The organism is Amycolatopsis sp. cmx-4-83 (genome assembly GCF_046548815.1).
GTDB lineage: Bacteria > Actinomycetota > Actinomycetes > Mycobacteriales > Pseudonocardiaceae > Amycolatopsis > Amycolatopsis pretoriensis_A.
Genome location: NZ_JAEBEF010000007.1, coordinates 54,764 through 110,911, shown reverse-complemented (window position 1 = coordinate 110,911; position 56,148 = coordinate 54,764). Strand labels below are relative to the sequence as shown.

Here is a 56,148-nt window from a genome sequence, read left to right as displayed (position 1 = left end):
GCCTGCCCGAAGCCGCCGGACCACGTCCAGCCGCCGAAGGACCAGAGCACCTTCAGCCCGGGGTGCTTGGCCTTGAGCTTCTTGAGCTGGTTGAAGCTGCCGGCGAGGGGCTGGTCCCAGGTGTCGGCGACGCCGTCCACGCTGCCCGCGGCGTCGTAGGTCTTCTGGTAGTCGGCGTAGGCGTCGCCGATCGCGCAGCCGCCGTTCGTCACGTTGCCGAACGCGTAGTTGATGTGCGTCAGCTTGCTCGCCGAACCCGACGTCTCGATGTTCTTGACGTGGTAGTTGCGGTCGTAGACACCCCATTCGGTGAAGTAGCCGACCACCTTGCCGACGGAGGCTTGCGCGGTCTCGGTGGCGGCGGTGGCTGCCGGGGCGGTCGCAGCCCCCGCGACCAGGCCCGCGGCGGCCGCCGCGGTCAGCAGCGCCGAGAAGCTCTTCCTGCGGAAACGGGACATGCGTTCTCCCTCCGGAGAATTACCCACGGCGACGGTGCCGGAGTGGTGGGGACCACACCACCGTAAGTGGACTAGACCACTAGGTCAATGGTTCAGACCAAGCAGCCCGGTGGTCGGTACGTGCATGCCTTGACAGGAATATGCCCGCGGAGCACATTTCGGGGGTGATGCAGACCTTCGAGGTGCTGGCCGAGCCCCGCCGCCGCACGATCCTCGACCTCCTGCGCGACGGCGAGCGCTCGGTCGGCGAGCTGGTCGACGAACTGGCACTCAGCCAGCCCGCGGTGTCGAAGCACCTGCGGGTGCTGCGGGAAGCCGGCCTGGTGACGGTGCGCGTGGCGGCCCAGCGCCGGTGCTACGCGCTGCGGCCCGAGCCCCTGGCGGAAGTCGACGCGTGGCTGGCGCCCTACCGGCGGTTCTGGGGCGAGCGCCTCGACGCGCTGGAGCGGCGCCTGGACTCGACCGACCCGCGCTGACCGGCGGGCGGCTCGAACGTGATGCCGCGCTCGGCCGCGCGGCGCTCACCCCACTCGTACAACGCCGTCAGCGCGGGCCGCAGCTCCTCCCCCACCGCCGTCAGGTGGTACTCGACGCGCGGGACCCGGTCGTCGAACTCCACGCGGCGCACCAGCCCGTCCGCCGCCAGCTCGCGCAGCTGCTGGGTAAGCATCTTCTCGCTCACCCCGGGCACCCGGCGCCGCAGTTCGCCGTAGCGGTGGGCGCCTTCCTTCAGGTGCGCCAGGATCACCGGCTTCCACTTGCCGCCGATCAGGTCGACCGCCAGCTCCGTCGCGCAGTGGTACCGCTTCATGACGCTCTCCCTACGCACCGGAAAGTACGTGCTTGCCCCCGCCACCCCGCCGCTGGTTGCCTGGCCGGGTGATCGTCGAATACCTCCGCTACACCGTGCCAGAAGCCGCGCGGGCCGACTTCGAGAAGGCCGCGGCCGGGCACCACGTCGAGCGCGCGCCCGGCCGGTACCTGGTGCGCGCCCCGTCGCCGTTCGGCGGCATCGAAGGCTTCACGCCCGAAGGCGAGCCCGAACGCTTCGAAACCACCACCCCCTCCCTCTACGACTGGGCCGGCGGCCGCGAAGCCCTCGTGCGCCTGCTGACGATCTTCTACGGCCACGTCCTCGAAGACCCGCTGCTCGAACCGGTCTTCCGCACCATGGACCCGCACCACGCCGAGCACGTCGCCGTCTGGCTCGGCGAAGTCTTCGGCGGGCCGCCCGCCTACACCGGAAGCCACGGCGGGCACGCCCACATGATCGGCCGCCACCTCGGCCGCGCCATCACCGAGCCGCAGCGCCGCCGGTGGGTGTCGCTGCTGCTCGACGCCGCCGACGAGGCCCGGCTCCCGGACGACCCCGAGTTCCGCGCGGCCTTCGCCGGCTACGTCGAGTGGGGCAGCAGGCTGGCCGTCGTCTTCTCCGCCCCCGGCGCCCGGCCGGACCCGCACGAACCGGTCCCGCGCTGGGACTGGCCGAGGCCACCCTGGCCGACGGGCGGGGCCTAGCCGCATAGTGAGGGCAGTCGGAAGGAGGCTGCCGTTGATCCGGGTGGACGGCCGGACCCTCCGGTGCGCGGACGTCGTCACGGCGGCGCGCACCGAGGGCCCGCTGGGCATCGACGTCTCGATCGCCGCGCAGCGCGCGGCCGAACACGCGTGGAAGCTCGCAGAAGACCTCAGCACGCGCCGCGTGGTCTACGGCCGGACCACCGGTGTCGGGGCCAACAAGGACGACGCCGTCGAGAGCTCGACGGAGCACGGCCTTCGCCTGCTGCGCAGCCACGCGGGCGGCAGCGGCGACGTACTGCCGCCCGGGCACGTCCGCGGGATGATGCTGATCCGGCTGAACCAGCTGCTCTCCGGGCGGTCCGGGATCAGCCCCGAACTGATCGGCGCGCTCGCCGAAGCCGTCCGCACCGGCGCGCTGCCGCTGGTGCACCGGCTCGGCGCGATCGGCACCGGCGACCTCGCACCCCTGGCGGAGACGGCGCTGGCACTCACCGGCCAACGGCCCTGGGTCACCGGGCACGTGCCGCCGGTCCCGGTGCACGCCGGCGACGCATTGGCGTTCATGAGCAGCAACGCCGCGACGCTCGCCGAAGCGACCCTCGCCGCGATGCGGCTGGACACGCTGACCCGGGCGAGCCACGCGGTGGCGGCGCTGACGTACGTCGCGCTCGACGGCAACCCCGAGGCGTACGCCACCCCGGTGCACGAAGCGCGGCCGCACGCGGGGCAGGTCGCCTGCGCCGCGGAGATGCGGCGGCTGCTCGGCATGCACCAGACGCCGAAGCCGGGACGCCGCATCCAGGACCCCTTCGGGCTGCGGGCGTTCCCGCAGGTGCAGGGCCCGGCGCTGGACGCGATCCACTACCTGCGGGACGTCCTCGCCGTCGAGATCAACGCGAGCACCGAGAACCCGATGATCTCGACGGTGCACGGCGACGCCTACCACCACGCGCACTTCCACACCGCGTACGTGTCGACGGCACTGGACCAGGCCCGCGCGACCGTGCACCAGGTGGCGGAGCTGTCGGTGGCGCGGCTGGGCGACCTGGTCGAGCCGGAGTTCACCGGCCTGCGGCCGTTCCTCGCGGCGGGCCCGGCGGCCAGCTCGGGCGTGATGATCCTCGAGTACGTGGCCCACGACGCGCTGACCGAGCTGCGGCAGGCGGCGCTCCCGGCGACGCTCGGCACGGCCGTGGTCTCCCGCGGCATCGAGGACCACGCGAGCTTCTCGACGCAGGCGGCCCGCGCGGCGACGGCGGCGTGCGCGGCCTACCAGCAGGTGCTCGGCTGCGAGCTGGTGGCGGCGGTCCGCGCCCTGCGGATGCGCGACGCGGACCTGGTCGACCTGCCGGTGCGCGACGCGTTCGAGCTGGCGTCGGAGGTCCTGGACCCCAGCACCGACGACCGCCCCCTCACCGACGACATCGCCGCCGCGGTGGGCGTGCTGGACCGGCTGGCCCGGATCTAGCGTGAACCCGAGCCGACGCCGTGCGGCAGCGCCCCTGAACGCGCGAAGGGCCGCCCCGGACTCCCGGAGCGGCCCTTCGCGGGAAACTCAGCCGAAGAAGACTTCGGCTTCCTGGTAGCGCTCGGCCGGGACGGTCTTCAGCTCGGCCGTCGCCTCGGACAGCTTCACGCGGACGATGTCCGTGCCCTTCAGCGCCACCATCACGCCGAAGTCGCCGTCGGCCACCGCGTCCACCGCGTGGAGGCCGAAGCGGGTCGCGAGGACGCGGTCGTACGCCGTCGGGGTGCCGCCGCGCTGGACGTGGCCCAGGACCACCGCGCGGGACTCCTTGCCGGTGCGGTGGGCGATCTCGTCGGCCAGCCAGGTGCCGATGCCGCCGAGGCGGACGTGCCCGAAGGCGTCCTTCTCGCCGGTCAGCAGCCGCTCCTCGCCGCCCTCGGGCAGCGCGCCCTCGGCGACGACGATGATCGGCGCGTACTCCTTCTCGAAGCGGCTCTCGACGTAGGAGACGACCTGGTCGACGTTGAAGTGCCGCTCCGGCACCAGGATGACGCTCGCGCCGCCGGCGAGGCCGGAGTGCAGCGCGATCCAGCCGGCGTGGCGGCCCATGACCTCGACGACGAGGGCGCGGTGGTGCGACTCGGCGGTGGTGTGCAGCCGGTCGATCGCTTCGGTCGCGATGGAGACCGCGGTGTCGAAGCCGAAGGTGTAGTCGGTGGCGCCCAGGTCGTTGTCGATGGTCTTGGGCACGCCCACGACGCCGACGCCGTCGTCGGTCAGCCGCTTCGCGACGCCGAGGGTGTCCTCGCCGCCGATCGCGATCAGCGCGTCGACGCCCTGGTCGGCCAGGACCTTCTTGATCTTGTCGACGCCGCCCTCGACCTTGTACGGGTTGGTGCGCGAGGACCGCAGGATGGTGCCGCCGCGGGTCAGGATGTCCTCGACGTCGTTGAGGCCGAGCGGACGGCTGTCCCCGGTGAGCGGGCCGTTCCAGCCGTTGCGGAAGCCCACGAAGTCCCAGCCGTGCACCTCGATGCCCTTACGCACCACACCGCGGATGACCGCGTTGAGCCCCGGGCAGTCGCCGCCGCCGGTCAGCACACCGACACGCATGAGAAGCCTCCGTCTGTTCTCTGGAGATGACAGTCACAGTTCGTCGTCCGCCAGCGTAGCGGCTCGCGTCTTGATCGGTGCAGGCCGTACCACCTGCCGAATCGGTCCGACTCGCGCCTGTGCTACCTTGGCGCCGTGCAGCGCTATTTCTGGTTTACGAAGCCGGCCCCGGGTGGGCACGGCGGCGTGAACCTGCGCTGACCACCACCCCGAGCCGGATCTCCAACCGGCTCGGCGAGTCCCCCGCGGGTCGGTGTCCACCAGGAAGGAACACCCCCGCCATGACGCTCTCGGCCGACCCCGCCACCATCGGTGACCTCGACGCCGCGCGCACCACGTCGATCAGTCCGCTCATTTCGCCCGCCTTGCTGCGCGAAGACCATCCGGTCGACGCCGCCGTGGCCAAGGTCGTGCGCCAAGGGCGCGCCGAGACGGTCGACATCCTCGAAGGCCGCGACGACCGGCTGCTCGTCGTCGTCGGGCCGTGCTCGGTCCACGACCCCGCGGCGGCCCTCCACTACGCCCGCCGGCTGGCCGCGAAGGCCGAGGAACTGCGCGGCGAGCTGCACATCGTGATGCGCGTGTACTTCGAGAAGCCGCGCACGACGCTGGGCTGGAAGGGCCTGATCAACGACCCGGACCTGGACGGCACGTTCGCCGTCAACAAGGGCCTGCGGCTGGCGCGGAAGCTGCTGCTCGACGTGTCCGCGCTCGGCCTGCCGGTCGGCTGCGAGTTCCTCGACCCGATCACGCCCCAGTTCATCGCCGACATCGTGACGTGGGGTTCGATCGGCGCGCGCACGGCGGCCAGCCAGGTGCACCGCCAGCTGTGCAGCGCCCTGTCGATGCCGGTGGGCATCAAGAACTCGACCGAGGGCGACGTCCAGGTGGCGATCGACGCGACCCGCGCGGCGGCGGCGAGCCACGTGTTCCCGGGCATCAACACCGACGGCCTCGCGGCCCTGCTGACGACGTCGGGCAACCCGGACTGCCACGTGATCCTCCGCGGCCACAACACGGGCCCGAACTACGACGCGGCGACGGTGTCGGAGACGCTGGCCCGGCTGGCGAAGTCGGGCCTGCCGGAGCGCGTGATCATCGACGCTTCGCACGGCAACAGCGGCAAGGACCACGTCCGCCAGTGCGCGGTGGTGAGCGAGCTGGCGGCGCGGATTTCGTCCGGCGAGCGCGGGATCTCGGGGCTGATGATGGAGAGCTTCCTGGCGGGCGGCCGGCAGGACCTTTCGCTGGGGCACGCGGAGCAGCTGACTTACGGCCAGTCGATCACGGACGCGTGCCTGGCGTGGGACGACACGGCCCCGCTGCTGGACGAGCTGGCCGAGGCGGTGCGGGCGCGCCGCTGAGAGGTCCCCGGCCTGGGGGTCCCCCGGTTTTGACGTTACCGGCGAGCACCGACAATTCCGGGCCCCGTGGAGGCCGGTGGCGCGAACGGTCCGTTCGCACCACTCGGGGATGTCCGGGAGTGCCGGTGGGGTCGCGAATGACTCATTGGGGACGTGAGTGGTCTCCGATGAGTCATTCGCGGCGTTCGTGAGGCGACCGCGCGGCCGAGGTGAGCGGGCCGGATCGAGCGAGTTGAGCCGGACCAGGCGAGCCTGGGTCGGACCGGGCGGGCTGAGCCGGAGCGGGACCCGACCGAGCGGCCGAAAGCGAGCGCGGTCACGGCAGCCGGGACCCGAGCGGGCCGGCGGGCGGCCGGCCGACCGGGCGGGCCGGGCTGGCGGGCGGACCGGGCGGGCGGCCGAACGGGCCCGACCGACCGGGCGGGCTGGTCGGTCGGGCCGACCGGCGGGCGGACCGGGCGGGCTGGTCGGGCTGGTCGGGCTGGTCGGGCTGGTCGGGCTGGTCGGGCTGGTCGGGCTGGTCGGGCTGGTCGGGCTGGTCGGGCTGGTCGGGCTGGTCGGGCTGGTCGGACCAGCGAGCCGAACCGAAGCAGGGCGAGCGAGCCGTAACGGACCGGCCGAGCAGAGCGAAGGCGGGGCCAAAGCAAAGCGAACCCGTGCCCCTGCCAGGCGGTAAGGGACCAGACCCGGCTCGGCTGGGCCGGACCAGACGGGCCAATCCGAAGCCCGAGGCGGGCGCAGCCCCGGGTGAGCCGGACCGGGCAGGGCGAGCCGAAGCCGGGCGGGAGCGGGGCGGCCAGGGCGAGCCGAAGCCGGGCGGGGGCGGGCAGAGGAGCCGAAGCCGGGCTGGGGCGGGCAGAGCCGAAGCGAGGGACTCAGACCGGGACAGGCCAAGGCGAGGGACCCAGACCGGGGCAGGCCAAGGCGAGGGACCCAGATCGGGGCAGGCCAAGGCGAGCAGGGGCGGATCAGGCAGGCCGGACCGGGGTCAGCGGCGCGGGAAGTACTCCTCGATGATCTCCCACCGGGCCAGGTTGTGCTTCGCGTCCGCCAACGCGTCGTGCTGGTCCGTCGGCGCCGCCGGGAGCTTGGGCTTTCCCGCGTCCTCCCAGCGCTGGCGCAGGTCCCTCGTGAACCTCGGCAGCTGGCGGGGCAACGCCGGCATCGGGCCCCACAGCTGGGCCAGCGCCACGTGGTCGTACGCCGCGAACCAGGCCCACAGCTCGATGCCGCCCGGGGGTTTGCCGAAGAACTCCAGCAGGTCGGTGCGGATCTTCTCGCGGCTTCGCCACGCGCGGTCGGCCGGGGACGGGAGCTTGTCCAGGACGTTGTCCCGGACCCACGGGCCCGCCTTCGCCGGGTCGAACTCCGTCGAGACCGCGTAGAACTCGCGGCCCCGCTCGTCGACGACACCGATGGAGACCAGGTCGATCGTCACGCCGTCTTCGATGAACTCGGTGTCGTAGAAAAAACGCACTGGTGAACAGTAGTGGGTCAGCCGACCTTGGAGTCCGGCACCCGGGCCGCGTCGCGGGGAGCGGGCTGCGCCGGCACCTTCGGCTTGACCCCGGCGGCCTCGGCGGCCAGCAGTTCCTTGGCCTTCGCCGCGTAGATGTCGACGTACTCCTGGCCGGACAGCTCCATCAGCGCGTACATGATCTCGTCGGTGATCGACCGCTCGATGAAGCGGTCGCCCGCGAGGCCCTCGTAGCGCGAAAAGTCCAGGGGCTTGCCGAAGCGGACCTCGAGGCGGCGGGGCCACCACATCTTGGAGCCGATGGGGTTGACCTTGTCGGTGCCGATCATCGCCACCGGGACGACCACGCCGCCGGACTCCAGCGCGATGCGGGCGACGCCGGTCTTGCCCTTGTAGAGGCGGCCGTCCGGGGAGCGGGTGCCCTCCGGGTAGATGCCGAGCAGGTGGCCGGCCTTGACCAGGCGGGTCGCCGTGTCGAGCGCGGCCTGGGCGGCGTTGCCGCCGGAGCGGTCGATCGGGAACTGGCCGACGCCGGTGAAGAACCACTTCTTGAGCAGGCCCTTGAAGCCGGGCTCGGTGAAGTACTCGGACTTGGCCGGGAAGGTCACCTTGCGCTTGACCCGCAGCGGCATGAAGAACGAGTCCGCGACCGCCAGGTGGTTGCCGGCGAGGATCGCGCCGCCGGTCTCGGGGATGTTCTCCGCGCCGACGACCTTGGTCGGCCACAGCGTCTTGAGCAGCGGTCCGATGAATACCCACTTCATGAGCCAGTACAGCACCGGTGCCTCAGTCCTCCATCGCAGCTCAGCCCCATTCGCCCGCGCGGGACAGCCTACGAACCCGGGTGGCCGCCGCACAACGGAGACCACCCGGTTACCGGCGGGCAGCGATCGATCTCACAGCGAATTCCGGGCCCGGGCGGAGCCCCACAACGCCCGCGACCCGTGAGAGCATGGACGGATCCACCGCTCACACGGAAGGCGATCGCATGGGCGTGCTCGCCGGCGCGGAACCGTTCGGCCACACCGGTTCGGCCGACACCGGGTTCCTGCTCTGCCACGGGTTCACCGGTACCCCGGCGAGCATGCGGGCCTGGGGTGATCACCTGGCCGGCGCCGGGTTCACCGTGCGCTGCCCGCTCCTGCCCGGCCACGGCACCCGCTGGCCGGACCTCAACCGCACGACGTGGGAAGACTGGTACGGCACGGTCCGCGAAGCGCTTCTCGAGCTGCTCTCGACGTGCAAGACGGTCTTCGTCGGCGGTCTTTCGATGGGCGGCACGCTCACCCTGCGCCTCGCCGAGGAGTTCGGGGACCGGATCGCCGGGATCGTCCTGGTCAACCCGTCGGTGACGCGGCTGAAGTGGGACACGAAGCTGCTGCCGGTGCTGGGGAAGATCGTGCCGTCGGTGCCGGCGATCGCGAACGACATCAAGAAGCCGGGCGAGACGGAGCTGGCCTACCCGCGCACCCCGGTGCGCGCCGCCGCGAGCCTGGCGAAGCTGTGGGCCGTCGTGCGCGCGGACCTGGGCAAGGTCACGCAGCCGGTGCTGCTGCTGCACTCGTCGGTCGACCACGTCGTCGAGCCGGTGAACTCGCAGCTGGTGCTCGACGGCGTCTCGAGCACCGACGTCACCGAGGTCGTGCTGGAGAACAGCTACCACGTGGCGACGCAGGACAACGACGCCGAGGTGATCTTCACGCGTAGCGTCGAGTTCGCGAAGGCGCACGCCGCACAGCCTGAGGAGACCGCATGAGCCGGGGGAAGGACGGGCCGGAGGACGTCGACGCGACGTTCGCCGAAATCGTCGCCGACCTGCGTGCCGACGGGTTCGGGCTCCCCGAAAACGACACTGCCGACACGGCAGGCGCCGCGGAGACCCCGCAGACCGGCACGGCGACCGAGCAGCGGAAGGCGCCGGAGCGGCCCGCCGAGCCGCCGGCCGCGGACCCGGCCCCGCCTGAGGCGGGCTGGCGGTCCGGGGGCACGACGTGGGACACCACGATGTTCTCCGACGACCCCGCGGGCGACGACGAGCACTACGTCCCGCCGGAGCCGCCGCCGCTGCCGCGGCCGAAGATGGGCGCGTTCCTCATCCTGCTGCTGTTCCTGGCCGGGCTGTTCCTGCTGATCCTGCCCGGCGCGATCGGTGTCGGCCCGACGGTGGCGACCCCGCTCGGCATCCTCGCGCTCGCGACGGCGCTCGCGCTCCTGCTGCTCCGCGTCCGGCAGGGACCGCCGCCCGGCGCCGATCCCAGCAACGGCGCCCAGGTCTGACGCGGACGGCGATGCGCATCGATTTCACCCCTTCGCGGCGATCGACCGTCGGCGCGGAATGGGAGCTCGGCCTGGTCGACCGCCGCAGCGGCGAGCTGTCCTCGGTGGCGGAGCGGATCCTCGACGCCGTCCGCCCGGACGGCGCCGCCGAGCACCCGAAGATCAAGCAGGAGCTGCTGCTCAACACCATCGAGATCATCACCGGCGTCTGCGAGACGATCGCCGAGGTCAAGGCCGACCTCAGCGAGTCGCTCGACGTCGTGCACGGCGTCGCCGACCCGCTCGGCGTCGAGATGTTCTCGGCCGGGACGCACCCGTTCTCGAACTGGTACCAGCAGAAAGTCACCGATAAGGAGCGCTACGCCAAGCTGATCGACCGGACCCAGTGGTGGGGCCGCCAGATGCTGATCTACGGCGTCCACGTGCACGTCGGGGTCGACCACCGCGAGAAGGTCCTGCCGATCCTGGACGGGCTGCTCAACTACGCGCCGCACCTGCAGGCGCTGTCGGCGTCCTCGCCGTACTGGGGCGCCGAGGACACCGGGTACGCGTCGAACCGCGCGCTGATGTTCCAGCAGCTGCCGACGGCCGGGCTGCCGTTCCAGTTCCGGAAGTGGGCGGAGCTGGAGAACTACGTCGAAGACATGTTCACGACCGGCGTGATCGACCACTTTTCGGAGATCCGCTGGGACATCCGGCCCGCCCCGCACCTGGGCACGATCGAGATGCGCGTCTGCGACGGGCTGCCGACGCTGGAGGAGGTCGGCGCGATCGCGGCGCTGACCCAGTGCCTGGTCGACGACTTCAGCGAGCGCCTCGACGACGGCGAGATCCTGCCGTCGCTGCCGCCGTGGCACGTCCAGGAGAACAAGTGGCGCGCGGCCCGCTACGGCACCGATGCGATCGTCATCCTCGACGCGGCCGGGCGCGAACGGCTCGTGACCGACGACATCGCCGACCTGCTGGACCGGCTGGAGCCGGTGGCGCGGCGCCTCGACTGCGTCGCCGAGCTGCGCGACGTCGAGACGATCCTGGAGTACGGGCCGAGCTACCGGCGGCAGCGGGCGGTCGCCCAGGCGCACAAGGGCAGCCTCAAGGCCGTCATGGCGTCGCTGGTCGCCGAGATGCGCGACGGCATCTCGAAGGGTCAGAGCCCGTCGAGCTGACCGCGCAGCGTGCCGGGCCCGAGGGTCGACGCGCCGAGGGCTTCGACCCGGCCGCGCAGCTCGCGGTCCGCCGTCGCGACCAGGATCCGGGCGCCGGGCTGCTTCGCGACGACCTCGACGATCTTCGAGTCGCCGTCGGTGTCCGCGGCGACGACCTCCACGCCGGGCACGCCCGTGACGTGCTTGGCCTTGCCTTCGACGACCAGGACGATCCGCGGCCACCACGTCAGGGTGGCGTCGTCCGGGTCCGGGACGCCGGCCTCGGCCAGCTTCGCGAGCTGGTCGCGCAGGCGCTCGGCGGCGCCGTGCCGGTCGCGCCACCAGCCGTCCGGGCGCGAGCCGACGACGTTGGCGCCGTCGACGACGAGGACGAGTTCGCGCCCGACGCGGGCGGCCAGGTCCGGCCAGGCGGCCGCGAAGTCGCGGTGCAGGGGGTAACCGGGGACATCTTCGGGGTCCACCCAGCGCACCTCCGCGCTCTCGGTGTTGGCGACCCGCGCCTCGGCGCCTTCGGCGAGGGCGAGCACGGTGGTGTAGCTCCAGTCCCCGTGGTCGACCACGGAGGCGGAGACGGTCCGGAAGGCTTCGGCGGGCACGGAGGCCTCTTCGTAGGCTTCGCGGGCGGCCGCGGTGAGCGCGGTTTCGCCCGCCTCGATCGCCCCGCCGGGCAGCGCCCAGGTGCGGCCGTGGTGCACCCACCAGGCCCGCCGCTGCAGCAGGACGCCGCGGGCGGGATCGACGAGCAGGAGCCCGGCGGCGCCGTAGCGGCCCCAGTGCAGGTGCCCGCAGGAACACTTGACGAAGACGCTCGCGGACTGGTGACTCACTCGTCCAGCCTGTCACAATTCGCGGCGTGACCCGGTTCGACCAGCTCAAGCCCACCTTCTGGGACCGCGGTCCCGGCGAGCCGCTGAGCGCCCGCACCTTCGCCCACGCCGGCCGCGAGCTGGGCGTCCGCCTGCCGATCGAACTGGGCGAACTGCTGGGCCTGCGCAACGGCGGCACGGTGGCCGGTGCGTTCGACGCGTTCCCGACGAGCGAGCCGACGTCGTACAGCGGGACGCACGTGCCGTTCGACCGGCTCCTCGGCGTGGGCGGGCGGCTGTCCATCCTGGACTCGCCGTACCTATGCGCTTAGTGGGGCCTGCCTCGCCGGGTCGTGGTGCTGTCCGGCGACGGCCACACGTGGGTCGCGCTGGACTACCGCCGGTCTTCGGAGCCGTCGGTCGGGTGGTTCGACGTGGAGCTGGAGTCCGAGCTGGCGTTGGCGCCGACGTTCCGGGCGTTCGTGGAGGGGCTGGTGCCGTCGGGGAGCTTCCCGGAGGAGTGACGGCGGCCGCCGACGACCGCCCAGTGTTGTGCCGGCGAGCAGCACGACCGCCAGTACCGGGCCCGGGACCAGGGGCTTGAGCAGGAACTGGGCCACCGGCAGCAAGCCGCCGAGCCGATCACGATCCTCACGGCCGGGAGGTACCCGGCATCCCGGCGGGCGGGTGAACACGCTCGCGGGCCCGCCCCGAGCACCACGCTACCGGGAGCCACCGACGATTCCGGGCCGGCTGAGTCAGACCGGGGTCTTGGCCGCTTCCAGGGCCAGCGCCGCCGCGCCGACGATCGCCGTGTCGTCGCCCAGGTGGGCCGTGCGGATCCGGGCCAACGGCCGGTGGCGGGCGCCCGTGATCGCGCCCGCGTAGTGCTCGCGGGCCTCGTCCAGGAACAGGGGCGCCGACTCCGACACTCCCCCGCCGATCACGATGATCTCCGGGTCGAACACGTCCGCCACCAGGGCCAGGCCTTCACCGAGCCACTTGGCCAGCTCGGCCATCGCCAGCTGGGCGATCGGGTCGCCGTCGCGGGCCGCGCCCGCCACCCGGCGGCCGGTCACCGAGCCCGGGTCGCCCGCGACCTGCTGGGCCAGCACCGTCGAGCGGCCCGGGTGGCGGGCCAGCAGCTCCACCGCCGTCGCCGCCAGTGCCGTTCCGCTGCAGTAGCGCTCCCAGCAGCCGTACTTGCCGCACGGGCACGGCCGCCCGCCGCGGACCACCGTCAGGTGACCCAGTTCGGGCGCGACGCCGTACGCGCCGCGGAACAGCTTGCCGTCCAGCAGCAGGCCCGCGCCGATGCCGGTGCCGAGCGCCACCAGCGCCGCCACGTGGGCGCCGCGGGCCGCGCCGAAGCGGTGCTCGCCCACCATCGCCGCGTTGACGTCGTGCTCCAGCAGCACCGGCAGGCCGACGCGCTTTTCGATCCGGTCGGCGACCGGCGCGCCGCGCCACGCCAGGTGCGGCGCGAACATCACCGAACGGCGGTCACGGGCCACGAACCCGGCCACGGCGAGGCCGACACCGGCCACCTCGTGGCGGTTGCGCAGGTCTTCGACCACGCCGGCGATGGCGTCCTCGAGGGCGCCTTCCTCGCTCGGCGTCCCGACGCGGGCCGTGTCGAGCAAGGAGCCGCGCTCGTCCACCACGCCGGCCCGGACGCTCGTCCCGCCGACGTCCACCCCTATCGTCCGCACTCAGTTCTCCCACTCGTCGCGCCTGCGGACGGCGATGTGCTGCACCCGCACCGACACCGTGGCGTCCGCCGGTGGCCGCGGCGCGGGCCGGAACCCGGGCATGTGCACGCCCTCGTCCGGCTCCCACCGGTCCGCCAGCACCGCGCGCAGCAGGGCGACCAGCTGCGCGAGCTGCTCGGCCACCTTCGCCACCAGCTCGGGGCGCTCACCTCGCACCACGGCGACGATCGCACACAGCGGGCACCAGCCGCACCCCGAGCCGTCCGGTTCTCCCTCGTCAGGGGTGCCGTGGCCGGCCGCGACCACGTCCTGGAGCCAGGGCGCGGCCTTCTCGACGACCATCTCGACGAGCAGGCGGAGCTCCTCCACGAGGCGCGGCCCGTCCGTGGGTTCCTCTTCGCTCACCCGCGTCCCCGGTTCCCGGCCAGGCTCACGACCAGGCCGTCGGCGTCGGATTCCGCACCGGTGATCCGGCACGGCCGCAGCGACTCCGGCAGGGCGATGAGCCTGCGGAAGCCGTCCACGGTGATCGCCAGGTCGTCGTCGACGCGGGCGAGGTCGACCTCGGTGTCCCGCGTGAGCGGGATCGCGACGCGCAGCGTGTACCCGTCCGGCGTCCGGCGGATCCGCAGCAGCGGGGTGACCGGGGTGCCGTCGCCCGCCAGGGGGTCGCCGTCGCGGTACAGCTCCGCGGCGATCTCCAGCAGGGCGGGCAGCCCGACCGGTTCGACCGCGCGGTGCTCGACGCGGGACACCCGCGCGAACCCGGCGCCGGCGAGTTCGGCGAGGACGGTGTCCTGCTGGGCGCGGCGGGTGCGCAGCCAGGAAGCGGCGCCCCCGCGCCAGAACCCGGGCGCCGGCATCAGCCGGTTGGCGATCAGGCCGTCGACGGCGATGCCGCGCAGGGCCAGCGAGCTGAGCGTGCGCCGCGCCTCGGCGACGACCACCCGCTCGGGGGTCAGGACCAGCCGGACCGTGGTCACCGACGGCTCGGTGAGCAGCGCGCGCAGGCCGTCGAGGTGGACGCCGAGCCGGCGCACGGAGTCGGTGACGCGCCGGCCGAACACGCGCGTCAGGTAGCCGGAGACGGCTTCGGGCAGCGCGAGCAGCCGCAGCGTCTCGGCCGTCGGCCCGCAGTCGACGACGATGGTCTCCCACGGCCCGTCTTCGGCCAGCCGGCGGACTTCGGTGAGGGCGAGCAGCTCGTCGACACCGGGCAGCACGGTGAGTTCTTCGGCGTCCAGGGTGTCGAGGCCCGCGCCGGAGAGCGCCGTCCGCAGCTCGGCCCGCAGCCGGTGCCAGGTGGTGTCCACCAGGGTCCGCGAGTCGATCTGGACGGCCGAGAGCAGAGCGTCCACTTCGGACGGCTCCGCGCCCAGGGTGTGGCCGAAGGCGTCGCCGAGCGAGTGCGCCGGGTCGGTCGACACGACCAGCGTCTTCCTGCCGCGAGCGGCCAGGGCGGCGCCGGTGGCGGCGGCCAGCGTCGTCTTCCCGACACCCCCCTTGCCGGTGAACAGCAGGATCCGCACGCGGCTACCCCTCGGCCCGCTTCTTGAGCTCCTTCAACGCGGTGTCCATGACCATCTTCTCGGCCTTGCGGCGCAGCAGCCCGATCATCGGCAGCGCCAGCTCGACCGACAGCGTGTAGGTGACCCGCGTCCGGCCGCCCAGGTCCTCGAGCGCGTAGCGGCCGTTCTGCGCCTTCTGCATCTGGCCCTTGACCAGGTGCCAGCTGACGCCGAGGCCGTCACCGTCCCAGTCGTACTCGAGGGTGTAGACGTCCTTGATCGGGCCCGCGTCCAGGGTCAGCTTGACCTGCTTGGCCCGGCCACCGGCGTCGGTGCCGAGGACCTCGGTCTGCCGGACGGCCTTGGCCCATTCCGGGTAGGCGGGGAAGTCGGCGATCACGGCCATCACCCGGCTGGGCTCGGCGTCGACCTCGATGGACTGTGTGGACTGCTCGGCCATGGGTCGAAGCGTAGCCGCCGCGGTCGGTCACCAGCGCAGCACGTACGGCTGCCCGGTCTCCTTGAAGTGACCCACGTTGCGGCACTCGGTCAGGCCGACCCGGACGCGCGAGGACAGCGGCTGGTGCACGTGGCCGAACACCGACCAGCGCGGCCGCTGTTCCCGGATCAGCTCCAGCAGCGCCGTGGAGCCGATCTCGTTGCGGCGCGCGACGACGTCGTAGGTCAGCTCCGGCAGGGCCGGCGGGCCGTGCGTGCAGAGGACGTCGACGTCGGTGAGCGCGGCGACGCTCTTGTCGTAGTCCTCGCGATCCCGCAGGTAGGGACGCCAGGCGGCGCCCTTGCGGCGGCGCGGGACGACGCCGTCGGGCAGCAGCGCGCCGCCGACGAACCCGAACCGCAGGCCGCCGATCTCGGTGACCTCGCCGTCGAGGACCTGGATGCCCTCGCCGGTGAACTCGGGCCACAGCGACGGCGTGTCGACGTTGCCGGGGGTGGCGTAGGTGGGGGCGGTCATCGCCGCGAACAGCGTCGCGTACTGCTCGCGGATGGCCTCGTCGACCGCGCCGGCCGGGTCGTCGAGGCTCGCCCAGAGCGTCCGGGAGAAGGCAACGGTTTCGTCACGGGTGCCTTCGCGGCGCAGGCGCGCGAACTCCCCGACCTTCTCGGCGCCGAACAGCGCGCCCATGATGCCCTTGTCGTGGTCGCGGTAGTCGACGAAGTCCAGCAGGTCGCCGAGCACGACCAGCGCGTCGGCCCCGTCCCCCGCCCGCTTCAGCGCGTCCGCGTTGCCGTGCACGTCCGAGACGACGTGTACCCGCACCCCTGGTCCCTTCAGTCTTCGCCGCGCGGAGGCACTCCGGGCTCGCGCCCGTCCTCCAGGATCTCCTTGAGCCCGAGCGCGATCGCCTTGGCCGCGCGGGCCCGCCGGTCGAACTCCCGGCGCAGGTCGCGCGGCGCCAGCGCCCGGGGCGCGCCCGCCGCGTCGGCGGGGGTCGCCCGCAGGAAGTAGTGCAGCAGGGTGCCGTCGAGCACCGGCTCGAGCCAGACCTCCATCGTACCGACGAGGGCGCCCCGCACGGTCCAGCGCAGGCCCTTGTCCCCCCGGTCGGTGTAGACCTCGAGGACCAGGTCGGGCCAGTAGCGCGGCCAGGAGCGGGGATCGGCGAAGACGGCGGCCACGGTGGACGGCGGGACCGCGAGGAACGTCTCGTCGACGACGTCGATGGCGGGCGGTGCGTTCACGTGCGAAGAATGTCACGCCCTCGCCGTGCGACGCCGATCAGCATGGTCTTAAGGTGCTCACCACGCTAAGTTGACTGGCGGGTAACAGCGGTGTCGCCTGCCGCACGCGTTGAACACGGAGGTCCACGTGCGCGAATACAGCGCTCCCGCCGGCAAGCCGGTGGCCGACGACGAGAACATGTCCGATGTCGTCTGGGCGAACGCCGAGCGGTTCTCCGACGTGGTGAGCTTCCGCCGCCAGGTCGAGGGCAGCTGGCTGGACGTGACCGCCAAGGAGTTCGCGGCCGAGGTGCTGGCCGTCGCCAAGGGCATGGCCCAGGCCGGGATCGGCCGCGGCGACCGCGTCGCGATCATGTCGAAGACCCGCTACGAGTGGACGCTGATCGACTTCGCGATCTGGGCCGCGGGCGCGGTCACGGTGCCGATCTACGACACGTCGTCGCCCGAACAGGTGTACTGGATCCTCTCCGACTCGGCCGCCAAGGGCGTGTTCGTCGAGACGAACGGCCACCGCGGGGCGGTCGAGGAGATCCGCGACCGGCTCACCGAGCTGGACCACACGTGGCAGATCGAGGGCGACTCCCCCGCCGTCGAAGAGCTGGCCGCGCTGGGCGCGTCGCTGTCCGACGACGAGCTGCACGAGCGCCGCCGCGAGGTCGGCGCCGACGAGCTCGCCACGATCGTCTACACCTCGGGCACCACCGGCCGCCCCAAGGGCGTCGAGCTGACCCACCGCAACCTGCTGGCCGAGATCCGGGCCGACATCGAGGCGTTCCCGCAGCTGATGGAGCAGGGCAACTCGCTGCTGGTGTTCCTGCCGCTGGCGCACGTGCTGGCCCGCGCGATCGCCGTGACCGCGCTCACCGCGCGCGTCACCCTCGGGCACACCCCGGACGTCAAGAACCTGGTCGCCGACCTGGGCACCTTCCGGCCGACGTTCGTCGTCGCGGTGCCGCGGGTGTTCGAGAAGGTCTACAACTCGGCGAAGCAGAAGGCCCACGGCGACGGCAAGGGCAAGATCTTCGACGCCGCCGAGGCGGTCGCGGTCGAGTACAGCCAGGCGCAGGACAGCGGCGGCGCCGGGCTCGGCCTCAAGCTCAAGCACCTGGCGTTCGACAAGCTGGTCTACGGCAAGCTGCGCGCGGCCCTCGGCGGCCGCTGCGTGGCGGCAGTGTCCGGCGGCGCTCCCCTGGGCGCGCGCCTGGCCCACTTCTTCCGCGGCATCGGCGTCCCGGTGTTCGAGGGCTACGGCCTGACGGAGACGTCCGCGGCGGCGAACGTCAACACTCAGTCGGCGTTCCGCGTCGGCACGGTCGGCAAGCCGGTCAACGGCACGTCGGTCCGCATCGCCGACGACGGCGAGGTCATGCTCAAGGGCGACGTCGTGTTCCGGGCGTACTACAACAACCCGCAGGCGACCGAGGAGTCGCTCACGGACGGCTGGTTCCACACCGGCGACCTGGGCGAGCTGGACTCCGACGGGTTCTTGAAGATCACCGGCCGCAAGAAGGAGATCATCGTCACGGCGGGCGGCAAGAACGTCGCCCCGTCCGGCCTCGAGGACACGATCAAGGCCGCCCCGCTGGTCAGCCAGGCGATGGTGGTCGGCGACCAGCGCCCGTTCATCGCGGCGCTGGTGACGGTGGACGAGGAGTACTTCCCGGCGTGGAAGTCCCAGCACGGCAAGCCTTCGTCGGCCACGGTCGCGGACCTGGCTTCGGACCCGGACCTGCTCGCCGAGATCCAGGCGGCGGTGGACGAGGCGAACAAGCAGGTCTCGAAGGCCGAGGCGATCAAGAAGTTCACGGTGCTGTCGAACGACTTCACCGAGGCCGGCGGCGAGATCACGCCGAGCTTGAAGCTGAAGCGGAACGTGGTGTCGAAGAACTACGCCAACGACATCGAAGGCCTGTACAAGAAGTAGCCCGACGTTCGTGAAGGCCACCTCGAGCTCCTCAAGGTGGCCTTCACGGCTTTCAGGGGCGCTGGGCCGCGAGGAAGTCGCGGTACCAGCGGTAACTCGCCCGGGGAGTGCGCTGCTGGGTCGCGTAGTCCACGTGGACCAGGCCGAACCGGTGCTTGTACCCGTGGGCCCACTCGAAGTTGTCCAGCAGGGACCAGCAGAAGTACCCCCGCAGGTCCACCCCCGCCGCCGCGGCCGTGCGCGCCGCCTCGATGTGCTCGCTCAGGTACGTGATGCGCTCGTAGTCCGCGAAGTCGCTGCGGTCCGGGTACACGCACCCGTTCTCCGTGACGTAGACCGGGGGTAGCTCCGGGTAGCGGTTGTGCAGGCCCACCAGCGCTTCCGTCAGGCCCTCCGGCTCCACCGGCCAGCCCATGCCCGTGCGGGGGACGTCCGGCAACCCCGTGGTGTCCACGCCGATGTCGGCCGCCGTCCGGAGGGACGGGTCCGGCTCGCGGTGGGGAGCGTCCGCCACGTGCAGGCGGTAGTAGTAGTTGACGCCCAGGTAGTCCAGGGGCTGGCCGATCGTCCCCAGGTCGCCGTCGAGGCGGAAGGCGAAGTCCGACGCGCCGCTGAACATCGCCGCCAAGCCCGGGGCGTAGCGGCCGCCGAAGAGCGGGTCGGTGAACTGGCGGCGCAGCAGCGTGTCCTGGCGGGCGGCCGCCGCCGCGTCCGCCGCCGACGCGGTCACCGGGACCACCGGGGACTGGTTGAGAACGATGCCGAACTGGTGGTGCGGGGGTGCCTGCGCCCGCATCGCCCGCACCGCCAGGCCGTGGCCGAGCAGCAGGTGGTGGGCCGCGGCGAGGGCGCCGTCACCCTCCTTCGCGCCCGGGGCGTGGCGGCCCTCGCCGTAGCCCGCGACCGCGCACGGGTACGGCTCGTTCACCGTCGTCCAGTGCTCGACCAGGTCGCCGAGCTCCGCGTGGACCAGCGCCGCGTAGTCGGCGAAGCGGAACGCCGTGTCGCGCGAGCGCCAGCCGCCTTCGTCCTCCAGCGCCTGCGGCAGGTCCCAGTGGTAGAGCGTCAGGAACGGCTCGATCCCCTTCTCCCGCAGCCCTTCCGCGAGCCGGCGGTAGAAGTCGAGGCCCCGGCGTTCGACCCGGCCGCGGCCGGACGGCTGCACGCGCGGCCACGACACCGAGAACCGGTAGGCGTCCACGCCCAGGCCGGCGAGCAGGGCGAGGTCCTGCGGCCAGCGGTGGTAGTGGTCCGCCGCCGGTTCCCCGGTGTCGCCGCCGGCCACCGCGCCGGGGACCGCGGCGAAGGTGTCCCAAATGGACGGTCCGCGGCCGTCCGCGGTGGTGGCGCCTTCGATCTGGAACGCCGAAGTGGCGATGCCCCAGCGGAAGCCGGGCGGGAAACTGGTGGTCACGATGGTCTCCGTGGGGTCAGCCCTTGAGCGCGCCCTGCATGATGCCGCCGACGATCTGGCGGCCGAACAGCAGGAACACGAGGAGGACGGGGACGGTGCCGATGGTCGCGGCGGTGAGCACGAGCGTGTAGTCGGTGGTGTAGCCACTGGCCAAACTGGACAGCGCGGTCTGGACGGTCGGGTTCTCCGGCACCAGCACCACCAGCGGCCAGAAGAAGTCGTTCCACGCCTGCATGAACGTGAACAGGCCGAGCACCGCCGCGGCCGGGCGGGCGGCGGGCAGCGCCACGTGCCAGAACAGCCGCAGCGAGCCGCAGCCGTCCATCCGCCCGGCCTCCAGCAGTTCCAGCGGCAGCGCGCGTTCGAAGTACTGGCGCATGAAGAACACGCCGAACGCGGTGACCAGGCCGGGCACGATCACCGCCTGCAGCTGCCCGGCCCAGCCGAAGTCGGCCATCATCATGTACAGCGGGACGACGCCGAGCTCCGTCGGGATCGCCTGGGTGGCGACCACGAGCAGCAGCAGGAACGTCCGCCCGCGGAAGCGCAGCTTGGCGAAGGCGAACCCGGCCAGCGTCGAGAACAGCACCACCGACACGGTGATCGTGCCCGCGACGATCAGCGAGTTCCCGAGCGCCAGCGCGAAGTTCGTCTCGTCGAAGACGCGGGCGATGTTCTCGAACAGGTGCCCGCCCGGCACGAGCACCGGCGGCACGCTCCCGACCGCCTCCGTCGTCTGCGAGGAGACGACGAACGACCAGTACACGGGGAACGCCGAACCGGCCAGGATCGCGATCAGCGCGGCGTAGGTCCACGGGCTCGCGATCCGCCGGACCAGCCGCCGGGTCCGCCCGGGCGTGACCGGCGGCGCGGGCGCGGCCGGGGTCAGCACGGTAGTCATGTCCGCTCCTCAGTCCGTTTGGATGCGCCGGGTGACCAGGTACGACACGCCCGCGACGAGCATCGTGGCCACCGCCAGGATCAGCGCGATCGCCGAGCTGTAGCCGAAGTCGTACTTGGTGAAGCCCTGCTCGTAGAGGTAGAGCGCGGCGGTCTGGAACTGCCGGTCCGAGCCGCCGGTGGCCGCGGCCGTGCCGGGGTTGAACAGCAGCGGCTCGGCCAGCAGCCGCATGTTCCCGGTCGTCGCGATCACCGTGGAGAAGATGATCTGCGGCCGCAGCAGCGGCACCGTGATCCGCCAGAACTGCTGCCACCCGCGGGCGCCGTCGAGCGTGGCGGCCTCGTACATGGTCGACGGGATCGCCTGCATCGACGCCAGGAAGATCAGCGCGTGGTAGCCGGTCCAGCGCCACACCACCATCGCCGCGATGGCGGTGTGGGAGCTGGCCGTGCCCGCCTGCCAGTCGACGTGCCCGGCGCCGAACCAGCTCAGCGCCCAGTTGACCAGGCCGAAGTCCCGGCCGAACAGCTGCGCGAAGATGATCGTCACCGCCGCCACCGAGGTGATGTTCGGCAGGATCATCCCCATCCGGAACATCGTGCGCCCGCGCAGCCGGCGGTTGAGCAGGTGCGCGATGCCGAGCGCGAACAGGATCTGCGGGATCGTGGTCAGCAGCCACAGGCTGACCGTGTTCCCCATCGCGTTCCAGAAGTACGGATCGTGGAACAGCAGCTGCTCGTAGTTGCCGAACCCGATGAACGTCGCGCCCTCGGCGTCGAGCAGGTTCCGCTGCTGCAACGACACGAAAGCCGTGTACAGCAGCGGGAACAGCCCGAAGACGCCGAAGATCAGGAAGTACGGGCTGACGAAGCCGAACGGCGACAGCTTGACGTCCCACTTGTGCCGCCGGTCGGCCCAGGTCAGCGCCATTACTTGATCTTCTTCACGTCACCGACCAGCTGCTGCCACGCCGCCGCGCCGTCCTGCTTGCCCTGCTCGACGCGCTGCATCGCGTTGCCGAACTCCGTCTGCACGTCGCCGGCCTTGGGGCCCTGGTACTGCGGGTTCAGCTTCTTCGCCGCGTCGGTGAACAGCTTGCCCACAGGCGCGTTGGTGAAGAACGGGTTGGTGTAGCCGGTGATCTTCGGGTCGTCGTAGAGCGACGGCGTCGAGGGCAGCAGGCCCTGGCTGGTGAAGACCTTCGCCTGCTGCTCGGGCGCGGTCAGCCAGGCGGCGAGCTCGGCGGCTTCCTTGGTGTGCTTGCCCTGCTTGGGCACGGTCAGGTACGAGCCGCCCCAGTTGCCGCCCCCGCCGGGCACGGTCGCGACGTCCCACTTGCCCGCGGTGTCGGGGGCCTGGTCCTTGATCTTGGTCATCATCCAGGCCGGGCAGGTCACCGTGGCGAACTGGCCCTGGGTGAAGCCGGTGTTCCAGGTCGGCGTGCTGTAGAGCAGGCCGGCGCTCAGGTTGGCCTTGACGGCGTCGACGACCTGGTCCCAGCCGGTCCGCAGCGCCGGGTTGCTGTCGACGACGATCTGGTCGTTCCGGTCGTAGTAGCCCACGGGCGCCTGGCCGAAGATCGCGTTGAGCACGGTCGGGCCGCCGTCCATGAACTTGACGCCGTTCGGCGCCTTGGCCTGGAAGCGCTTGCCGGTCTCGAAGAACGCCTGCCAGGTCGGCCAGAGCGCGGAGACGGCGTCGCGGTCGGCGGGCAGCTGGGCCTTCTCGAACAGGTCACGCCGGTAGCAGATGGCCAGGCCGCCGACGTCGGTGCCGTAGCCGATCTGCTGGCCGCCCTTGCCCAGCGACGCCGACCACTTCCAGCCCAGCCAGCGGTCCTTGAGCTTGTCCCCGCCGACGGTGTTGAGGTCGAGGAACTTGTCCGGGTTCGCCTTGAACTGGGCGACGTAGCCGGTGTCGATCGCTTCGATGTCCGCGGCGCCGCCCCCGGTGGCCAGGTGCGCGGCGAGGTTCTTGTGGTGGTCGGAGTAGGCCGCGGTCCGCTCGGTGATCTCGATGTCCGGGTGGGCCGCCTGGTACTCCTTGATCAGGTCGGTGTAGCCGAAGTTGCCGAACAGGCCGAGGCTCAGCTTGACCTTCCCGCCACCGCCGGCGTCGCTGCTCCCGCAGGCGCTCACGGCGGTGACCGCGGCCAGCGCGGCGCACGCCACCGCGATCAGGCGGATCCGGCGGTTTCTCGTTTTCGGGCGCATGAGATCTCCGTTGTTCTGCGGGCCGGTCGGAAAACGCGGGACCCATGAGAGCGCTCCCAGGCACCATTCGTCAAGTAACGAAAAGATAACACGCCTCGGCGTTTACCCAGCCTGAGATCATGTGCTACAGATGTAACCGGTTACAGCCGTGACATCCGCGGCTTCACCTCGGGCCGGGGGCTCCGCCACCCGGACCCCCGGAAAGCAGCACAGGAGGTCGCCATGGTCACCGCTCGCGAGATCGCGAAGCTCTGCGGGGTTTCCGTCGCGACCGTGTCGCGGGTGTTCAACCGCCCCGCGACGGTCAGCGAGGCGACCCGCAGCCACGTCGAGCGCGTCGCCCGGGAGCTCGACTTCTCGCCGAACGAGTCGGCGCGGGCGCTGTCGCGGCAGCGCTCGGCGATGGTCGGGCTGGTCTGGGACACCGACCACCGGCGGCCCGGCTGGCGGCACCCGTTCCTGCAGGACCTGTTGCTGGGCCTCAAATCCGCGCTCAGCTCGCACGGCTACCACCTGCTGCTGCTCGCCACCAGCGACGACGCCCGCAACCGCCACCCCGGGGTGTCGCTGGCCGATCCGATCGCGTACGTCGGCATGACCCGGCGGCACCACCTGGCCGGGCTGGTGCTCATCGACAGCGGGACCGACGCCGAGGCGTTCGGCACGTTCGCCCAGTCCGGGCTGCCGTGCGTGGCGCTGGACGTCGCCCTCGCCGGCCCGCGCGCGACCTACGTGACCTCGGACAACGCCGCCGGCGCGGCCGAAGCCGTCCGGCACCTGGCCGCGCTCGGGCACCGCCGGATCGCCACGATCACCGGCCCGCGCGGCAACGCGCCCGCCGCCGCCCGCACCGAGGGCTACCGCCGCGGGCTGGCCGAAGCGGGGCTGCCGGTGCGCGAGGACTACGTGGTGACCGGGGACTTCTACCGCGAGAGCGGCTTCGTCGGCATGCGGCGGCTGCTCGCCCGCAAGGACCCGCCGACGGCGGTCTTCGCGGCCAGCGACGAGATGGCGGTCGGCGCGCTGCTGGCAGCCCGCACGGCCGGGCTGCGGGTGCCGGCCGACCTGGCGGTGGTGGGGTTCGACGACATCGAGGTGGCGTCGCTGGTCGACCCGGCCCTCACGACGGTGGCCCAGGACAAGCCGGGCTTCGGCACGGCGGCGGCCGGCGCGCTGCTCGCGATGATCGAGACCGCGGCGGCCCCCGAACCGGTCCGGCTGCCGACGAAGCTGGTCATCCGCGATTCGTGCGGCGGCTGACCTGGTACTCGGTGCGGATTTCGTCGAGGACGCGCTGGGCCTCGAGAGCTTCAGGGCCGCCTCGAGCGAGGGTGCCGAGGGTCTTCCACAGCGCCCAGCCGCGGCCGCGGGCCCACGTCGCGTCGTCGATCGCCAGCCGCTCGCGGAACACCCGGCGGCCCTCGGCGGTCAGCAGCGTCCACGCGATGGCGACGTCGCACGCCGGATCGCCGGCGCCGCACGTCCCGAAGTCGATGACCGCGGCCAGCTTCCCCTTGTCCAGCAGGAGGTTCCCCGCGGCGACGTCGCCGTGGAACCAGCGCACCACCCCGTCCCACGGCGCGTCGAGCGCGGCCTGCCAGATCTCGCCGGTCCGGTCGTCGAGCAGGTGCCGGACCAGCTCGTCGTAGGTGCGGAGGGTGCCGCCCCGGAACCAGTTGTGCTTCCCCGGCCCGGGCGCGCCCGCCGGGTCGACGTCCTGCAGCGCCGCCAGGAACCCGGCCAGGCCGGCCGCGAACGCGACGGGATCGGCGATGCGCTCCGCGGTCGCCGGTTCGCCGTCGAGCCAGGGGTACACCGACCACGGGAACGGGAAGTCCGCGCCCGGTCGGCCTTCCGCCAGCGGGACCGGGACGGGCAGCGGCAACCGGGGTGCGAGCACCGGGAGCCAGCGCTGTTCCTTCCCGACCGCCAGCGCGTACTCGGCTGCGGTCGGCAGCCGCACCGACATCGCGTCGCCGAGGTGGAAGGTCCGGTTGTCCCAGCCGCCGTTCGCCACGGGCCGCACCGCGAGCCCGGCCCAGTGCGGGAACTGCTCGGCGACGAGCCGCCGCACCTGGTCCTCGGTGACGTCGATGCGCCGGGGCGGCGGGCCGAGGCTCATCGGGCGCCGGCCTTCGCGTCCCAGTCGATGTGGTGCGCGTAGACCCAGCCCGGCTTTTCCCCGACGTCCTCGCCCGCGCTCGACGCGACCAGCTTCTCGACCCGCTCACGGCGGAGTCCTTCGTACGCCGCGAACGCCGACTCCGGATCCGGCAGATCACGGAGGCACTGCGCGAGCACGACGCTGTCTTCGATCGCCATCGACGCCCCCTGGGCGTCCGCCGGGGCCGCGGCGTGGGCGGCGTCGCCGACGAGCACCATTTCCGGCGTCCACCAGATCCGCGTCCGCGGGACGTCGTAGGAGTGGCCGCCGAACACCTCGGCGCCCGTCGCGGCGATGATGTCCGCGCAGGGCAACGGTTCCCCGGCGAACGCCGCGTGCGCGAACTCCCGCCACCCCGCCGGGGTGACCGCCGCGATCTCCTCGCGGGAGCGCTCGGCGTCGGGGATGCGGGCGAACCAGAACGTGGCGCCGTCCGGGTCGGTGGTGAAGCCGAAGGCCGCCTTGCGGCCGCGGACCATCCGGTAGATCCCGGCCGCCGACGGCAGCCCGGGCGCCCGCGTGTAGCCGTAGACGATGGTCTGGCCGGTGTAGCGCGGCGCGTCGGCGTCCGGGTCGATCAGCTTCCGGACCACCGAGTGCAACCCGTCCGCGCCGACCAGCACGTCACCCGTTTCGGTGGTGCCGTCGGCGAATTCGGCCGCGACACCGCCCCCGTCCGGCTTCGCGCCGACCAGGCGTTTGCCCCGTTCGAGCGGGACGGCGCGGCGCGCGGCTTCGTCCTGCAAGACGCGGTAGAGCGTCGCGCGGGTCAGGGTGCGTGGCCCGTCGGGGCCTTCGGTGCCGAACTCGCGGCGCCCGGCGGTCTCGCCGGTCGGGAGGACCAGCTCGACGCCCTGAGCGGCGAACGAGCTGTCGATCACCGGCCCGTCGGCGCCGATCGCGCGCAGGGCGTCCATGCCGTTGTGCATGATCGTGAGGAACGCGCCGATGTCGTCCCCGCCTGCCGGGTAGGCCTCGAACACGACCGGCTCGTGCCCGGCGAGCTTGAGCGCCATCGCCGTGACCGTGCCGGAGATCCCGCCACCCGCAACCAGTACCCGCACCCTGCTCCCCCTCGTGGACTCCGCGTGCCGCCGGCCACGACGTTACCGTGGCGGCGGCACGCGGGGTTCACTCCTTCGCGCCACTGGTGGCGATGTCGCCGTTGAGGCCGCGCGGGAAGAAGCCACCCGAGGACACCTTGTCCGGGTTGAGGTAGGCGATGTTGAGCACGCGGTCGGCCGAGCGCCCGAACGCGATGCCGTTGGCGTCCGCCGGGACGAGGTTCGCCTTGCCGTCCTTGAGCACGCCTTCGTCGTCGTCGGCCTTGCCGTCGAGGCTGTCGCGGGCGTCGGAGATCTTGTTCGTGACGTCGCCGAGGCCGCGTTCGAACAGCTGGCCGCGCACGATGCCCGCGTGGTAGGCCTCGACCGCGAGGATGCCCGCCGCGGCGTCGAGGAACGTCTTGTTGTTGACCAGCGGCGCCGCGCCCTTGTAGGCGGACACGCCGACGTCTTCGAACAGGTAGGCGGCGAGCAGGAAGTTGTTCTCGCTCGCGAACGGGTCGAAGGTCTGGCCTTCCTTGATCAGCCCCGCGGCCTGCATGGCGGCGGTGAAGCTGTTCTGGAAGTCGATCTCCGGCTGCGCGACGGCGGCCTTGTCGAGCGCCTTGCGCAAGAAGGTCACGTGCGCGACCTCGTCGCCGGCGATCTCCTGCACGATCTGCTTGGTGTGCTCGCTCTTGAACTTGACCGCGTGCCCGCCGGAGACCTTGCCGAGGTTGCCGATGCCGTTGACGTACTTCTCGTTCAGCCCGTAGCCGTAGACGGCGAACGAGTAGAGGTTCGCCTCCAGGTACTCCAGGTTGAGCGCGAAGTTCAGCACGGCGGCGTCGCTCGCCGCCTCCTTGGCGGCGTCGCCGCCCTGCGCGCCGTACTGCTGCGTGGCACCGGCCGAGCCGAGGCCCAGCGACAGCGCTGTGCCGAGCGCACCGGCGCCCGCGACGCCGAGCCCCGCCGCTCCCGCAGCCTTGAGGAAGCGGCGGCGGTCGGTCGCGTTCTCCGCGCTGCGCTCGATCAGCTGCCGTGTGTAGCGTTTTCCGAACACCGGGGGACGTCCTCTCGTGACGAGTTCGTCCACCTCACCCACCGGTCATACGTACGAGGACGGCCCCCGGCTCGGTCAAATCGGGAAAAAGTTCTTGCCGATTCTGTTCTTGCAGGTCACAGCCCCAGGTCAGGCGCGCTCGGCGACGGCGAGCCGGACGCAGACGGCCAGCGCGCGGACGGCCTCTTCGACCTCGGCGAGCTTCGGGAAGGTCGGCGCGATCCGGATGACGGCGTCGGCCGGGTCGTTGCCGTGCGGGTGCGTCGCGCCGGCGGGGGTCAGGGCGACCCCGGCCTCCTTGGCCAGCCGCACGACCTCCTTCGCGGTGCCCGCGGGGACGGTCAGCGTGATGAAGTACCCGCCGGTGGGCTTGGTCCAGGACGCCAGGTCCGCGAGCTCCTCGGTGAGGATGCGGTCGACGGCCGCGAACTTCGGCCCGATGATCTCGGCGTGCTTGCGCATGTGCGCGCGGACGCCGGCCTCGTCCTTGAGGAAGTGGGCGTGGCGCAGCTGGTTGACCTTGTCCGGGCCGATGGTGCGCTTGCCGATGTTGCCCGTCCACCAGGCGAGGTTGGCCTCGGAGGCGCCGAAGAACCCGACGCCGGCCCCGGCGAGGGTGATCTTGGAGGTCGAGCCGAAGACGAACACGCGGTCGGCGTTGCCGGCCTCGGTGGCCAGCGCCAGCAGGTCGGCCAGCTCCGGCTCGTCGTCGGTGAGGTGGTGCACGGCGTAGGCGTTGTCCCAGAAGATCCGGAAGTCCGGCGCCGCGGTGCGCATGGTGGCGAGCCGCTTGACGACGTCGTCACTGAACGTGACCCCGGTGGGGTTGCTGTACTTCGGCACGCACCAGATGCCCTTGACGGTGGGGTCCTCGGCGACCAGCGTCTCGACGGCGTCCATGTCCGGGCCTTCGTCGGTCATCGCGACCGGCACGAGCTCGATGCCGAACCGCGCGGTGAGCGCGAAGTGCCGGTCGTACCCCGGAACGGGCGCGAGGAACTTGACCTGCGGCTCGTCGGCCCACCGGCGCTCGGCCCCGGGCAGCTTGCTCAGCAGCGCCTGGACGACGGCGTCGTGCATGAGCTCGAGGCTGGAGTTCCCGGCGGCGAGCAGCTGCTCGGCGGGCACCTGCAGCGCACCGGCGAAGACGCGGCGCAGCTCGGCCAGGCCCTTCAGGCCGCCGTAGTTGCGGACGTCGGTGCCGTCCTCGGCCTTGAAGGAGCTGTCGCCGGGAAGGCTCAGCAGCGCGTTCGAAAGGTCGAGCTGCTCGGGCGACGGCTTGCCACGGGTGATGTCCAGGGAGAGGCCTCGGCCGACCAGGGCCGCGTAGTCGCTGCGGGCCGTGTCGACGTCGACGGAAGCAGTGGTCATGGCGTCAACGCTAAACCCGGCGTCGATACCATTTCGGGGCGGGTCCTGGCTAGGGTGGATCGTGTGCACCTAGTAGTCCACGCCGACCAGCGCCAGTTCTCGTTGCGCGACTCCGGTTCCACCCTGACGGGCAGCGGCTGGACCCCCGAGGCCCTCGACCACCGGATCGCGGCGGAGCCCGGCGGAATCGCGATCGTGACGGCCCGCTCGGACGTGGTGGAGTCTTCGGTGACGCTGTGCCCTTCGGCGCCTTCGGTGGTTGCGGAGGCGGAGCACGTGGTGGAAGCGGATCTTCCGGTTGCGAGCGGGAAACTCGTGATTTCCGGGCCCGCGGACTATCCGTGGCAGGAAAAGTTCTTTTCTGTGTTGCCGGGGTTGTACCGGGTGCGGGTGTCGTTCGTGCCGGCTGGGCCGCCGTCGGTTACTTGGAACGAGCATGAGTTCGGGGAGCATTACCGATACGTGGTGGAGTTGTGGCCGGTGTCGTCGGCGTCCGGGGTCGAGGTGCTGCGACAGGGGGCTTCGGTTTGGGATGGGTAGGGGTGCCGGCCGGGGTTTGGGTGGGGCGGGCGGGAGTTCGCGGGTAGGTGCCGGGGCGGTTGGTGGTCGGTTGGCTGGGGCTGCGCTGCTGGGTCGGGCATTGCTCGGGCGGGCGATGCTCGGACGGCAGCAGTGGGACGGGCAAAGCTCGGGCGGAAGGCGGGCAGAGCTCGGAGCGTATTGCTCGGGCGGGCGGCGCCCGGGAGGCAGTGCTCAGGCATCGTTGAGGTAGGCAGCATTGGGGCAGGCAACGCTTGGCGGGCACCGCTCGGGCGAACGTGCTCGGGCAGGCGGCACTGAGGCAGCACCGGCTTGAGCAGGCACCCGGTCGGGTGAGCAGCGCTGGGGCGAGAAACGCTCGGGCAGGCTGCACCGCGGGAGGAACAGCGCTCGGGTGGGCACCGCCGGGGAAGCCAGCGCTCGCGCGGAAAGCGCAGGGGCGGGCAGTGCTCCGGGGGTGCAGTGCTCGGGTAGCAACGTTGCGCGGACACCGCGGCGTACGGCCGAGGTAGACAGCGTTCGGGCGGAAGCACTGGGGACCGCGCTCGGACGGACGGGCAGTGCTCACGCGGAAAGCATTGGGCGGCCATGCTTTCGCGGAAAGCGCTCGGGTGCGCAGTACGGGCAGACACCACTGAGGTGGGCAGAACGGGGGCGGAAACCACTCAGGCGAGCAGCACAGGCAGAGACCACTGAGGTGGGCCAGCACTGGAACGGAAAGCACGCGGGCGGGCAAGTCTGAGTAGACACCGCTGAAGTCGGCAGCGCTCGGAGACAGTGCTGGGGCGGGCTGCGCTCGGGGACAGTGCCCGGACGGGCAACGCTCGGGCGAGCTGCGCTCGGAGACTGCGCTCGAGCGGGCAGTACTGGGGCGAGCTGCACTGGGAGACAGCACTCGGGCGGCCAATGCTCGGGCGAGCTGCGCTCGGGGACAGTGCTCGGACGGGCAAAACTAGGACCAGATGCGCTCCGGGACCGTGCCCGAGCAGGCAATGCTGGGGCCAGCTGCGCTCGGAGACCCTGCTCGGACGGGCGGGCTGGGGGCGAGCTGCGCTCGGAGACCCTGCTCGGACGGGCAGTGCTGGGGCCAGCTGCGCTCGGTAACCGTGCCCGGACAGGCAAGAGCTGAGGCGAGCTGCTCGAAGACTCTCCTTGAGCAGCAATGCTGGAGCCAACTGCGCTCGGAGAGCGTGCCCGGGCAGGAAAGTGCTGGAGCGAGCTGCGAGGGGGACGGTGCTCGGGCGGGCAAATGCGGGGGTGGGACGTGCCGGGGCGGCGATAGTCCTCGGATATCCAGCGGGGTGCGGTGTGGGGTCGGGGGTGGAGGGCGATTGGTGGTCGCTGGGGAGTGTTGGGGTGGCGGGAGACCGTTGTGGGGGCGTGGGTGTAGGCCCGTAGCCGGTGGCTGCGGGCCTTTCCCGTGTTCGGTTGTGTCAGGCTGCGAATGGGAGTGGTTGGTGGATGTTGTTGCGTCTGGGTTTTCGGTGTTTGTCCAGGAAGCGTGGGGGTAGGAATTCGGGGTGGCCGTCGTTCGCGAGGCGGACCTGCCAGCCGGAGCGGTGCATCAGGCGGTGATGGTGGGCGCAGAGCAGGACCAGGTTCGCGAGATCTGTGGGGCCGCCGTTGGCCCAGTGGCGGATGTGGTGGCCTTGGCAGTGCCGCGGTGGGCGGTGGCAGCCGGGGAAGGCGCAGCCTCGGTCGCGTAAGAACAGGGCTCGGCGGAGGCCGGGTGAGATCAGGCGGCGGGCTCTCCCCAAGTCCAGGGGTTCACTGGCGGCGCCGAGGACGGTGGGGATCAGTTTGCAGTCGCAGGCGTGGATGCGGGCCTCGACCGCGGAGATCAGGCCGGTGTCGCCCAGGGTCGCCTGGCCGAGGCCGGATCGCAGGTCCGACAGGGAGACGGCAACCAGGACGTGGGCGCGTTCACCAGCCTGAGTCGGCAGCTCTGGGGAGTTCAAAGCGAGGTCGATGGCGTCGGAGAAGGCGTCGCCGTAGCGTTCCTGCGGGGAACGGAAGTCTGCGCCGTCGTCGGAAGTGCGGCGTTCGGCCAGGGCGTCGAGCAGGGCGCTGGCTCGGGTTCCGGTTTCGTCGTCGAACCGGCCTGTCAGTTCCCAGGTTCCGGTGCGCCTGCGGCGTAACGAGAGTTCGCGGGTGGGGGTGGCCGGTTCGGTGTCCTCGGGGGCGGGGCCGTCGGGGTCGAGGTGGGCCAGGATCCGGGTGCCCAGGGCGGCGACTTGCTTGTGGCCTGCGTCGACGGCGAAGGCCAGCAGGTCCTGTTCGGCGGTGTCGCGGTGTTCGAGGGGGATGGGGGTGAGGGCGGTGATGATGGTGTCGATCATCGGGGTGCTCAGGGCACCCGTCAAAGCGGCAGCGCCGGTGGCGGGGGCGAGAGCGGGCGTGGCATCGAGGGTGTGCGCAGAGGTGAGGGAGAGGGCTCGGGTGACCGTGCGTTGGGCGGCCGTGTGGGGAATGTCGGCGAGGTGTTCGAGTAAGCGGGCAACAGAGCGGTAGCCGAACAGTTCCATCACGCCGCGGGATTCGATTTCCACCAGCAGAGTCCCGATTTCCGCTTCGGCAGACCGCACCACGGTGAGCAGCCCGCGGAGACGGTCGGCCAAGGCCTCCGCATCCGTCTGCCACACCGCTTCTCTGTCCACACAACAAGATTACCCGACCATCGACCGTATGTTCATCACTCGATCAGGTGGCGATGATCGTTGCGTGGGGAATCGGCGCTGGCGACCACCACACAAAGGCAACCACCACGAGCGCCGATTTCCCACGCCCCGGCGAAGCCGCATCAGTAAAGCCTAGAGAGCAGTAAGAGAAGAAATCTTCCAGCGACCATCAACCCGACGAGCCGTAACCGCCAGCTGAGCGACAGAAGACGAAAGCGCCCCACCCGAACCCACCGTCTGCTGGTCCAGGAACAACAACAACGACGCGTCATCGCCAACCAGAGACCGAACCCCGACAGCCCGAACAGTAGTGGTCCGGACGAGCTTCTCGGCCGCCGCCCGGGTCCGTGCCGAAGTGAACTGCGCCTGGTACTGACCCACCGCGTCGCCGGTCAGGACCTCGGCGGCCGCCCGCTCGGTTCGGGCCAGATTCGCGTAGTCATAAGAAAAAACCGACTTCACCGCATCACTCACCTCGGCCGAAACCGAAGCCGTCGCAGCCGAATCCACGAGGGCTTGGTTCGAACCGGGAGAAAGAGAAGCCGCCTCCACGCCGAACCACACCGCACAGCCCAAAGCGACCACGACGATCGCCGTCAGCACCCGGATCACGAGCCCGCCGCCTGAACACCGGCGATCTTCCAGCCGGACGCTGACCGCGAGACGTCCACCGTGAGCCGGTTCAGACGTGGGGTCACCGCGGCGCCCGCGGTCGACACCCGGACGTCCAGCACCGCCAAGAGCCGGGCCGAACCCGCGGCGACGTCGATCTCCGTCACCGCTGCCTGGACCAGAGAAGCCGTCGAAACCGTACGCGCAGAGGTAGCCCGGTCGATTTGCAGCTGCCGATCCCCGGAGAGGTCCTTCCCGTACTGGCCCGTCGCCGACGAAATCCAGCGGTCGACGTCCGCCGCCGCCGAGTGGTAGTCGATCGTGTTCAGGGTGACCAGCTGGGGGCCGGCCGCGGCCAGTACCGCGTCGCGCTCGCGGCCGCGGGCCGATGCGTCGTCGGACGCCGCTCGCCACCACGACCAGCCCGAAAAACCCGCCGCCAATAACGAAAAGACCGCGAGGACGATCAGGAGACGGAGTTTCACGGCGCGCCCAGTAAGCGGCCAAGGCCGCCTGAAGACGGGCCCGTCAGCAGGCTCAGCATGCCCGGCAGCGGCTGCGGAGCCGAAGCGGCGGTCTGCGAAGGCGCCGCGGGAATCGCGGGTGGTTTGCCGGCGTAGGGGGCGTTTTGGGAGCCGCGGACCCCGGTCGGGCTCCCGGGCGGCTCCGCGCAGTAGGCGTTCATGTTCACGGGGGCTTCGGACTCATCGTTCGCCGGACGCTGTTTCGTTCCCTCGTACCCCTTCGTGCACGAAGCCGGATCGAAGAAGTTGAACACCACGCCCAGGTGACCGGTGCCGTCGGGGGACGTCGACGGCGAGAACGCCCCGATGATCGGGTACGCCACCAGCAGTTCCTCGATCGAGTCCTTGCGGGACGTCGTGATCTGCGCGGTCGTCAGCAGGTTCGCGAACAGCACGCCCAGATCGGTGCCGGACGCCGCGAGCACGTCGCTGATCTGCCGGCTCAGCTTCGGTGCCTCCGCGATCACCCGCCGCAGGTCCGGGTCGGACTTCTTGAGCTGACCGGAAATCGTGCGCAGCCCCGAAGCGAAGTCGGTGATGTTCGCCGCCTGCCGCTCCTGCGTGTCCAGCACGACCCGCGAGTTCGCGAACAGCCCCTGCGTCTGCGGGACGTACTGCGTGGCGACGGCGGTCAGCGAACCCGTGCTGTCCAGCAGCTGCTGCAGTTCCGGGCCGGCGCCGGCGAACGCGTTGTACGTCTCGTCGACGACCGTGCGCAGCGAGTCCGGGTGCACGCTCGCCACGAGGTCGTCCAGGTGCGAGAGCACGGTGTCCGGCGACGGCGGCAGCGACGTCTTGTCCGGCGTGATCACCGAACCGTCCTTCAGGAACGGGCCGCCGTCGTGCTGCGGGAGGAGGTCCACGAACTGCTCCCCCACCGCCGAGCGGTTCGCCACCTGGGCGTGCGCGTCGGCCGGGATTTCCGGGGCGCCGGCGTCGATGTCGAGCGCCACGTCGACGCCGTGCTCGGTGAGCGTCATGCCGGTCACGCGCCCGACCGTCACGCCGCGGTAGGCGACCTCGGAGTTGACGAAAATGCCGCCGGAGTCGGTGAGCTGCGCGGTGACGACGTAGCCGCGGTTGCCGAACAGCCGGTCCAGCCCGGCGTACCGGCCGCCCGCGTAGACGACCGAAACCACCGCGATGACGACGAACGCGAACAGCTGGACGCGGATCTTGCGGGTGGTCACCGGCCACCCCCGATCAGCCCGAGCAGGCCGCCCAGCAGGTTGGGCCCGGCGGCTTGGGGGCCCGAACCCGAGTCGGGCAGCGGCAGCGGTGGCGCGACCGGCGCCTGACCGCCGATGCCCGGCGGCAGCGCGATCGGTGGCTGCGACGAGTTCGTGAAGTTCTGGATCAGCGTGTCGAGGTCGAGGTTGACGTTGGCCTCGACGTTCGCGTAGTCGCCCTTGATCACGTTGCCCGCGTAGTCCGGGAACGGGTACGTCAGCAGGATCTGCAACGCGTTCGGCAGGTTCGACCCCGCCTCGCCGAGCTTGGTCAACGTCGGCTGCAACGCCTTGAGGTTCGCGACGAGCTGGTCGCGGCTCTTCGTCACGGTGTCGACCGCGACCCCGGACAACGCGTTGAGCGCGTTCAGCATCCCCACGAGCTGGTCGCGCTGGTCGGTGACGATCTTCAGGCCCGGCGCCAGGTTGTCGAGCGCGTTCGACAGGTTCTCCGTCTGCCCGGCCAAGGTGTGCGACAGCTTCCCGAGGCCGTCGATCGCGCGGAGGATCTCGGTGCGGTGCCCGTCGAGCTGCGTGGCCAGTTCGTCCACCCGCGACAGCAGTGCGCGGATCTCCGGCTCGTTGCCCGACAGCGCGTCGTTCAGCTCGTGGCTGATCTTCTGGATCTGCTCGACGCCGCCGCCGTTGAGCAGCAGGGAAAGCGCGCCGAGCACCTCCTCGACCTCGGGGTTGCGGTTGGTGCGCCCGAGCGGGATCCGCGCGCCGTCACCCAGGCGCCCCGACGCCGGTTCGGCCGTGGGCACGCTCAGCTCGACGAACTTCTCCCCCAGCAGCGAAGACTGCTTCAGCTCGGCACGGGCGTTGGCGGGCAGCGCGATGTCGCCGTTGACCGTCATCGCGACCAGCGCCGAGCGCGTGTCCGGGGTCAGGCTGATCTTGTCGACCCGCCCGACGGCGACGTCGTTCACCTTCACGCTCGACTGCGGCACCAGGTCGAGGACGTCGGTGAACAGCGCGCTCACGTGGTACGGGTGGTCGCCGACGTCGGCGCCGCCGGGCAGCGGCGTGCCGTAGAGGCCGTTGAAGCCGCCGTCGCTGCAGGCCGCCAGCACGAGCACCCCGGCGAGCACTCCCGCGAGCCGCTTCACTTCGCACCGCCCGAAAGCTGCTCCATGACGTCGACCAGCGGGAGCGGCAACGGCGGCAGCGTCCCGTTCTGCAGGGAGTTGAGCACCTGCGGGATGGTCGGCAGCTTGAGCGCCCCGTCCAGCACCGGCGCGAGCTGCTTGCAGATGGTCCCCAGCGCGTCCGGGAGCTGCTTCGGCGTGAACGAGCTGATCAGCCGGCAGACGGTGAGGATCGGCGGGTTGGTCAGCTCGTTGAGGTTGTCGCGCACGGCGATCGTGCCGGACGCGGCGTCGTAGGAGTTGATGAAGTTGGTCGCGCCGGTCGGGGCGATGTCGAGCACCTCGGCGAGCGCGGCCCGCTGGTCGACCAGGACCTTCGACAGCGACGCCAGCTTGTCCACATTGGACTCCAAGGCGCCCTTGTTGTCGTTGACGAACGTCTGGACGTCGCCGAGCGCCCCGCCGAGGGACTGCAAAGCCGCGCCGACTTCGGAGGAATCCGCCGCGAGGAACCGGCTGACGTCGGCGACGCGGCCGTAGAACTCGTTGAGCTGCTGGTCGCTCTGGGCCAGCGCGCCGGTGAAGGAGTTGAGGTTCTGCACGGTCGAGAACAGGTCGTCCTTCGAGCCGTCCAGGGTTTTCGCCAGTTCGGCCAGCTGCCCGACCGTCGAATTCAGCGAAGCGCCGTTGCCCTTCAACGTGTTCGCGGCGGTGTCCAGGACCCCGGACAGCGCACCGTCCTTGTTGGCGCCGTTCGGGCCCAGCGCCGTCGACAGCTTGTCCAGGCTCGAATACAGGTCGTCCAGCTCGACCGGCGTCGCCGTCCGGTCGCGCGGGAGGACCGTGCCGGAAGCCAGGACCGGGCCGCTGTCGTAGGCCGGGGTCAGCTGGACGTACCGGTCGCTGACCAGGCTCGGCGCGACGACCACCGCGCCCACGCCGGCCGGCAGGGAGACGTCGTCGACGCGCATGTCCACGCGCACGGCGTCGCCCTGCGGCGTCACGTCGGTGACCTGCCCGACCGGCACGCCGAGCACGCGCACCGACGAACCCGCGTAGAGCCCGACCGTCTTGCCGAAGTACGCGGAGACCACGGTTCCGGTGGACGCGCGGAACACCAGCCACAGTCCCGCGGTGACGATCAGCGCGAGCACGCAGGCGAACGCCAGCCACGTCACCAGGCTGCGGCCGCGGTAGGTGCGGATGGTCATCGGCCGCCCACCCCCTGGTTCGGCGCCGCGATCGGCGGGGTGCAGCCTTCGGGGTTGATGGTGATCACGCCGGCGTTGATCGTCGGCGGCAGCAGGCCGCACAGGTAGCCCTCGAACCAGCGGCCGTTGCCGGTGGCGTTGGCGCCGACGCGGGCGAAGGGCGCCATCAGCTGGAGGCTCTTGTCGAGGTTGCCCTGGTTGCGCTGCAGGATGTCGGTCACCTTCCCGAGCTTGTCCAGCGTCGGCTTCAGCTGCGCGCGGTTGTCCGCGACGAGCCCGGAAAGCTGCTGCGACAGCTGCTGGGTGCCGGTGAGCAGCGCGTTGATCGCCTTCTTGCGGTTCTGCAGCTCGCCGAGCAGCAGGTTGCCGTCGCTGATCACGCGCTGCAGCTGGGCGTTGCGGTCGGACAGCGTCTTCGACACCTGGCTCGTGTTGGCCAGCAGCGTGTGCAGGTCGGCGTCGCGGGACGAAACGGTGCGAGCCAGCGACGACAGCCCGGTCAGCGTGTCCTTCAGGTACTGCGGGCTGTCCTTGAGGCTGTCGGACAGGGCGTTGAAGCTGTCCGCGAGCTGCTTCGTGTCGATGTCGCCGACCGTCGTCGACAGCTGCTCGAACGCGTCCTGCAGCTGGAACGGCGTGCGCGTGCGGGCCTGCGGGATCGTCGCGGCCGGCTCCTGCGTGCCGCCGCCCTTCGGGTCGAGCGCGAGGTACTTCTCCCCCAGCAGCGTCTTGATCTCGATGGACGCCGTGGTCGCGTCGCCGACCCGGACGTCCTTCACGCGGAAGCGGACGAGCACCTGCTTGCCGGCCAGCTTCACCGACGACACCGTGCCGACCTTGACGCCGGCGACCTCGACCTCGTTGTCCGGCGCCAGCCCGGCGGACTCGCCGAAGTACGCCGAGTACGTCGTGCCGTTGCCGAAGAACGGGAGCTGGTCGGAAAAGTACGTCGTGGCCGTGACGAGCACGATCAGCACGAGCGCGACCGCGCCGACCCCCGCCTGGTTGCGATCCTTCAGCCGCTTCACGGACCACACCTCTCCGCGCGCTGCGTACCGGGAATGGGGACGATCGGCAGGGTGATGTCGAGCGAGGAAATGCCGATGGTGCCGGTGATCCCGCACAGGTAGTAGTTGAACCAGCTGCCGTAGCTCAACGTCCGGGTGAACTTCTGCAGGTTGCCCGGCAGCACCTCGAGGAGGTGGTCGAGCAGCACGCCGGAGTCGCCGAGGTTCTGCGACAGCACGCCGAGCCGGGCGACGTCGTCCTTGAGCGCCGGGCGCGCGTCGGCGAGCAGGCCGGTCGTGGACACGGCGAGGTCGCCGAGCGCGCTGACCGCGTCGCCGATCGGCTTGCGCTGCTCGGCCAGCCCGCTGACCAGCTTCTGCGTCTGCTCGATGAGGTCGCCGAGCTGCGGGCCGTGGGCGTTGACCGTGCCGAGCACGGTGTTGAGGTTGGCGATGACCTGGCCGATCACCTGGTCCTTGCTCGCGATCGCCGTCGTCAGGGACGCGGTGTGCTGCAGCAGGCTGGTGATCGTGCCGCCTTCGCCCTGGAAGACGCTGATGATCTCGGCCGAGAGCTGGTTGACGTCCTTCGGGCTCAACGCCTTGAACAGCGGCTTGAAGCCGTTGAACAGCACGGTCAGGTTCAACGCGGGTTTCGTGCGCTCGGGCGGGATCGTGCCGCCGTCCTCCAGCGCGCGCTGCCCCGGGACGTCGGTGCCGAGCGCGAGGTAGCGCTGGCCGACGAGGTTGCGGTACTTGATCGTCGCGGTCACCGTCTCCGGCAGGCGGTAGGCCTGCTCGACGTCGAACCGGACCTCGGCGAAGTTCCGGTCGCCCTCGACGACGCCGATCGCGTCGACCTGGCCGACCTTGACCCCGGCGATGCGGACGTCGTCGCCTTCCTTGAGCCCGGACGCGTCGGTGAACTTCGCCAGGTAGCCCGAGGTCTCGCCGAAGTTCGTGTTCGCGATGGTGGCCGCGAGGATCCCGGTGAGCAGCACGGTGACGACGGCGAACACCGCGAGCTTGACCAGCGACGGCACGAAGGTCCTCACTTCAGCTCCACCTCCGCCCCGCGGTAGAGCGGCCCGACGAGCAGGCCCGCCCAGCCGGGCACGTCACCCGGCGCGGTGCCGAGCGCGGGCGAGGCGAGCAGGTCGATCAGGTCGCGTTCGTAGCTCGACCCGACGATCGTGCCGGAACCGCCGAGGGCGCCCCCGCCGGCGGGCAGCTCCTCGGGCGGGTTCTTCGGCGGGGCGGGCTTGCTGGAGCCGTCCTTGATCGCGCCGTCCGGCGGGTACTGCGGCCAGACGCCCGGCTTCGGGACCTGCGGGTAGCAGCGCGGGCCGCGCTTGTCCTCGTACTTCGGCTCGTCGACGCCGGGGAGGTACTTGCCGCGGCTGGCGGCGAACTCGATGGTGACCCGGCTGACCTCGGGGTGCGCGGTGCCCTTGCCGAACGCCAGCTCCGCGCGCGGCACGGACTCGGCGAGCTGCCGCATCAGGCACGGGTACTCCGGCGCGTACTTCGCGAGGACGTCGAGCGTGGGCTGGATCGCCGTGGTGAGCCGGATCAGGTTGTCCTTGTTGACCTGCAGGAAGTTCGTCAGGTCCACCGAAGCCGCGGTGACGGTGGCGTAGAGGTCGCTCAGCTGCGCGCGCTGGTCGACGATCGTCCGGCTCGTCGTCGTCAGATCGGACAGGGCCTGCAGCAGGTCCGGCGCCGCCTTGTCGTAGGTCTGCGCGACGTTGGCGAGCCCGGTGATGTCGGCCTTGACGTCCGGCAGCGACGGGTTCAGCTTGCCGAGGTAGTCGCTCAGCTGCACGAGGGTCCGGCCGAGCTGCTTGCCGCGGCCTTCGAGCGCGGTCGACACCGCTGTCAGCGTGCTCGACAGCTTCTCGGGCTGGACCGCCTGCAGCAGCGGCAGCACGTCGTCGAGGACCTTCTGCAGCTCGATCGCCGCGCTGCTGCGGTCCTGCGGGATGACGTCGCCGGCCTCGATCGGGCCTTGCGGAGCCTCGGGCAGCTGCAGGGCGACGTACCGCTCGCCGAACAGCGTCTTCGGCAGCAGCCGCGCGGCGACGTTCTTGGGGATGACGTGCGTCTTGTCCGGGTCGAGGGCCAGTTCCAGCTCGGCGTGGTCGCCCTTCGCCAGCACCGACCGGACTTCGCCGACGATCATGCCGCGGACCTTGACGTCGCCGCCGGTGCGCAGCTGGCTGCCGACGCGGTCGGTCTCCAGCTTCACGAGCGTCACCGGAGTGAAGGCCTTGTTGTACACGGCGAGCGTGCCCGTGATGAACAACGCGGCCACGAGCAGGAAGGCGAGCCCCAGCACCTGGTACCGGAGCCGCTGCCAGAGCTCGCGCGTCATCCGGAGATCCTCACCGTCGTGTTCGCGCCCCAGATCGCGAGGGACAGGAAGAAGTCCAGCACCGAGATCAGCACGATCGACGTCCGCACCGCGCGGCCGACCGCGACACCGACACCGGCCGGGCCGCCGCTGGCATTGAAGCCGTAGTAACAGTGGGACAGGATCACGAGCACGCTGAAGACGATCACCTTCCCGAACGACCAGAGGACGTCGCCGGGTGGCAAGAACAGCGTGAAGTAGTGGTCGTAGGTGCCCGCGGACTGGCCGTAGAGCCAGATGGTGATCTGGCGGGACGCGAGGTAGCTCGACAGCAGGCCGACCGCGTACAGCGGGATCACCGCGGCGACGCCGGCGAGCACGCGGGTGGTCACCAGGTACGGCATGCTCGGCACGCCCATGACCTCGAGCGCGTCGATCTCCTCGGAGATCCGCATCGCGCCGAGCTGGGCGGTGAAGCCGCAGCCGACGGTGGCCGACAGCGCGAGCCCGGCCGACAGCGGCGCGACCTCGCGGGTGTTGAAGTAGGCGGAGATGAACCCGGTGAGCGCGGCCGTGCCGAGCTGGTTCAGCGCGGAATAGCCCTGCAGGCCGACGATGAGACCGGTGAACAGCGTCATCCCGATCATCACGCCGAGGGTGCCGCCGATGACGGCGAGGCCGCCGGTGCCGAAGCAGACCTCGGTGAGCAGCCGCAGCGTTTCCCGGCCGTAGCGGCGGATCGTGCGCGGGGACCACGCGAGCGCTTTCGCGGCGAACGCGAGCTGCTTGCCGAGACCTTCCAGGCTCTGGCCCGGGCGCGCGATGTACTCGAGCGTCCGCTCGTGGTCGATCGGTTCCGCCGTCATCACATGGCCTTCGGCGGGACGATCCGCAGGTAGATCGCGGTGAGCACGACGTTGATGAGGAACAGCAGCAGGAACGTGATGACGACGGCCTGGTTGACCGCGTCGCCGACGCCCTTCGGCCCGGGCGGCGGGTTCAGCCCGCGGAACGCCGCCACGACGCCGGCGACGAAGCCGTAGAGCAGCGCCTTGATCTCGCTGACCCAGAGGTCGGGCACCTGGGCGAGGGCGTTGAAGCTGGCCAGGTACGCGCCGGGCGTGCCGCCTTGGAGGACGACGTTGAAGAAGTAGCCGCCGAGCACCCCGACCACGCTGACCAAGCCGTTGAGGAGCACCGAAACGACCATCGCGGCCAGCACCCGGGGCACGATGAGGCGCTGGATCGGGTTGACGCCCAGCACTTCCATGGCGTCGATCTCTTCGCGGATCTTGCGCGCGCCGATGTCCGCGCAGACCGCGCTGCCGCCGGCGCCCGCGACGAGCAACGCCGTGATCAGCGGGCTGGCCTGCTGCACGATGGCCAGCGCGCTGGCCGCGCCGGTGAACGACTGGGCGCCGATCTGCGCGGTCAGCGAGCCGAGCTGCAGCGCGATCACCGCGCCGAACGGGATGGCCACCAGTGCCGTGGGCAGGATCGTGACGCTGGCGAAGAACCAGCACTGCTGGATCCACTCGCGGGCCTGGAAGGGGCGCTTGAAGATCGCGCGCAGGACCTCCCACGAGAGCGTCGCCAGGCGGCCGACCTGGGTCAGGGCCGCGGTTCCCGGGAGCGTTCCCGTGCTCTCGCTCACCACACCTCCCAGTAGGTCGTCGCTGACCTCCGAGTGTTCTCCATACCCGGCGCCCGATTTTCGTTAGCGGTGTTCACTGCCTAGAAGTTGAGCGCGTGCGACGCCGTGGCTCCCCCGTCCGCGACGAACTCCGCCCCGGTGCAGTACGCGCTCTCGTCGCTGGCCAGGAACAACACCAGCTTCGCGATGTCTTCGGGCTGCCCGACGCGGCCGAGCGCGACCTTCTTGCCGACGTAGGACATGTCGACTTTCTGGCCGCCGGCCGCGGTCGAAACCATCTGGGTATCGATCGCGCCGGGGTGCACGGAATTGACGCGGATGTGCTTCTTGCCGAGTTCCATCGCCGCGACCTTGGTCATCCCGCGGATCGCGAACTTGCTCGCGGTGTAGGCGATCAGGTACGGCATCCCGGCCAGACCCTCCACAGAGGACACGTTGACGATGGAGCCACCGCCGGCGGCGGTCATCGGTTCAACGACCGAGCGCATCCCGAGAAACGCCCCGATCTGGTTCACCCGGATCACGCGTTCGTAATCGGCCAGCGTCGTCTTGCCCAGCTCGGAGAAGTGCAGGATGCCGGCGTTGTTGACCAGCACGTCCGGGGCGCCGAACTCGGTGCCCACGCGCTCGACGGCGGTGGCCCAGTCGTCCTCGCTGCCGACGTCGAGGTGCTGGTAGACGGCCTGCTCGCCGAGTTCGGCGGCGAGCTGCTTGCCCTCGTCGTCCAGGATGTCGGCGACGAGCACCTTCGCGCCTTCGGCGACGAACGCGCGGGCCGCGGCCTCGCCTTGGCCGCGCGCGGCCCCGGTGACGATGGCGATCTTCCCGTCCAGCCTCACGACTCCTCCAGGATTTCGGTGGCGGCGAACATCCGGCCGGGATCGCGTTCGGCGAAGAACGCGCTGACCGAGGTTTCCAGCTCGTCGAGGCCCCAGCGCCGCTCGATCCGCGGCGCTTCGACCAGCGAGACGGTGCCGCCGTGGACGACGAACACCTGGCCGTTGACGTGCTCGGCGGCCGGCGAGGCGAGGTAGGCGACGAAGGGGGCGACGTGCTCGACCGAGAGCGGATCGGCGCCTTCGGCAGGGGCGGCGCCGAACACGCCCTCGGTCATCGCCGTCCGCGCGCGCGGGCAGATCGCGTTGGCGCGGACGCCGTACTTGGCGAGGCCGCGGGCGGCCGACATGGTGAGCGCGGTGATGCCCGCCTTCGCCGCGGCGTAGTTGGGCTGGCCGGGCGAGCCGATGAGGAACGCCTCGGACGCCGTGTTGACCAGCCGCCCGTAGACGGGCTTGCCGTCCGCTTTGGACTTCTCGCGCCAGTGCTCGGCGGCGTTACGGGACAACAGGAAGTGCCCGCGCAGGTGCACGCGCAGCACGGTGTCCCAGTCGTCGTCGGACATCGAGAACAGCATCTTGTCGCGCAGCACGCCGGCGTTGTTGACCACGACGTCGAGCCCGCCGAGGTCGAGCGCGGCCTGCGTGAGCGCGTCGGCCGTGGCCCGCTCCCCCACGTCGCCGGCGACCGCGACGGCGGTGCCGCCCGCCGCTTCGATCTCCGCGACGACGTCCTTCGGCTCGCCGATGTCGTTGACGACGACCGTGGCGCCGCGGGCGGCCAGCGCGAGCGCTTCGGCCCGGCCCAGGCCCGCGGCGGCGCCCGTGACGATCGCAATCCTGCCGGTCAGGCTCACCGCGAGGCCTCCTCGTCGAGTCCCAGATGTCGGGCCTAGACTAGAATCTGTTCTCGGTTTGGGCAAGCCTTTCAGTGAACGGCGCTAACCGACGATGAACAGGGCGTTCTTCGGGCAGCCCTTGACCGCATCAGAAACACGTTCTACCTGATCGGCCGGTACCGGACCCGGCCGGACCACCAGGTTCTCGTCGTCGTCGAGGTCGAAGACGTCCGGGGCGAAGCCGACGCACACCGCGTTCGCTTCGCAAGCCAGCCTGTCGACGCCGATCTCCATGCTTCCTCCACCACGCGAGCCCTGGTACAACTAGAACAGGTTCTATTGTAACGCCGGATCGGGGTGACGGGTGCGGATCGACTACACGCCGGAGCAGCGCGAGCTGGCCGCCGAACTTCGGGAGTACTTCACCGAACTGATGACGCCCGAACGCCGTGACGGCCTCCGCTCGGGCGGCGGCGAGTACGGCGACGGCGCCGCCTACAAGGAAATCGTCCGGCAGCTGGGCAAGGACGGCTGGCTCGCGCTGGGCTGGCCGAAGGAGTACGGCGGGCAGGGCCGGCCGATGCTCGACCAGCTGATCTTCACCGACGAAGCCGCCGTCGCCGGGGTGCCGGTCCCCTTCCTGACGGTGAACACCGTCGGGCCGACCATCATGCGCTACGGCACCGAGGAGCAGAAGGCGTTCTACCTGCCGAAGATCGCCGCCGGCGAGCTGCACTTCTCGATCGGCTACTCCGAGCCCGAAGCCGGCACGGACCTGGCCTCGCTGAAGACGCGCGCGGTCCGCGACGGCGACGAGTACGTCGTCACCGGCCAGAAGATGTGGACGAGCCTGATCGAATACGCCGACTACGTCTGGCTCGCGGTGCGGACCGATCCGTCGGCGAAGAAGCACCGCGGGCTGTCGATGCTGATCGTGCCGACGTCGGCGCCGGGGTTTTCGTGGACCAAGGTGCACACGGTCGCGGGCGCGGGCACCAGCGCGACGTACTACGACGAGGTGCGCGTGCCGGTGTCCGCGCGCGTCGCCGAGGAGAACGCGGGCTGGCCGCTGATCACCAACCAGCTCAACCACGAGCGCGTCGCGCTGACGTCGGCGGCGCCGGTGCGCAAGGCGCTGGCCGACGTCCTGGCGTGGGCGAAGGAAACCGGCGCGATCGAGCAGGAATGGGTGCGGCTGCACCTCGCGCGGGTGCACGCCGGCGCGGAGTACCTGAAGCTGCGGAACTGGCGGATCGCCTGGGCGGCCGCGGCGAGCGAGCTCGGCCCGGCGGAGGCGTCGGCGACGAAGGTGTACGGCACGGAGTTCGCGATCGAGGCCTACCGGCTGCTGATGGAGGTGCTCGGCGCGGCCGCCGTCGTCCGCGAAGGCTCGCCGGGCGCGCTGCTGGCCGGCCGGATCGAACGGCTGCACCGCTCGGCGCTCATCCTCACCTTCGGCGGCGGCACCAACGAAATCCAGCGGGACATGATCGCCGCCACCGCACTCGGCCTGCCCGTCACGCGCTAGGAGCGTCCATGGACTTCACCCCTTCCGAGGCGTCGGCCGACCTCGCCGCGCTGAGCCGGCGGATCCTCGCCGACAAGACAACCCACGACCCGCACGGCACCGGCGGCTTCGACACTCCACTGTGGACGGCCTTGGGACAGGCGGGCGTGCTCGACGCGGCCCTGCCGTCGTCACTCGGCGGCGGCGGGTTCGGCCTGCTCGAACAGTGCGCGGTGCTCACCGAAATCGGCCGCGCGGTGGCGGCGGTCCCCTACCTGCCCTCGATCACGATGGCGGCGTCGGCGCTGGCCGAGTTCGGCACGCCCGAGCTGGTGGACCGCTGGGTGCTGCCGGTGCTGCGCGGCGAGCGTGTGCTGGCCGTGGCGCTGTCCGGCTTCACCGCCGTCGGTGGCCGGTTGTCCGGTGCGTGCCCGGCCGTGGCGTTCGGCGCGTTCGCCCACGGGTTCCTGGTCGCCGCCGCGGACGAGGTCTTCCTGGTCGACGCGGCCGCGCCCGGCGTGTCGGTGCGGCCGCAGCGCACGACCGACCACGCGGACGCGTGCCTGCTGGAGCTGTCCGACGTCCAGGGAACTTCGCTGGGCGCCATCGCCGAGTGGCTGCGCCTGCGCGGGACGGCCGGCGTGTGCGCGCAGCAGCTCGGCGTCGTCGAGCGGGCCTTGGAGCTGACGGCGGCGTACGCGGGCGAGCGCAAGCAGTTCGACCACGTCATCGGCGGTTTTCAGGCGGTCCGCCAGCGGCTCGCGGACGCGTACGTCGACGTCGAAGCGGTCCGCCTGACGACCCTGCAGGCCGCGTGGCGGCTGGCTTCGGACCTCCCCGCGACGGAAGCGGTGGCGACGGCGAAGTTCTGGGCCGCGGAGGCCGGTCATCGCGTGGCCCACACGACGGTCCACGTCCACGGCGGCGTCGGCATCGACGTCGACCACGTGGTGCACCGCTATTTCACGGCGGCGAAGCGGCTGGAGTTCGAGCTCGGTTCGGCGACTCCGCAGCTGTTGGCGCTGGGCGACGCACTGGCCGGCTAAACGGCGTACGCCCAGAATTCGCGCATCAGCGGGGTGGGCTCGGGCTGGTCAGCTCGACCTGGGTGAGCAGCACCGAGACCGTGCCGGTCGAGGGGACGATGTGCCAGGCGGTGCCGGCACCGCCGACCCAGCCGTAGCGGCCGGCCACCTCGCCGGGGTGCGTCGGCTCGACGTCGACCGAACCGCCGTAGCCCCAGCCCTGTCCGTGCAGGAAAGCCCGGCCGGCTTCGCGCTGCTCGCGTGTCAGGTGGTCGGTCGTCATCGCTCGAACCGAGTGCGGCGAGAGCCGCCGGCCGGCCGTGCCTTCGGCCAGCAGGAAACGGCCGAAGGCGAGCAGGTCGTCGACGGTCGAGACGAGCCCGCCCGACCCGGACGGGAACGACGGCGGGGTGCTCCAGCGGCCTTCGGGCGAGTCGATCAGCCGCAGCCCGTCCTCGCCCCGGCGATAAGCGCTGGTCAGCCGGCCCAGCGCGGCGGTCGGCACGGTGAACCCGGTATCGGCCATACCGAGCGGCTCGAACAGGTGCTCCGCCAGGAACTCCGGCAGCGGACGGCCGGTGACTCGCGAGATCAGCACGCCTTGGAGATCGGAGGCGGTGTCGTAGAGCCATGCCTCGCCGGGCTGGTGCAGCAGCGGCACTTGCGCGAGCGCGGCCAGCCACTCGTCGGGAGTGAGCCCGCGCGGCGGAGCGGCCGGGTGGCCGAGGACCTGGAGGAGCAGGTCGACGGCGGGCAGCGTCATGTCGGCGGCCAGGCCGTAGCCGCAGCGGAAGGTGAGCAGGTCTTCCACGGTGATCGGGCGGGTGGCGGGGACTACGTCGTCGACTGGGCCTTGTGGGGTGCGGACCACTAGTGGGGAGGCCAGTTCGGGGAGCCAGCGCGCGATGGGGTCTTCGAGGGCGAGGTCGCCTTCGTCGACGAGGAGGAGCAGTGCCGCGGCGACGATCGGTTTGGTCAGGGAGGCGATGCGGAAGAGGGAGTCGCGCGCCATGGGGAGGGTGTGCTTGGCGTCGGCTGAGCCTATGGCTGCCGCTTCGACCTGGTCGCCGTGGGCGATGAGGGCTACGGCGCCGGGGAGGTCTGCGGCGTGCCGGGTCAGGAGGTCGGCGAGGGTGGTCGGGCCGGTCGCGGCGGCGCGGTTTGGGCCGGGTGTGGTGGCGGTGCCAGCCGACGCGGCGGAATCGGCCGGGCCAGTCGGGGCGGCGGGATCGGCCGAGTCGACCAGGCCAGCCGGGGCAGCCGAATCAGGCGGCTCGGCCGGGCCAGCCGGCGCAGCAGACCTAGCCGCCGGGGCGAGGCCAGTCGGCACAGTCGAGGTGGCCGGGCCAGCCGGCGCAGCCGGACCGGGCGAGGTGGCCGAGCCGGGCGGCCTGACCTGGCCGGTCGGTGCGGCGGAGTCAGCCCGCTCCGCCGGGTCGGCCGGTGCAGCCGAGTCAGGCAGAACGGCCGGGTCGGCCGACGCAGTCGGCCCGGGCGAGGTGGCCGAGCCGGGCGGCCTGGCCTGACCGCCCGGTGCGGCAGAGTCAGCCCGCTCCGCCGGCTCGGCCGGTGCAGCCAAGTCAGGCGGAACGGCCGGGTCGGCCGACGCAGTCGGCCCGGGCGGCCTGACCTGGCCGGTCGATACCGCGGAGTCAGTCCGCTCCGCCGGCTCGATTGGTGCAGCCCGGTCAGCCGGAGTGGCCCGGTCGGCCGGCGCAGTTGGCCCAGGCGACCCGGCCTGGCCACCCGGTGCGGCAGAGTCAGCCCGCTCCGCCGGCTCGATCGGTGCAGCCGAGCCAGCCGGAATGGCTCGGGCAGCCGGACCGGGCGAAGTGGCTGAGCCAGACGGACCGGGCGAAGTGGCTGAGCCAGCCGGCCCAGACGACCCGGCCTGGCCACCCGGTCCGGCAGAGTCAGCCCACTCCGCCGGCTCGGCCGATGCAGCCGAGCCAGCCGGAGCGGCCCGGGTGGCCGGGTCAGCCGAGCCGGTCGATCGCGGCGGCCGGTGTCGAAGGGGATCGGTCGGCGTGGCCGAGTCAGTCGCGCGAGCCGGGTCGGGCGGCGTGGTCAGGTCGGCCGCACGGGCCGGGTCGGTCGCGCGAGCCGGGTCGGGCGCGCGAGCCGGGTCGGGCGCGCGAGCCGGGTCGGGCGCCCGGGCTGGGTCGGGCGTTGTGGCCGGGTCAGCCGGGTCGGGTGAGTGTGGGGGCCGGTTGTGGGCGGGGTCTGGCGTGGGCATGCTCAGTCCAGCGGGTTGATCGCGCGCAGGCGGCGGGGGCCCGTGTCGGGGCGGGTTGGGGGTAAGCCCAGGACCAGGCGGGCGTTGGCGACGAATGCACCGTCCGGGGAGGCCAGGATCGGGTCCAGTACCAGTGAGCGGACCTCGGGGTTGTCCTCCGCCAGCGCTGCCACGCGCAGCACCATGTCCTGCAGCGCCGCCAGGTCGGCCGGCTCGTCGCCGCGGTAGCCGGTCAACAACGGAGCCGTTCGGGGCTCGCGCAGCAGCGTTGCCGCGTCCACGTCGGTGAGGGGGACCGCGCGGTAGGCGCGGTCGCCCAGCAGCGTGCTGACCAGGCCGGACAGCCCGAACGAGACCAGCGTGCCGAACGACGGGTCGTCCTGCAGGCCGATCACGCACGACAGGCCCTTCGGTGCCATCCGCTGGACGTACACCTCGTCGTCGCCGGAGATTTCGCGCAGGGTTTCGTACGCCGTGCGCACCGAGTCCGCGGAGGCCAGGTCGAGCCGGACGCCGGCCAGGTCGGGGCGGCCGCGCAGGCGTTCGTCGACCGCTTTGAGCGTCACCGGGAAGCCCAGCTCGGCCGCCGCCGCGATGGCTTCGTCCACTGTGGACACTATGCGGAACGGCACGACGTCGATGCCGTAGCAGCCCAGCAGACGGACGACGTCGGTGTCGGACAGCAGCGTCGTCTTTCCGCTTTCGGCGTCCAGGAGTTCGCGAACCAGGCCCTGGGCCTGTTCCGTGTGGATCCCCTGCGGCCGCACGAGGGTGCCCTGCGGGCGCTGCCGCCACGCCGCGTAGCGGACGACCCTCGCGAGGGCGTTCACCGCGCGCTCCGGGCTCGGATAGGACGGGATCGACCCGCGCGTCGGCACGCCGTCTTCGCTGAACACGGCCAGCTCGTCCGGCACGCCTTCCGCGGCGAGGAACGTCGAGACGATCGGTTTGCGCTGCCCCAGTTCGACCACGGTTTCCCGCAGGGCGCGCGCGTACGCCGTGCCGGGGATCGCGATCGGCGGCGCGAACACGACGACCAGCGCGTCGGTCTCCGGCGACGTCAGCGCTTCGCCGACCGCCTTCGCGAAGTCCTCCGGGCTCGCCTGCGGGCCGACGTCCACCGGGTCCGAGGCGAGCCTCAGGCCCTGCATCCGGGCGGTGTCCGCGGCCAGCAACCCGATCGCGCTGGAGTTGCCGACAATGGCGACCCGCGGGCCGGCGGGCAGCGGCTGGTGGGCGAACACGAGCGCCGTGTCGAACAGCTGCGCCAGCGACTCCACCCGCACCACGCCGGCCTGCTCGAACAGCGCCTGGACGCTGGCCTCGTCGATCTCCGTGGACGTCGCCGCCAGCTGCGGGCGGACCGCGTGCCGTCCCGACTTCACCGCGACGATCGGCTTCGTGCGCGCGAGCCGGCGGGCCAGCCGCGCGAACTTGCGCGGGTTGCCGAAGGACTCGAGGTACAGCAGCACGAGGTCGGTGTCCGGGTCGGTTTCCCAGTACTGCAACAGGTCGTTGCCCGAGACGTCGGCACGGTTGCCCGCCGAGACGAACGTCGACAGCCCGAGGCCGCGCGCCTCCGCGTCGGCGAGGATCGCGGTCCCCAGCGCGCCGGACTGGCAGAAGAAGCCGGTGCGCCCGCGACCGGGCAGGCGTGGCGCGAGCGTGGCGTTCAACCGGATGCCGGGCGTCGTGTTGAGCACACCGAGCGCGTTCGGGCCGACCACGCGCATGCCGTGCGCGCGTGCCTCGCCCACCAGCCGCAGCTCGGCGTGCAGGCCGTGCGGCCCGGCTTCGGCGAACCCGCTCGACAGGATCAGCAGCGTCTTCACGCCCTTGGCCAGGCAAGCGTCCAAAACGGACTCGACGGCCTCGGCGGGCACCGCGACGACGGCCAGGTCGACCGGGTCCGGGATGTCCAGCACGGACGGGTAGGCGCGGACCCCGCGGATCGCGCGGTGCTCCGGGTTGACCGGGTAGACGGTGCCGGTGAACGCGGCGGCCAGCAGGTTCACGAAGGCGACGTGGCCGACCTTGCCCGGCTCGGCCGACGCGCCGATCACCGCGACCGACGACGGGTGCAGCAGGTTGTGCACGCTGCGCGCCTCGGCCGCCTGCTCCCGCGAGCGCGCGACCGCGAGCGACTCCTCGGTCGGGTCGATGTCGAACTCCAGGTGCAGCACGCCTTCCTCGATCTCGCGGCTGACCTGGTAGCCGGCGTCGCGGAAGACGCGCACCATGGCGGCGTTCTCGGCGAGCACCTCGGCGACGAACCGGCGCAGCCCGCATTCGGACGCGGCCGCGGCGAGGTGCTCGAGCAGGATCGAGCCGAGCCCGCGCCCCTGGTGCGCATCGCTCACGACGAAGGCGACCTCCGCCGACGGCCCGCTGTCGAGCCGTTCGTACCGCCCGACGGCGACGATGTCGTCGCCCAGGAACGCGGCGAACGCGACCCGGTCGTGGTGGTCGACGGTGGAGAAGCGTTTGAGGTCCTTCTCCGGGATCCGCGGGTAGGCGCCGAAGTAGCGGAAGTACCGCGTGCGCTCGGACAGCTTGCCGTGGAAGGCGACCAGCCCGTCGGCGTCGGTGGGCACGATCGGGCGCAGGTGGACGGTGCCGCCGTCGGACAGCACGACGTCGGCTTCCCAGTCGCGGGGGTAGTCGAAGGGGTCCCGGCCGGCCATGATCAGTCCCTCGGATCGTCCGGGTCGAGGCCGTGCAGGGGGAAGACGGCGCGGCGGGTGTCCCGGACGGCGATGTCGACCGGGTCGTCTTCGCCGTCGCCCCACGGCTTGAACTCCGTGTCGCGGTCGTCGGTCATCGTGCTGGGGAGTTCGGCCTGCGGCGCGGCCTTGCCGACGGTGGTTTTCCAGCCGGGCGGCAGCGGCGTCGCCGGGTCGACGTCCCGGTTCAGGACGGTGGCGATCAGGTGCGTCCACGACCGCGGGACCACGCGGATCAGCTGGTAGCCCCCGCCCCCGACGGCGATCCACTTGCCGCCGGCGTAGGTCTCGGCGAGGTCGCGGAGAGTGGCGTAGATGGTGCGGTGCCCGTCGACGGACAGCGAGAGGTCGGCGAGCGGGTCTTCTTCGTGCGAGTCGACACCGCACTGGGTGAACAGCAGCTGCGGTTCGAAGTCGGCGAGCAGCGACGGGACGACGGCGTTGAACGCCCGCAGCCACCCGGGATCCCGCGTCCGCGGCGGCAACGGGATGTTGACGGCTGTCCCGTCGGCCTTCCCGCGGCCGGTCTCGGCGGAGTAGCCGGTGCCCGGCCAGAGCGTGAAGGGGTGCTGGTGCAGCGAGATCGTGAGGACGCGCGGGTCGTCGTAGAAGGCGGTCTGGACGCCGTCGCCGTGGTGGACGTCGGTGTCGATGTAGGCGATCCGCTCGAAGCCGTGGTCGAGCAGCCAGGAGATGGCGACGGCGCAGTCGTTGTAGACGCAGAACCCGGCGGCCCGGTCGCGCATCGCGTGGTGCAGCCCGCCGGCGATGTTGACCGCGCGGGTGGCTTCGCCTTCGGCGATCTTGCGGGCGGCGAGCAGCGTGGACCCGACGACGAGCGCGGAGGCGTCGTGCATGTCGGGGAAGACGGGGTTGTCCGAGGTGCCGAGCCCGTGCCCGACGTCCCACCCGACGAGCGGTGCGTCCCGCACGGCGGCGAGGTATTCGGGCGCGTGGATCCGGAGGAGTTCTTCGTCGCCGGCGCCGGTCGGGACGAGGAGCGGGACGTCGTCGAGCACGCCGAGTTCGGTGGCCAGCCGGACGGTGAGCTCCAGCCGGACGGGGTTGAACGGGTGATCCGCACCCAGGTCATAACCGAGAAGGGCGGAGTCCCAAACGACGGCCGGCGACATAGTGTCCGACTGTAGTGCCGTTCGGGGGACTGTGTGGACCCGAAAGGGCCGGATGTGGGCCGCGCCGCGGTCGGCGGGTGGCCCGCGGACAGCCACGTCCCGGCCCGGCCGGCCGGGCCGGGACGCGCTCGATCCCGGGTGCTCAGCCGGGCAGGGGGCCGGTCGCCGCGGGGCGGTCGGGGTTGCGGGACCAGTGCGACCAGGAACCCGCGTACAGGCCCGCGCCGGGGTGGCCGGCCAGTTCCAGGGCCAGTACCACCGAACTCGCCGTCACTCCTGAGCCGCAGTACGCGGCCACCGGCTCGCCCGGGCGCAGGCCCAGGTCCGTGAAGCGGGCGGCCAGGTCCGCCGGGGTGTGCCAGCGGCCGTCGGCCGCGATGTGGCCGGCGAACGGGGCGTTCACCGCGCCCGGGATGTGGCCCGCCCGGGGGTCGACCGGTTCCGTCTCGCCGGCGTAGCGCGGGGCGGCGCGGGCGTCGAGGAGGAGGCCGTCGCGGGCCAGGGCCGCTGCCTCGTCCGCGTCGAGGACCGGCATCGCGCCCGGGCGGACCGTGAGGTCGCCCGGTTCCGGGTGTGCCTCTTCGGTACTGACCGGGTGGTCCTCGGCCGACCACGCCGCGTAACCGCCGTCGAGGACCGCCACCTCTTCATGGCCTGCCCAGCGCAGCAGCCACCACGCGCGGGCCGCCACGGAGCCGTCCGCGTCGTCGTAGGCCACCACCGGGTGACCCGCCCGGACGCCGGCCGCGCGCAGGTCGCGCTGCAGGTCGGCGGGGGCGGGCAGCGGGTGGCGGCCGCCTTCGCCCGGCTCGGCGGCGAGGACCCGGTCGAGGTCGACGAACACCGCGCCGGGTACGTGGCCCGCCGCGTAGGACTCGGCGGCCGGCGGGCCGGCGAGGCGCCAGCGGACGTCGAGGACGACGGGCCGCCCGGCGGCCGGGCCCGCCAGCGCGGCGGCGAGGTCGGTGGTGCTGATCAGCGGACGCATGCTCCCATCTTGCAGCGGCCCGGCGCCCGGCCGCGCCGGGGTGCGGACATCTCCCCCACCGGCGGGGTGGTGCCGATCCGGCCGGAAGCAGTCGGACACGGCCCGCCATCGATCCGCGCGAGCCGACGGTTTCCGCCGTGACCGCGTCGGATCGGTAACCGACGGCACCGTATCCACCAGGCCCGCCGCCGCTGTCGGTGCCAACGACTACGATGAGCGACGCGGACGAAGGGGACAGCGTGAACGATCTCATCGACACCACCGAGATGTACTTGCGTACGATCTACGAGCTCGAAGAAGAGGGAGTCGTTCCGCTGCGCGCCCGCATCGCCGAGCGCTTGCAGCAGAGCGGCCCGACCGTCAGCCAGACCGTCGCCCGGATGGAGCGCGACGGGCTGGTCGTGGTCGCCGACGACCGGCACCTCCAGCTGACCGACCACGGCCGTGAACTGGCCATCGCCGTCATGCGCAAGCACCGCCTGGCCGAGCGCCTCCTCGTCGACGTGATCGGGCTCGAGTGGGAGCACGTGCACAACGAGGCGTGCCGGTGGGAGCACGTGATGAGCGAAGCCGTCGAGCGCAAGCTGGTCAAGCTGCTCGACCACCCGACCACCTCCCCGTACGGCAACCCGATCCCGGGCCTGGACAAGCTGGGCGACGGCGACCCCGCGCCGCCCGCGGAGGCCGACCTGGTCCGGCTCGACGAGTTCGCCCGCACGGGCGGCGGCCGAGTCGAGATCCGGCGCATCGCCGAGCACGTCCAGCTGGACGAGTCGCTGATGACCGAGCTCAAGTCCGTCGGCATCGTGCCGGGCGGCACGGTCACCATCGGCAAGGCCAACGGCGGCACCATCGAGGTCACCGGCGGGGACACCACCGCCCAGGTCGCGACGTCCGCGCTGCACGCCGTCCTGGCCCAGGCCAGGTGAGCCCCGCTTCGGAGGCCGTGGCGGCGTTCCGCACGGTCCACGGCACCGCGCCCGCGGGCGTCTGGTCGGCGCCCGGCCGGGTCAACCTGATCGGCGAGCACACCGACTACAACGACGGCTTCGTGCTGCCGTTCGCGCTGCCGCACCGGCTGGCCGCGGCCGCGTCACCCCGGGAAGACGGCGTCCTGTCCGTGGCCACCCTCGGCGACGACGGCCAGATCCAGCGCTCGGGCGAGCTCAAGATCGCCGACCTGGCGCCGGGCACGGTCGACGGGTGGGCCGCGTACCCGGCCGGCGTCGCCTGGGTGCTGCGCGACCAGGGCTTCGCCGCCGGCGCCGACCTGGTCATCGCCGGGGACGTACCGTCCGGGGCGGGGCTGTCCTCCTCCCACGCGCTCGAGTGCGCGGTGTCGCTGGCGTTGCTGGGCCTGGCCGGCCTGGAGCTCGACGGCACCGGCGACGGCATCCCGACGCGGCCCCAGGTCGCGCGCTGGGTCCAGCGTTCGGAAAACGACTTCGTCGGCGCGCCGACCGGCCTGCTCGACCAGACGGCGTCCCTCTGCTGCACCGAGTCGCACGTGCTGTTCCTCGACGTGCGTTCGGGCGAGCAGGAGCAGGTGCCGTTCGGCCTGGCCGAGGCCGGGCTGCAGGTGCTGATCATCGACACCCGCACCAAGCACTCGCACGCCGAAGGCGGCTACGGCGAGCGCCGGCGCGGCACCGAGCGGGCGGCCGGGCTGCTCGGGGTCAAGGCGCTGCGCGACGTCACCGTCGAGGGCCTCGCCGAGGCGCTCGACCGGCTGCCCGACGACCTCGTGCCGCTGGTGCGCCACGTCGTCACCGAAAACCAGCGCGTGCTCGAGACCGTCGAGCTGCTGCGCGCCGGCCGGCTGGCCGAGATCGGGCCGTACCTGGACGCCTCGCACGTCAGCATGCGCGACGACTACCGGATCTCCACGGCCGAGCTGGACCTCGCGGTCGACTCGGCGCGGGAAGCCGGCGCCCTCGGCTCGCGGATGACCGGCGGCGGCTTCGGCGGTTCGGCGATCGCGCTGGTCCGCGACGCCGACCTGGACGGGGTCAAGGCGGCCGTCGAAGCGGCGTACGAGAAGGCCGGCTACCGGCGCCCGCGGATGTTCACCGCGGTGCCCTCGCGGGGCGCCGGCCGCGACGAGGTCTGAGGCCGCGCGGGTCCGTCCGGGGCAACCCCCGGACGGACCCGCGCGTCGCCGAGGGGGAAGACTGAAGCGCATCACCACCCTCGGCAGAAAGGCCTGGACGTGTCGGAGCAGAGCAACGCCCTGAAGCTGGTCGTGACGGGCGGAGCGGGGTACGTCGGCAGTGTCTGCGCGGCCCGGCTGGTCGAGGCCGGGCACCAGGTCACCGTGGTCGACGACCTGTCCACCGGGCACGCCGACGCGGTCCACCCGGACGCGCGGTTCATCGAGGGCGACGCCGCCGAGGTGGCGGGCAGCCTGCTGCGCGAGGGCTTCGACGGCGTGCTGCACTTCGCGGCGAAGTCGCTGGTCGGCGAGTCGATGGCGGAGCCGGCGAAGTACTGGGAAGGCAACGTCGTCACGTCGCTGCGGCTGCTCGAGGCCATGCAGGAGCACGGCACGCCCCGGCTGGTGTTCTCCTCGACCGCGGCGACCTACGGCGAGCCGGAGCAGACGCCGATCCCGGAGTCGGCGCCGACCCGGCCGACCAACACCTACGGCGCCACGAAGCTCGCCATCGACGCGGCGATCACCAGCTTCGCCACCGCGCACGGCCTGGCCGCGGTGAGCCTGCGCTACTTCAACGTCGCCGGCGCGTACGGCGCCTTCGGTGAGCGCCACGCCACGGAAACCCATCTCATCCCCCTCGTCCTGCAGGTCGCCACCGGCGACCGTGAGCACATCTCGATCTTCGGCGACGACTACCCGACGCCGGACCACACCGCGGTGCGCGACTACATCCACGTCGTCGACCTCGCGGACGCGCACCTCCTGGCGCTGAAGCACGCGACCGCGGGCGAGCACCGCATCTACAACCTGGGCAACGGCACCGGGTTCTCCGTCCTCGAGGTGATCGAGGCCTGCCGCGAGGTCACCGGCCACGCGGTGCCGGCCGTGGTCGCCCCGCGCCGCGCGGGCGACCCGTCGGTGCTCGTGGCGGCCAGCGACCGGGCCCGGGAAGAGCTCGGGTGGAAGCCGGAACGGATCGAGCTGACCGGGATCGTGCGCGACGCCTGGGAGTTCACCCAGGCCCGGCGCGCCAGCCAGGGCTGAGCCGGCCACCGTCCTTTCGCGACAGTCACGCCTCACTCGGCCTGGCTCGGTTCGGCGTCCGGCATGATCAGCCCGAAGCCGGCCGTTCCGCCCGGGTCG

The 56,148-nt window shown here is 71.7% G+C and carries 56 protein-coding genes (2 of these 56 only partly in view); 17 read left to right on the top strand and 39 right to left on the bottom strand.

The window, feature by feature from the left end; all coding sequences use genetic code 11:
* A protein-coding gene (locus tag ACLJQM_RS22130; protein ID WP_410632628.1) for a glycoside hydrolase family 18 protein crosses the window boundary here: on the bottom strand, positions 1–458 show its beginning. The gene continues 766 nt to the left of window position 1, outside the view; the window shows 458 of its 1,224 coding nt (coding positions 1–458); it begins with the start codon at positions 456–458; its stop codon lies off the left edge, out of view.
* A gap of 164 nt (positions 459–622) precedes the next feature.
* On the opposite strand from ACLJQM_RS22130, the gene ACLJQM_RS22125 reads away from it, so the two are divergent.
* Complete coding sequence (locus tag ACLJQM_RS22125) at positions 623–934, top strand: ArsR/SmtB family transcription factor (protein ID WP_247012088.1); 312 nt, start codon at positions 623–625, stop codon at positions 932–934.
* Here ACLJQM_RS22125 and ACLJQM_RS22120 read toward each other — a convergent pair.
* Positions 865–1,269: a winged helix-turn-helix transcriptional regulator gene (locus tag ACLJQM_RS22120; protein WP_360766795.1), complete on the bottom strand. Its 405-nt coding sequence runs from the start codon at positions 1,267–1,269 to the stop codon at positions 865–867. The two genes, ACLJQM_RS22125 and ACLJQM_RS22120, sit on opposite strands and share 70 nt — an antisense overlap.
* 68 nt (positions 1,270–1,337) lie before the next feature.
* Here ACLJQM_RS22120 and ACLJQM_RS22115 point away from each other — a divergent pair, with 68 nt between their 5' ends.
* Together ACLJQM_RS22115 and ACLJQM_RS22110 are read left to right on the top strand one after the other, a co-directional pair.
* Positions 1,338–1,976, top strand: coding sequence for a group II truncated hemoglobin (locus tag ACLJQM_RS22115; RefSeq protein ID WP_410632627.1), 639 nt, complete (start codon positions 1,338–1,340; stop codon positions 1,974–1,976).
* A 34-nt stretch (positions 1,977–2,010) separates the two neighbouring features.
* The gene (locus tag ACLJQM_RS22110) at positions 2,011–3,447 is read left to right on the top strand and encodes an aromatic amino acid ammonia-lyase (RefSeq protein ID WP_247012095.1); all 1,437 of its coding nucleotides are present in this window, start codon (positions 2,011–2,013) and stop codon (positions 3,445–3,447) included.
* 87 nt (positions 3,448–3,534) lie between these two features.
* Here the strand turns inward: ACLJQM_RS22110 and ACLJQM_RS22105 are convergent, their stop codons facing one another.
* Positions 3,535–4,560, bottom strand: coding sequence for a 6-phosphofructokinase (locus ACLJQM_RS22105; protein ID WP_247012097.1), 1,026 nt, complete (start codon positions 4,558–4,560; stop codon positions 3,535–3,537).
* A 281-nt stretch (positions 4,561–4,841) separates the two neighbouring features.
* Between ACLJQM_RS22105 and ACLJQM_RS22100 the strand changes: the two genes are divergently transcribed.
* Complete coding sequence (locus ACLJQM_RS22100) at positions 4,842–5,924, top strand: 3-deoxy-7-phosphoheptulonate synthase (RefSeq protein ID WP_410632626.1); 1,083 nt, start codon at positions 4,842–4,844, stop codon at positions 5,922–5,924.
* A gap of 988 nt (positions 5,925–6,912) precedes the next feature.
* Here ACLJQM_RS22100 and ACLJQM_RS22095 read toward each other — a convergent pair.
* Both ACLJQM_RS22095 and ACLJQM_RS22090 read right to left on the bottom strand, forming a co-directional pair.
* Positions 6,913–7,401, bottom strand: coding sequence for a polyadenylate-specific 3'-exoribonuclease AS (locus ACLJQM_RS22095; RefSeq protein WP_086856855.1), 489 nt, complete (start codon positions 7,399–7,401; stop codon positions 6,913–6,915).
* Positions 7,402–7,418: 17 nt separating this feature from the next.
* A complete protein-coding gene (locus ACLJQM_RS22090; RefSeq protein WP_247012101.1) occupies positions 7,419–8,180 on the bottom strand; it encodes a lysophospholipid acyltransferase family protein in 762 nt (253 codons plus the stop codon).
* 209 nt (positions 8,181–8,389) lie between these two features.
* On the opposite strand from ACLJQM_RS22090, the gene ACLJQM_RS22085 reads away from it, so the two are divergent.
* Genes ACLJQM_RS22085 through ACLJQM_RS22075 form a run of 3 tightly spaced genes read left to right on the top strand, consistent with a single transcriptional unit; the run spans position 8,390 to position 10,844 of the window.
* Positions 8,390–9,157 carry an alpha/beta hydrolase gene (locus ACLJQM_RS22085; RefSeq protein ID WP_247012103.1) on the top strand — a complete coding sequence of 256 codons (768 nt, stop codon included), beginning with the start codon at positions 8,390–8,392 and terminating at the stop codon, positions 9,155–9,157.
* Positions 9,154–9,678 (top strand): hypothetical protein, encoded by a 525-nt coding sequence (locus tag ACLJQM_RS22080; RefSeq protein WP_247012105.1) that lies wholly within the window; start codon positions 9,154–9,156, stop codon positions 9,676–9,678. Before ACLJQM_RS22085 ends, ACLJQM_RS22080 begins: the two co-directional genes overlap by 4 nt.
* 11 nt (positions 9,679–9,689) lie before the next feature.
* Positions 9,690–10,844 carry a glutamate--cysteine ligase gene (locus tag ACLJQM_RS22075; protein WP_247012107.1) on the top strand — a complete coding sequence of 385 codons (1,155 nt, stop codon included), beginning with the start codon at positions 9,690–9,692 and terminating at the stop codon, positions 10,842–10,844.
* Here the strand turns inward: ACLJQM_RS22075 and ACLJQM_RS22070 are convergent.
* Positions 10,826–11,671 carry an NUDIX domain-containing protein gene (locus tag ACLJQM_RS22070; protein WP_410632625.1) on the bottom strand — a complete coding sequence of 282 codons (846 nt, stop codon included), beginning with the start codon at positions 11,669–11,671 and terminating at the stop codon, positions 10,826–10,828. The genes ACLJQM_RS22075 and ACLJQM_RS22070 overlap by 19 nt on opposite strands.
* 26 nt (positions 11,672–11,697) lie before the next feature.
* On the opposite strand from ACLJQM_RS22070, the gene ACLJQM_RS22065 reads away from it, so the two are divergent.
* Together ACLJQM_RS22065 and ACLJQM_RS22060 are read left to right on the top strand one after the other, a co-directional pair.
* A complete protein-coding gene (locus ACLJQM_RS22065) occupies positions 11,698–11,982 on the top strand; it encodes a hypothetical protein (RefSeq protein ID WP_410632624.1) in 285 nt (94 codons plus the stop codon).
* 21 nt (positions 11,983–12,003) lie between these two features.
* A complete protein-coding gene (locus ACLJQM_RS22060; protein WP_410632623.1) occupies positions 12,004–12,174 on the top strand; it encodes a hypothetical protein in 171 nt (56 codons plus the stop codon).
* A 234-nt stretch (positions 12,175–12,408) separates the two neighbouring features.
* On the opposite strand, the gene ACLJQM_RS22055 is transcribed toward ACLJQM_RS22060, so the two are convergent.
* From ACLJQM_RS22055 to ACLJQM_RS22030, 6 genes are read right to left on the bottom strand one after another with little or no spacing between them, the layout of a single operon-like run.
* Positions 12,409–13,347, bottom strand: coding sequence for an ROK family protein (locus ACLJQM_RS22055; protein ID WP_247025221.1), 939 nt, complete (start codon positions 13,345–13,347; stop codon positions 12,409–12,411).
* A 15-nt stretch (positions 13,348–13,362) separates the two neighbouring features.
* Positions 13,363–13,767, bottom strand: a complete 405-nt coding sequence (locus tag ACLJQM_RS22050; protein ID WP_410632622.1) for a hypothetical protein — start codon at positions 13,765–13,767, stop codon at positions 13,363–13,365.
* The gene (locus ACLJQM_RS22045) at positions 13,764–14,891 is read right to left on the bottom strand and encodes an ArsA family ATPase (protein ID WP_360766774.1); all 1,128 of its coding nucleotides are present in this window, start codon (positions 14,889–14,891) and stop codon (positions 13,764–13,766) included. The genes ACLJQM_RS22050 and ACLJQM_RS22045 overlap by 4 nt, the downstream gene beginning before the upstream one ends.
* Before the next feature lie 4 nt (positions 14,892–14,895).
* Positions 14,896–15,330, bottom strand: a complete 435-nt coding sequence (locus ACLJQM_RS22040) for an SRPBCC family protein (RefSeq protein WP_086856845.1) — start codon at positions 15,328–15,330, stop codon at positions 14,896–14,898.
* 27 nt (positions 15,331–15,357) lie between these two features.
* The gene (locus ACLJQM_RS22035; RefSeq protein WP_410632621.1) at positions 15,358–16,152 is read right to left on the bottom strand and encodes a metallophosphoesterase family protein; all 795 of its coding nucleotides are present in this window, start codon (positions 16,150–16,152) and stop codon (positions 15,358–15,360) included.
* Between the two features lie 11 nt (positions 16,153–16,163).
* On the bottom strand, positions 16,164–16,574 hold the full coding sequence (locus tag ACLJQM_RS22030) for a polyketide cyclase / dehydrase and lipid transport (RefSeq protein ID WP_247012119.1): 411 nt from the start codon (positions 16,572–16,574) through the stop codon (positions 16,164–16,166).
* A gap of 127 nt (positions 16,575–16,701) precedes the next feature.
* Between ACLJQM_RS22030 and ACLJQM_RS22025 the strand changes: the two genes are divergently transcribed.
* A complete protein-coding gene (locus ACLJQM_RS22025; RefSeq protein ID WP_360766766.1) occupies positions 16,702–18,498 on the top strand; it encodes an AMP-dependent synthetase/ligase in 1,797 nt (598 codons plus the stop codon).
* 52 nt (positions 18,499–18,550) lie between these two features.
* On the opposite strand, the gene ACLJQM_RS22020 is transcribed toward ACLJQM_RS22025, so the two are convergent.
* Genes ACLJQM_RS22020 through ACLJQM_RS22005 form a run of 4 tightly spaced genes read right to left on the bottom strand, consistent with a single transcriptional unit; the run spans position 18,551 to position 23,026 of the window.
* Entirely contained in the window at positions 18,551–19,912 is a 1,362-nt protein-coding gene (locus ACLJQM_RS22020) for a GH1 family beta-glucosidase (protein ID WP_410632620.1), read from the bottom strand.
* Between the two features lie 16 nt (positions 19,913–19,928).
* A complete protein-coding gene (locus ACLJQM_RS22015; RefSeq protein WP_410632619.1) occupies positions 19,929–20,813 on the bottom strand; it encodes a carbohydrate ABC transporter permease in 885 nt (294 codons plus the stop codon).
* Between the two features lie 9 nt (positions 20,814–20,822).
* Positions 20,823–21,743: a carbohydrate ABC transporter permease gene (locus tag ACLJQM_RS22010; protein WP_410632618.1), complete on the bottom strand. Its 921-nt coding sequence runs from the start codon at positions 21,741–21,743 to the stop codon at positions 20,823–20,825.
* Positions 21,743–23,026, bottom strand: coding sequence for an extracellular solute-binding protein (locus ACLJQM_RS22005; protein ID WP_360766754.1), 1,284 nt, complete (start codon positions 23,024–23,026; stop codon positions 21,743–21,745). The genes ACLJQM_RS22010 and ACLJQM_RS22005 overlap by 1 nt, the downstream gene beginning before the upstream one ends.
* 222 nt (positions 23,027–23,248) lie before the next feature.
* Between ACLJQM_RS22005 and ACLJQM_RS22000 the strand changes: the two genes are divergently transcribed.
* Entirely contained in the window at positions 23,249–24,286 is a 1,038-nt protein-coding gene (locus tag ACLJQM_RS22000; RefSeq protein ID WP_360766751.1) for a LacI family DNA-binding transcriptional regulator, read from the top strand.
* Here ACLJQM_RS22000 and ACLJQM_RS21995 read toward each other — a convergent pair.
* The 4 genes from ACLJQM_RS21995 to ACLJQM_RS21980 all read right to left on the bottom strand — a co-directional run bounded on the left by ACLJQM_RS21995 (position 24,261) and on the right by ACLJQM_RS21980 (position 28,667).
* Entirely contained in the window at positions 24,261–25,148 is an 888-nt protein-coding gene (locus ACLJQM_RS21995; protein ID WP_410632616.1) for an aminoglycoside phosphotransferase family protein, read from the bottom strand. The two genes, ACLJQM_RS22000 and ACLJQM_RS21995, sit on opposite strands and share 26 nt — an antisense overlap.
* A complete protein-coding gene (locus ACLJQM_RS21990; RefSeq protein WP_410632615.1) occupies positions 25,145–26,254 on the bottom strand; it encodes an FAD-dependent monooxygenase in 1,110 nt (369 codons plus the stop codon). Before ACLJQM_RS21990 ends, ACLJQM_RS21995 begins: the two co-directional genes overlap by 4 nt.
* A 67-nt stretch (positions 26,255–26,321) precedes the next feature.
* Complete coding sequence (locus ACLJQM_RS21985; RefSeq protein ID WP_086865058.1) at positions 26,322–27,296, bottom strand: ferritin-like domain-containing protein; 975 nt, start codon at positions 27,294–27,296, stop codon at positions 26,322–26,324.
* Positions 27,297–27,425: 129 nt separating this feature from the next.
* Positions 27,426–28,667, bottom strand: coding sequence for an aminotransferase class I/II-fold pyridoxal phosphate-dependent enzyme (locus ACLJQM_RS21980; protein ID WP_410632614.1), 1,242 nt, complete (start codon positions 28,665–28,667; stop codon positions 27,426–27,428).
* 63 nt (positions 28,668–28,730) lie between these two features.
* On the opposite strand from ACLJQM_RS21980, the gene ACLJQM_RS21975 reads away from it, so the two are divergent.
* Entirely contained in the window at positions 28,731–29,207 is a 477-nt protein-coding gene (locus ACLJQM_RS21975) for a hypothetical protein (RefSeq protein WP_410632613.1), read from the top strand.
* Between the two features lie 1,433 nt (positions 29,208–30,640).
* Here ACLJQM_RS21975 and ACLJQM_RS21970 read toward each other — a convergent pair.
* From ACLJQM_RS21970 to ACLJQM_RS21905, 14 genes are all read right to left on the bottom strand, one after another.
* The gene (locus tag ACLJQM_RS21970; RefSeq protein WP_410632612.1) at positions 30,641–31,864 is read right to left on the bottom strand and encodes a DUF222 domain-containing protein; all 1,224 of its coding nucleotides are present in this window, start codon (positions 31,862–31,864) and stop codon (positions 30,641–30,643) included.
* A 153-nt stretch (positions 31,865–32,017) separates the two neighbouring features.
* Positions 32,018–32,497 carry a hypothetical protein gene (locus ACLJQM_RS21965; RefSeq protein WP_410632611.1) on the bottom strand — a complete coding sequence of 160 codons (480 nt, stop codon included), beginning with the start codon at positions 32,495–32,497 and terminating at the stop codon, positions 32,018–32,020.
* Complete coding sequence (locus ACLJQM_RS21960; protein WP_410632610.1) at positions 32,494–32,982, bottom strand: hypothetical protein; 489 nt, start codon at positions 32,980–32,982, stop codon at positions 32,494–32,496. The genes ACLJQM_RS21965 and ACLJQM_RS21960 overlap by 4 nt, the downstream gene beginning before the upstream one ends.
* Entirely contained in the window at positions 32,979–34,211 is a 1,233-nt protein-coding gene (locus ACLJQM_RS21955) for an MCE family protein (RefSeq protein ID WP_410632609.1), read from the bottom strand. Before ACLJQM_RS21955 ends, ACLJQM_RS21960 begins: the two co-directional genes overlap by 4 nt.
* Entirely contained in the window at positions 34,208–35,359 is a 1,152-nt protein-coding gene (locus ACLJQM_RS21950) for an MCE family protein (RefSeq protein WP_360766725.1), read from the bottom strand. The genes ACLJQM_RS21955 and ACLJQM_RS21950 overlap by 4 nt, the downstream gene beginning before the upstream one ends.
* A complete protein-coding gene (locus ACLJQM_RS21945) occupies positions 35,356–36,549 on the bottom strand; it encodes an MCE family protein (protein WP_410632608.1) in 1,194 nt (397 codons plus the stop codon). Before ACLJQM_RS21945 ends, ACLJQM_RS21950 begins: the two co-directional genes overlap by 4 nt.
* On the bottom strand, positions 36,546–37,577 hold the full coding sequence (locus tag ACLJQM_RS21940; protein WP_360766722.1) for an MlaD family protein: 1,032 nt from the start codon (positions 37,575–37,577) through the stop codon (positions 36,546–36,548). Before ACLJQM_RS21940 ends, ACLJQM_RS21945 begins: the two co-directional genes overlap by 4 nt.
* Positions 37,574–38,611: an MCE family protein gene (locus ACLJQM_RS21935; RefSeq protein ID WP_410632607.1), complete on the bottom strand. Its 1,038-nt coding sequence runs from the start codon at positions 38,609–38,611 to the stop codon at positions 37,574–37,576. The genes ACLJQM_RS21940 and ACLJQM_RS21935 overlap by 4 nt, the downstream gene beginning before the upstream one ends.
* The gene (locus tag ACLJQM_RS21930) at positions 38,608–39,930 is read right to left on the bottom strand and encodes an MCE family protein (RefSeq protein WP_360766716.1); all 1,323 of its coding nucleotides are present in this window, start codon (positions 39,928–39,930) and stop codon (positions 38,608–38,610) included. Before ACLJQM_RS21930 ends, ACLJQM_RS21935 begins: the two co-directional genes overlap by 4 nt.
* Positions 39,927–40,775, bottom strand: coding sequence for an MlaE family ABC transporter permease (locus tag ACLJQM_RS21925; protein ID WP_410632606.1), 849 nt, complete (start codon positions 40,773–40,775; stop codon positions 39,927–39,929). The genes ACLJQM_RS21930 and ACLJQM_RS21925 overlap by 4 nt, the downstream gene beginning before the upstream one ends.
* On the bottom strand, positions 40,775–41,563 hold the full coding sequence (locus ACLJQM_RS21920; protein ID WP_086674213.1) for an MlaE family ABC transporter permease: 789 nt from the start codon (positions 41,561–41,563) through the stop codon (positions 40,775–40,777). The genes ACLJQM_RS21925 and ACLJQM_RS21920 overlap by 1 nt, the downstream gene beginning before the upstream one ends.
* Positions 41,564–41,643: 80 nt before the next feature.
* A complete protein-coding gene (locus tag ACLJQM_RS21915; RefSeq protein ID WP_247012161.1) occupies positions 41,644–42,402 on the bottom strand; it encodes a glucose 1-dehydrogenase in 759 nt (252 codons plus the stop codon).
* Positions 42,399–43,256 carry a 3-oxoacyl-ACP reductase gene (locus tag ACLJQM_RS21910; RefSeq protein WP_360766711.1) on the bottom strand — a complete coding sequence of 286 codons (858 nt, stop codon included), beginning with the start codon at positions 43,254–43,256 and terminating at the stop codon, positions 42,399–42,401. The genes ACLJQM_RS21915 and ACLJQM_RS21910 overlap by 4 nt, the downstream gene beginning before the upstream one ends.
* Before the next feature lie 84 nt (positions 43,257–43,340).
* Entirely contained in the window at positions 43,341–43,532 is a 192-nt protein-coding gene (locus ACLJQM_RS21905) for a ferredoxin (RefSeq protein WP_247012165.1), read from the bottom strand.
* A gap of 70 nt (positions 43,533–43,602) precedes the next feature.
* On the opposite strand from ACLJQM_RS21905, the gene ACLJQM_RS21900 reads away from it, so the two are divergent.
* Together ACLJQM_RS21900 and ACLJQM_RS21895 are read left to right on the top strand one after the other, a co-directional pair.
* Positions 43,603–44,766: an acyl-CoA dehydrogenase family protein gene (locus ACLJQM_RS21900; protein ID WP_410632605.1), complete on the top strand. Its 1,164-nt coding sequence runs from the start codon at positions 43,603–43,605 to the stop codon at positions 44,764–44,766.
* 8 nt (positions 44,767–44,774) lie between these two features.
* Complete coding sequence (locus ACLJQM_RS21895; RefSeq protein ID WP_410632604.1) at positions 44,775–45,791, top strand: acyl-CoA dehydrogenase family protein; 1,017 nt, start codon at positions 44,775–44,777, stop codon at positions 45,789–45,791.
* 25 nt (positions 45,792–45,816) lie between these two features.
* Here ACLJQM_RS21895 and ACLJQM_RS21890 read toward each other — a convergent pair whose 3' ends face one another.
* From ACLJQM_RS21890 to ACLJQM_RS21875, 4 genes are all read right to left on the bottom strand, one after another.
* The gene (locus ACLJQM_RS21890; protein ID WP_410632603.1) at positions 45,817–48,006 is read right to left on the bottom strand and encodes a serine hydrolase; all 2,190 of its coding nucleotides are present in this window, start codon (positions 48,004–48,006) and stop codon (positions 45,817–45,819) included.
* A gap of 2 nt (positions 48,007–48,008) precedes the next feature.
* A complete protein-coding gene (locus ACLJQM_RS21885; RefSeq protein WP_410632602.1) occupies positions 48,009–50,690 on the bottom strand; it encodes a GNAT family N-acetyltransferase in 2,682 nt (893 codons plus the stop codon).
* A 2-nt stretch (positions 50,691–50,692) separates the two neighbouring features.
* Positions 50,693–51,862, bottom strand: a complete 1,170-nt coding sequence (locus ACLJQM_RS21880; protein WP_360766699.1) for an acetoin utilization protein AcuC — start codon at positions 51,860–51,862, stop codon at positions 50,693–50,695.
* 142 nt (positions 51,863–52,004) lie between these two features.
* Positions 52,005–52,850 carry a sulfurtransferase gene (locus ACLJQM_RS21875; protein ID WP_360766696.1) on the bottom strand — a complete coding sequence of 282 codons (846 nt, stop codon included), beginning with the start codon at positions 52,848–52,850 and terminating at the stop codon, positions 52,005–52,007.
* Between the two features lie 212 nt (positions 52,851–53,062).
* Here ACLJQM_RS21875 and ACLJQM_RS21870 point away from each other — a divergent pair, with 212 nt between their 5' ends.
* From ACLJQM_RS21870 to galE, 3 genes are all read left to right on the top strand, one after another.
* Complete coding sequence (locus tag ACLJQM_RS21870; RefSeq protein ID WP_360766693.1) at positions 53,063–53,779, top strand: metal-dependent transcriptional regulator; 717 nt, start codon at positions 53,063–53,065, stop codon at positions 53,777–53,779.
* The gene (galK, locus tag ACLJQM_RS21865; RefSeq protein WP_410632600.1) at positions 53,776–54,960 is read left to right on the top strand and encodes a galactokinase; all 1,185 of its coding nucleotides are present in this window, start codon (positions 53,776–53,778) and stop codon (positions 54,958–54,960) included. Before ACLJQM_RS21870 ends, galK begins: the two co-directional genes overlap by 4 nt.
* Before the next feature lie 99 nt (positions 54,961–55,059).
* Positions 55,060–56,049: a UDP-glucose 4-epimerase GalE gene (gene galE / locus ACLJQM_RS21860; protein WP_410632598.1), complete on the top strand. Its 990-nt coding sequence runs from the start codon at positions 55,060–55,062 to the stop codon at positions 56,047–56,049.
* Positions 56,050–56,081: 32 nt separating this feature from the next.
* Here the strand turns inward: galE and ACLJQM_RS21855 are convergent, their stop codons facing one another.
* On the bottom strand, positions 56,082–56,148 hold the final stretch of the coding sequence (locus ACLJQM_RS21855; protein ID WP_410632597.1) for a DUF4192 domain-containing protein. It continues 989 nt past the right edge of the window; 67 of the gene's 1,056 nt are visible here — the last part of the coding sequence; its start codon lies off the right edge, out of view; the stop codon is at positions 56,082–56,084.

Bases quoted from the DNA above. Each gene is read 5' to 3' on its own strand.
- ACLJQM_RS21880 (WP_360766699.1), bottom strand. From the start codon at position 51,862: ATGTCGCCGGCCGTCGTTTGGGACTCCGCCCTTCTCGGTTATGACCTG.
- ACLJQM_RS22105 (WP_247012097.1), bottom strand. From the start codon at position 4,560: ATGCGTGTCGGTGTGCTGACCGGCGGCGGCGACTGCCCGGGGCTCAAC.
- ACLJQM_RS21875 (WP_360766696.1), bottom strand. From the start codon at position 52,850: ATGCGTCCGCTGATCAGCACCACCGACCTCGCCGCCGCGCTGGCGGGC.
- ACLJQM_RS22085 (WP_247012103.1), top strand. From the start codon at position 8,390: ATGGGCGTGCTCGCCGGCGCGGAACCGTTCGGCCACACCGGTTCGGCC.
- ACLJQM_RS21995 (WP_410632616.1), bottom strand. From the start codon at position 25,148: ATGAGCCTCGGCCCGCCGCCCCGGCGCATCGACGTCACCGAGGACCAG.
- ACLJQM_RS21885 (WP_410632602.1), bottom strand. From the start codon at position 50,690: ATGGCCGGCCGGGACCCCTTCGACTACCCCCGCGACTGGGAAGCCGAC.
- ACLJQM_RS21925 (WP_410632606.1), bottom strand. From the start codon at position 40,775: ATGACGGCGGAACCGATCGACCACGAGCGGACGCTCGAGTACATCGCG.
- ACLJQM_RS21980 (WP_410632614.1), bottom strand. From the start codon at position 28,667: ATGACCACTGCTTCCGTCGACGTCGACACGGCCCGCAGCGACTACGCG.
- ACLJQM_RS21930 (WP_360766716.1), bottom strand. From the start codon at position 39,930: ATGACGCGCGAGCTCTGGCAGCGGCTCCGGTACCAGGTGCTGGGGCTC.
- ACLJQM_RS22010 (WP_410632618.1), bottom strand. From the start codon at position 21,743: ATGGCGCTGACCTGGGCCGACCGGCGGCACAAGTGGGACGTCAAGCTG.
- ACLJQM_RS21945 (WP_410632608.1), bottom strand. From the start codon at position 36,549: ATGACCATCCGCACCTACCGCGGCCGCAGCCTGGTGACGTGGCTGGCG.
- ACLJQM_RS22005 (WP_360766754.1), bottom strand. From the start codon at position 23,026: ATGCGCCCGAAAACGAGAAACCGCCGGATCCGCCTGATCGCGGTGGCG.
- ACLJQM_RS21895 (WP_410632604.1), top strand. From the start codon at position 44,775: ATGGACTTCACCCCTTCCGAGGCGTCGGCCGACCTCGCCGCGCTGAGC.
- ACLJQM_RS22120 (WP_360766795.1), bottom strand. From the start codon at position 1,269: ATGAAGCGGTACCACTGCGCGACGGAGCTGGCGGTCGACCTGATCGGC.
- ACLJQM_RS21890 (WP_410632603.1), bottom strand. From the start codon at position 48,006: ATGCCCACGCCAGACCCCGCCCACAACCGGCCCCCACACTCACCCGAC.
- ACLJQM_RS22100 (WP_410632626.1), top strand. From the start codon at position 4,842: ATGACGCTCTCGGCCGACCCCGCCACCATCGGTGACCTCGACGCCGCG.
- ACLJQM_RS21870 (WP_360766693.1), top strand. From the start codon at position 53,063: ATGAGCGACGCGGACGAAGGGGACAGCGTGAACGATCTCATCGACACC.
- ACLJQM_RS22000 (WP_360766751.1), top strand. From the start codon at position 23,249: ATGGTCACCGCTCGCGAGATCGCGAAGCTCTGCGGGGTTTCCGTCGCG.
- ACLJQM_RS22075 (WP_247012107.1), top strand. From the start codon at position 9,690: ATGCGCATCGATTTCACCCCTTCGCGGCGATCGACCGTCGGCGCGGAA.
- ACLJQM_RS22015 (WP_410632619.1), bottom strand. From the start codon at position 20,813: ATGACTACCGTGCTGACCCCGGCCGCGCCCGCGCCGCCGGTCACGCCC.
- ACLJQM_RS21905 (WP_247012165.1), bottom strand. From the start codon at position 43,532: ATGGAGATCGGCGTCGACAGGCTGGCTTGCGAAGCGAACGCGGTGTGC.
- ACLJQM_RS22040 (WP_086856845.1), bottom strand. From the start codon at position 15,330: ATGGCCGAGCAGTCCACACAGTCCATCGAGGTCGACGCCGAGCCCAGC.
- ACLJQM_RS22080 (WP_247012105.1), top strand. From the start codon at position 9,154: ATGAGCCGGGGGAAGGACGGGCCGGAGGACGTCGACGCGACGTTCGCC.